Source organism: Lentibacillus populi (genome assembly GCA_014642895.1).
In the GTDB taxonomy this organism is placed as follows: domain Bacteria; phylum Bacillota; class Bacilli; order Bacillales; family Amphibacillaceae; genus Lentibacillus_C; species Lentibacillus_C populi.
Window position 1 is genome coordinate 57,672 of sequence record BMJD01000011.1, and the last position, 45,921, is coordinate 103,592.

42 protein-coding genes and 3 pseudogenes (1 of these 45 cut by a window edge) are annotated in these 45,921 nt (G+C 38.9%); 15 read left to right on the forward strand and 30 right to left on the reverse strand.

Annotation, left to right across the window (positions count from 1 at the left end):
- Window positions 1-118: the 5' portion of a hypothetical protein gene (locus IEX12_RS09010; RefSeq protein ID WP_188724966.1), read on the reverse strand. Its footprint begins 20 nt before the window's first position; only the first 118 of its 138 coding nucleotides appear in the window; its start codon is at window positions 116-118; its stop codon lies off the left edge, out of view.
- A 269-nt stretch (window positions 119-387) separates the two neighbouring features.
- Between IEX12_RS09010 and IEX12_RS09015 the strand changes: the two genes are divergently transcribed.
- The 4 genes from IEX12_RS09015 to IEX12_RS09030 all read left to right on the forward strand — a co-directional run bounded on the left by IEX12_RS09015 (window position 388) and on the right by IEX12_RS09030 (window position 3,521).
- The gene (locus tag IEX12_RS09015) at window positions 388-993 is read left to right on the forward strand and encodes a TetR/AcrR family transcriptional regulator (protein ID WP_188724967.1); all 606 of its coding nucleotides are present in this window, start codon (window positions 388-390) and stop codon (window positions 991-993) included.
- 5 nt (window positions 994-998) lie between these two features.
- Complete coding sequence (locus IEX12_RS09020) at window positions 999-1,925, forward strand: ABC transporter ATP-binding protein (RefSeq protein ID WP_188724968.1); 927 nt, start codon at window positions 999-1,001, stop codon at window positions 1,923-1,925.
- Entirely contained in the window at window positions 1,922-2,701 is a 780-nt protein-coding gene (locus tag IEX12_RS09025; protein ID WP_088049295.1) for an ABC transporter permease, read from the forward strand. Before IEX12_RS09020 ends, IEX12_RS09025 begins: the two co-directional genes overlap by 4 nt.
- Window positions 2,702-2,921: 220 nt before the next feature.
- The gene (locus IEX12_RS09030) at window positions 2,922-3,521 is read left to right on the forward strand and encodes a superoxide dismutase family protein (protein WP_102415698.1); all 600 of its coding nucleotides are present in this window, start codon (window positions 2,922-2,924) and stop codon (window positions 3,519-3,521) included.
- A 281-nt stretch (window positions 3,522-3,802) separates the two neighbouring features.
- Here the strand turns inward: IEX12_RS09030 and hydA are convergent, their stop codons facing one another.
- The 4 genes from hydA to IEX12_RS09050 form a co-directional block, all read right to left on the reverse strand.
- On the reverse strand, window positions 3,803-5,224 hold the full coding sequence (gene hydA / locus IEX12_RS09035) for a dihydropyrimidinase (protein WP_188724969.1): 1,422 nt from the start codon (window positions 5,222-5,224) through the stop codon (window positions 3,803-3,805).
- Entirely contained in the window at window positions 5,208-5,465 is a 258-nt protein-coding gene (locus tag IEX12_RS09040; RefSeq protein ID WP_286171045.1) for a M20/M25/M40 family metallo-hydrolase, read from the reverse strand. The genes hydA and IEX12_RS09040 overlap by 17 nt, the downstream gene beginning before the upstream one ends.
- Before the next feature lie 31 nt (window positions 5,466-5,496).
- Window positions 5,497-5,646 carry a hypothetical protein gene (locus IEX12_RS09045; RefSeq protein ID WP_188724971.1) on the reverse strand — a complete coding sequence of 50 codons (150 nt, stop codon included), beginning with the start codon at window positions 5,644-5,646 and terminating at the stop codon, window positions 5,497-5,499.
- Between the two features lie 274 nt (window positions 5,647-5,920).
- A complete protein-coding gene (locus IEX12_RS09050) occupies window positions 5,921-6,796 on the reverse strand; it encodes a hydantoinase/carbamoylase family amidase (protein WP_308777581.1) in 876 nt (291 codons plus the stop codon).
- A gap of 162 nt (window positions 6,797-6,958) precedes the next feature.
- Between IEX12_RS09050 and IEX12_RS09055 the strand changes: the two genes are divergently transcribed.
- The 4 genes from IEX12_RS09055 (at window position 6,959) to IEX12_RS09070 (ending at window position 9,174) form a co-directional block, all read left to right on the forward strand.
- Window positions 6,959-7,858, forward strand: coding sequence for a transposase (locus IEX12_RS09055; RefSeq protein WP_188724972.1), 900 nt, complete (start codon window positions 6,959-6,961; stop codon window positions 7,856-7,858).
- Between the two features lie 8 nt (window positions 7,859-7,866).
- Entirely contained in the window at window positions 7,867-8,088 is a 222-nt protein-coding gene (locus tag IEX12_RS09060) for a hypothetical protein (RefSeq protein WP_102415702.1), read from the forward strand.
- A gap of 94 nt (window positions 8,089-8,182) precedes the next feature.
- Window positions 8,183-8,566, forward strand: coding sequence for a transposase (locus IEX12_RS09065; protein WP_102415703.1), 384 nt, complete (start codon window positions 8,183-8,185; stop codon window positions 8,564-8,566).
- 194 nt (window positions 8,567-8,760) lie between these two features.
- Window positions 8,761-9,174, forward strand: a complete 414-nt coding sequence (locus IEX12_RS09070) for a GlcG/HbpS family heme-binding protein (RefSeq protein ID WP_188724973.1) — start codon at window positions 8,761-8,763, stop codon at window positions 9,172-9,174.
- 235 nt (window positions 9,175-9,409) lie between these two features.
- Here IEX12_RS09070 and IEX12_RS09075 read toward each other — a convergent pair whose 3' ends face one another.
- The 4 genes from IEX12_RS09075 to IEX12_RS09090 all read right to left on the reverse strand — a co-directional run bounded on the left by IEX12_RS09075 (window position 9,410) and on the right by IEX12_RS09090 (window position 14,034).
- A complete protein-coding gene (locus IEX12_RS09075) occupies window positions 9,410-10,864 on the reverse strand; it encodes an anion permease (RefSeq protein ID WP_102415704.1) in 1,455 nt (484 codons plus the stop codon).
- A 1,026-nt stretch (window positions 10,865-11,890) separates the two neighbouring features.
- Window positions 11,891-12,289: a VOC family protein gene (locus IEX12_RS09080; protein WP_102415705.1), complete on the reverse strand. Its 399-nt coding sequence runs from the start codon at window positions 12,287-12,289 to the stop codon at window positions 11,891-11,893.
- A 172-nt stretch (window positions 12,290-12,461) separates the two neighbouring features.
- Window positions 12,462-13,037: a pyridoxamine 5'-phosphate oxidase family protein gene (locus tag IEX12_RS09085; RefSeq protein WP_286171046.1), complete on the reverse strand. Its 576-nt coding sequence runs from the start codon at window positions 13,035-13,037 to the stop codon at window positions 12,462-12,464.
- 445 nt (window positions 13,038-13,482) lie between these two features.
- Entirely contained in the window at window positions 13,483-14,034 is a 552-nt protein-coding gene (locus tag IEX12_RS09090; protein WP_188724974.1) for a type 1 glutamine amidotransferase, read from the reverse strand.
- A gap of 506 nt (window positions 14,035-14,540) precedes the next feature.
- Between IEX12_RS09090 and IEX12_RS09095 the strand changes: the two genes are divergently transcribed.
- Together IEX12_RS09095 and IEX12_RS09100 are read left to right on the forward strand one after the other, a co-directional pair.
- Complete coding sequence (locus IEX12_RS09095; RefSeq protein WP_188724975.1) at window positions 14,541-14,966, forward strand: PepSY domain-containing protein; 426 nt, start codon at window positions 14,541-14,543, stop codon at window positions 14,964-14,966.
- 311 nt (window positions 14,967-15,277) lie between these two features.
- Window positions 15,278-16,693 (forward strand): glycoside hydrolase family 18 protein, encoded by a 1,416-nt coding sequence (locus IEX12_RS09100; RefSeq protein WP_102415709.1) that lies wholly within the window; start codon window positions 15,278-15,280, stop codon window positions 16,691-16,693.
- A 659-nt stretch (window positions 16,694-17,352) separates the two neighbouring features.
- Here the strand turns inward: IEX12_RS09100 and IEX12_RS09105 are convergent.
- From IEX12_RS09105 to IEX12_RS09125, 5 genes are all read right to left on the reverse strand, one after another.
- Window positions 17,353-18,453 (reverse strand): ABC transporter permease, encoded by a 1,101-nt coding sequence (locus IEX12_RS09105; RefSeq protein ID WP_102415710.1) that lies wholly within the window; start codon window positions 18,451-18,453, stop codon window positions 17,353-17,355.
- On the reverse strand, window positions 18,453-19,712 hold the full coding sequence (locus IEX12_RS09110) for an ABC transporter permease (RefSeq protein WP_188724976.1): 1,260 nt from the start codon (window positions 19,710-19,712) through the stop codon (window positions 18,453-18,455). The genes IEX12_RS09105 and IEX12_RS09110 overlap by 1 nt, the downstream gene beginning before the upstream one ends.
- 14 nt (window positions 19,713-19,726) lie before the next feature.
- Window positions 19,727-20,659, reverse strand: coding sequence for an ABC transporter ATP-binding protein (locus IEX12_RS09115; RefSeq protein ID WP_102415712.1), 933 nt, complete (start codon window positions 20,657-20,659; stop codon window positions 19,727-19,729).
- Window positions 20,660-20,775: 116 nt separating this feature from the next.
- On the reverse strand, window positions 20,776-21,408 hold the full coding sequence (locus IEX12_RS09120; RefSeq protein WP_102415713.1) for a response regulator: 633 nt from the start codon (window positions 21,406-21,408) through the stop codon (window positions 20,776-20,778).
- A complete protein-coding gene (locus tag IEX12_RS09125; protein WP_102415714.1) occupies window positions 21,386-22,546 on the reverse strand; it encodes a sensor histidine kinase in 1,161 nt (386 codons plus the stop codon). Before IEX12_RS09125 ends, IEX12_RS09120 begins: the two co-directional genes overlap by 23 nt.
- Before the next feature lie 502 nt (window positions 22,547-23,048).
- Between IEX12_RS09125 and IEX12_RS09130 the strand changes: the two genes are divergently transcribed.
- Window positions 23,049-23,525: a glutathione peroxidase gene (locus tag IEX12_RS09130; protein ID WP_102415715.1), complete on the forward strand. Its 477-nt coding sequence runs from the start codon at window positions 23,049-23,051 to the stop codon at window positions 23,523-23,525.
- A gap of 21 nt (window positions 23,526-23,546) precedes the next feature.
- A complete protein-coding gene (locus tag IEX12_RS09135) occupies window positions 23,547-23,984 on the forward strand; it encodes a MarR family winged helix-turn-helix transcriptional regulator (RefSeq protein ID WP_102415716.1) in 438 nt (145 codons plus the stop codon).
- Window positions 23,985-24,171: 187 nt separating this feature from the next.
- Here the strand turns inward: IEX12_RS09135 and IEX12_RS09140 are convergent, their stop codons facing one another.
- The 3 genes from IEX12_RS09140 to IEX12_RS09150 all read right to left on the reverse strand — a co-directional run bounded on the left by IEX12_RS09140 (window position 24,172) and on the right by IEX12_RS09150 (window position 33,104).
- Window positions 24,172-24,876, reverse strand: coding sequence for an LPxTATN C-terminal sorting signal domain (locus IEX12_RS09140; RefSeq protein ID WP_102415717.1), 705 nt, complete (start codon window positions 24,874-24,876; stop codon window positions 24,172-24,174).
- A 232-nt stretch (window positions 24,877-25,108) separates the two neighbouring features.
- Window positions 25,109-29,527 carry a GH92 family glycosyl hydrolase gene (locus tag IEX12_RS09145; protein ID WP_102415718.1) on the reverse strand — a complete coding sequence of 1,473 codons (4,419 nt, stop codon included), beginning with the start codon at window positions 29,525-29,527 and terminating at the stop codon, window positions 25,109-25,111.
- Window positions 29,528-29,573: 46 nt separating this feature from the next.
- Window positions 29,574-33,104, reverse strand: a complete 3,531-nt coding sequence (locus IEX12_RS09150; RefSeq protein WP_188724977.1) for a PA14 domain-containing protein — start codon at window positions 33,102-33,104, stop codon at window positions 29,574-29,576.
- A gap of 510 nt (window positions 33,105-33,614) precedes the next feature.
- On the opposite strand from IEX12_RS09150, the gene IEX12_RS09155 reads away from it, so the two are divergent.
- On the forward strand, window positions 33,615-33,773 hold the full coding sequence (locus tag IEX12_RS09155) for a hypothetical protein (protein WP_188724978.1): 159 nt from the start codon (window positions 33,615-33,617) through the stop codon (window positions 33,771-33,773).
- A complete protein-coding gene (locus IEX12_RS23355) occupies window positions 33,730-33,915 on the forward strand; it encodes an NlpC/P60 family protein (protein WP_308777573.1) in 186 nt (61 codons plus the stop codon). The genes IEX12_RS09155 and IEX12_RS23355 overlap by 44 nt, the downstream gene beginning before the upstream one ends.
- A gap of 310 nt (window positions 33,916-34,225) precedes the next feature.
- On the opposite strand, the gene IEX12_RS09165 is transcribed toward IEX12_RS23355, so the two are convergent.
- Genes IEX12_RS09165 through IEX12_RS09175 form a run of 3 tightly spaced genes read right to left on the reverse strand, consistent with a single transcriptional unit; the run spans window position 34,226 to window position 38,485 of the window.
- On the reverse strand, window positions 34,226-34,684 hold the full coding sequence (locus IEX12_RS09165) for a DUF3231 family protein (protein WP_188724979.1): 459 nt from the start codon (window positions 34,682-34,684) through the stop codon (window positions 34,226-34,228).
- A gap of 43 nt (window positions 34,685-34,727) precedes the next feature.
- Entirely contained in the window at window positions 34,728-36,539 is a 1,812-nt protein-coding gene (locus IEX12_RS09170) for a YhgE/Pip domain-containing protein (RefSeq protein WP_308777574.1), read from the reverse strand.
- Window positions 36,540-36,541: 2 nt separating this feature from the next.
- Window positions 36,542-38,485, reverse strand: a complete 1,944-nt coding sequence (locus IEX12_RS09175; RefSeq protein ID WP_250889589.1) for an efflux RND transporter permease subunit — start codon at window positions 38,483-38,485, stop codon at window positions 36,542-36,544.
- A 332-nt stretch (window positions 38,486-38,817) separates the two neighbouring features.
- On the opposite strand from IEX12_RS09175, the gene IEX12_RS09180 reads away from it, so the two are divergent.
- On the forward strand, window positions 38,818-39,324 hold the full coding sequence (locus IEX12_RS09180) for a TetR/AcrR family transcriptional regulator (protein ID WP_250889588.1): 507 nt from the start codon (window positions 38,818-38,820) through the stop codon (window positions 39,322-39,324).
- A 393-nt stretch (window positions 39,325-39,717) separates the two neighbouring features.
- Here the strand turns inward: IEX12_RS09180 and IEX12_RS09185 are convergent, their stop codons facing one another.
- The 10 genes and pseudogenes from IEX12_RS09185 to IEX12_RS09225 form a co-directional block, all read right to left on the reverse strand.
- Window positions 39,718-40,188, reverse strand: coding sequence for a GNAT family N-acetyltransferase (locus IEX12_RS09185; protein WP_188724981.1), 471 nt, complete (start codon window positions 40,186-40,188; stop codon window positions 39,718-39,720).
- Between the two features lie 58 nt (window positions 40,189-40,246).
- A pseudogene (locus IEX12_RS09190) lies at window positions 40,247-40,561 on the reverse strand (NUDIX domain-containing protein); the annotation flags it as partial.
- Window positions 40,562-40,590: 29 nt separating this feature from the next.
- Window positions 40,591-41,067 carry a GyrI-like domain-containing protein gene (locus IEX12_RS09195; protein WP_102415726.1) on the reverse strand — a complete coding sequence of 159 codons (477 nt, stop codon included), beginning with the start codon at window positions 41,065-41,067 and terminating at the stop codon, window positions 40,591-40,593.
- 290 nt (window positions 41,068-41,357) lie between these two features.
- The gene (locus IEX12_RS09200; protein WP_188724982.1) at window positions 41,358-41,909 is read right to left on the reverse strand and encodes a GNAT family N-acetyltransferase; all 552 of its coding nucleotides are present in this window, start codon (window positions 41,907-41,909) and stop codon (window positions 41,358-41,360) included.
- 277 nt (window positions 41,910-42,186) lie between these two features.
- A pseudogene (locus IEX12_RS09205) lies at window positions 42,187-42,571 on the reverse strand (VOC family protein).
- 150 nt (window positions 42,572-42,721) lie between these two features.
- Entirely contained in the window at window positions 42,722-42,955 is a 234-nt protein-coding gene (locus IEX12_RS23680; RefSeq protein WP_308777577.1) for a hypothetical protein, read from the reverse strand.
- 140 nt (window positions 42,956-43,095) lie between these two features.
- The gene (locus IEX12_RS23685; protein ID WP_308777579.1) at window positions 43,096-43,737 is read right to left on the reverse strand and encodes a serine hydrolase domain-containing protein; all 642 of its coding nucleotides are present in this window, start codon (window positions 43,735-43,737) and stop codon (window positions 43,096-43,098) included.
- 216 nt (window positions 43,738-43,953) lie between these two features.
- A complete protein-coding gene (locus IEX12_RS09215; RefSeq protein ID WP_188724983.1) occupies window positions 43,954-44,454 on the reverse strand; it encodes a DUF4871 domain-containing protein in 501 nt (166 codons plus the stop codon).
- Between the two features lie 80 nt (window positions 44,455-44,534).
- A pseudogene (locus IEX12_RS23805) lies at window positions 44,535-44,720 on the reverse strand (DinB family protein); the annotation flags it as partial.
- 511 nt (window positions 44,721-45,231) lie between these two features.
- A complete protein-coding gene (locus IEX12_RS09225) occupies window positions 45,232-45,633 on the reverse strand; it encodes a GNAT family N-acetyltransferase (RefSeq protein ID WP_088050921.1) in 402 nt (133 codons plus the stop codon).
- Window positions 45,634-45,921: the final 288 nt, after the last annotated feature.

Here is a 45,921-nt window from a genome sequence, read left to right on the forward strand (position 1 = left end):
GATTCTCCTCCAATTTGTCGTCCCTGTTTTTGATAAAATACATCATGATACCTAACGCCAGCCAAATAAACGGCCATGGAACGATATACCAGAAAGTATCGACCGGGAAGTTAAACATCGTCTCTCCTCCTCGCGAAAAAATTATGTTTAGTTCAAATTTATGTATGGAAACAAGCAATATTACAATACGAATTAGATATTCCTGTACACATAGGACAATCCTGCTCTTTAAAGAAAGACCGCATCGGATTATCGTTTAGAAATCTATTTTATAAATAACACTTTTTGTAATACTTTATCTGTTATTTGAAAATTTATAGAAAAGGTTTATAATATTTATGAATATAAATATTTTTTATTCATACATTCATAAAAGGGGGTTTTTTGATGTCGAGGGGATTTAATGAGTATGAAAAGCAATTCATCACTAATTCTCTTATAGAACAAGGAAAGATTCTTTTTAGCAATTTTGGGTTTCAAAAAACAAGTATCCTTGAAATCACCAAAAATGTTGGTATTGCTCCAGGGACGTTTTATAAATTCTTTAATTCAAAGGAAGACTTATATTTCGTGATACTTGAAAAGGAAGAAGAAAAAATAAAAGAGCAATATGCTAATGTAGATATTTTCAAGGAAAATCAACCGAAAAAAGCAATCAAAAGTATCCTCCAACAAATGATCAATACAATCGAAACGAATCCACTAATTCGTGAATTGTATTTTGGGAGCAATATGGAAGTTTTGCTAAAAAAACTATCTCCAGAATTACTAGAGAAACACTTCAAAAATGATTCTAACTCATTATTGTCTTTGATTGAAAAATGGAAAATTGAAGGGATAACCCTAGAAGAAAACCCTGAGGTCATTGCAGGTGTACTGCGTTCTTTGTTTGTACTTACGCTTCACCAAAAAGAAATTGGTGCAGCAGTCTATCGGGAAACTATCGAACTGTTTATTGACCTTATTGTCGATGGAATCATTCAGGAGGAGTGATAAATATGCATCAAGCCATTCAAACCAATCGGTTATCCAAAAGCTATAAAGGCTTTCAAGCTGTTAAAGGTATTTCATTAAATATAAATAAAGGTGAAATTTATGGTTTTATCGGGTTAAATGGGGCTGGTAAAACTACAACAATCAGAATGTTGCTTGGACTGATCAGACCAACTCATGGCACATGCTATATAAACGAAAAGAAGGTAAGTCTTAAAAATCATAGCATCTGGAGAAAAGTTGGGTATATGGTTGAGACACCCTATTCTTATCCTGAACTCACTGTCAAGGAAAATCTTGAAATCTATCGCCGCCTTCGATTGATTTCAAACAAAAATAAGGTATCAGAGGTGATGAATCAACTTAATTTAACAAGATATGCCCAAAAAAAAGCGAAAGACCTCTCTTTAGGTAATGCCCAACGTCTAGGTATTGCCAAAGCAATTCTGCATACACCTGAAATTTTAATTTTGGATGAACCTGTTAACGGATTAGATCCTGCAGGGATAGTTGAGATAAGAGATTTACTTCAAGACTTGGCTTTTAACAAGGGGGTCACAATTTTAATCTCTAGTCACCTTCTTGATGAAGTAGCCAAAATTGCTACCAAAATTGGTATCATTCATGAAGGGGAGCTGATACAAGAAATCGAATCAACCAAACTAAACAAACTTCTTAATCAACGTCTTACCATTGATTCTCAAGATAACAAGTCAGCTGCATCTAAAATGTCAAAAGCCGGATATTTCTCAGTTTTAAATAAAGATGGCTTGATTGAGACATACAATAAAAAAGCCATCCTACATCCAGACGAGATTTCCCGTTTTCTTGTTTATGAGGGACTTCCCCCAACTAGATTGACAGTGGAAGAAGAGAACTTGGAATCCTATTTTCTAAGAATTATCAAAGGGAAAGGAGAAATGTTGCAATGAGCTATTTCCTTACTGCATTACAGGCTGAGGGACTTAAAATTTGCAAGTCCAAAGTAATTTGGATTACCGCGGCAGCTTTTACCATTGCACCTTTAATGGCCGGGTTTTTTATGGTTGTATTAAAAAGTCCGGAACTTTTAAAAAGCTCCGGCTTGCTCGAAGCCAAAGCCCAATTTGCAGGAGAAGCAAATTGGCCATCCTATATAAGTTTACATGCCCAAATAATTGCAGTAGGCGGGATTTTAATCTTTGGGTTTGTCACAAGCTGGATATTTGGGAGAGAATACGCTGACCACACAGTAAAGGACCTCTTAGCACTCCCTTATTCTAGGGCAGTTATTGTGATGGCCAAATTTATAGCAGCTTTCCTAACGAATACTATTTTAAGTACATATGTTGTGACGCTTGGTTTCTTCATTGGGTGGATTATCGGGCTCACACAATGGTCTTCAACAATCGTTACACATGGTCTTTATATACTGGTAGTAGTTACCATTTTAACGATAGCCCTATGTACACCAGTCGCTTTCTTTGCAAGTTACGGTGGAGGATATTTAGCTCCATTAGGATTTGTTATTTTTACGCTTGTTCTTTCTCAAATTGTTGCAATTGCTGGCTTTGGCGAATACTTTCCATGGGCTGTACCAGCTCTTTATAGCGGTGTAACAGCGGGAGAAAGTGCTCTAGGTTGGGGGAGTTTATTAATTATTTTCATTACGAGTTTATTAGGGGTTTTAAGTACACTATATTGGTGGCTTTTGGCAGACCAGCATTAAGAGAAACAATAATGTTACTAACATCATGTGAATTTGTTGATAACAAATATTAACGAGTTTTACACTTGTTATTTGTACTGTTTAACCCCATTCCCACACTATTTTCCTAATACCCACTTTGTAGTCCTTAAGAACGAATTGTTATGTGAAAGGTTTAGTGCTTCTATATTTAAGGGATAATCTTACTAATAAGGTTTAGAATTGGAAGGGGATATTAAACATGAAGCGCTGGGCTTTTCTTTTGTTGCTATTAACCATTATGCTTGTCATAACTGCATGTGGTGGAAATGCGGATGATGAATCAAACAGTCAGGATAATATGGGTGGAGCGGATGACAATACCCAAAATGAGAAGAAGGATGATGATAATCAAACAGTTCAAGTTGATTTAAAAAATGGAGATGGGGAATCAGTTGGTACTACAACATTGGAACAGGTGTCTAAGGGAGTTAAAATTACCCTTGAAGGACATGATATCCCAAGTGGCACACACGGATTTCATATCCATGAAACAGGACAGTGTGAAGCGCCGGACTTTAAATCAGCTGGAGGTCATTTCAACCCTGAGGATTCCAATCATGGCTTTGATGACCCGGACGGGCCGCATGCAGGAGATTTACCCAATATTGTAGTAGGTAAAGATGGTACAGTGAACGAATCATTTATCGCTGAAAAGGTAACACTGGAAGAAGGTAAAGACAACTCCCTATTTGGCGATGGCGGAACAGCTATTGTCATTCATGAAGGCGCTGATGATGGCAAATCACAGCCTTCAGGAGATGCCGGTGATCGATTCGCATGTGGTGCAATCAATAAATGACAGACGATTTGAGCCTGAGACATAACAAAACGCTGAACTCTAAAAACGAACAACACACTTATTATTTGGACTCAAATCCTTCAGACTAGGGGCTGAAAGTGATAAAAGTATGTTTATTCAATTAAAAAAATAATCAACATATTAGCCATGACTAGTATGTTGATTATCTTTTTATGTTAAGGTTTTTATAAAATTTGGTCTTGACAATTACTACAGTTAAGGGTAGATACTTTTGTCGACCACCCCTTTGACGGACTATTGCATACCACCAATGTTCAATGTCACACGTTCTTCAATTCTTTAGCAGCTTGTGCGTCATCAAAACAAAGCGCAAACGGTTTTCCAGGAATGAACTTGCCATCGCCTTTTTCACCAATAAATTCACCTTCATCAACTACAAGCTTCCCGCGCAGGAATACTTTATCCACTTTTCCTTCCTGTTTATACCCTTCAAACGTACTATAGTCAACACCATGCAAACTGTTTTCATTAGAAATAACGGACGATCCATTCGGGTCATACAAAACGATATCCGCATCCATACCAACGCCAATATGCCCCTTGCAATGGTCTAACCCCATGTTCTTGGCTGGCGTGGTTGCAAATAGGTCAACAAACCGCTGTCTGGAGATCTTTCCGGTGTTGACACCGTATGTCCAAAGAATGCCTAAGCGGTTTTCTACGCCAGGTGCACCATTTGGGATGTTGGTAAAATCATCGATTCCCATATGTTTTTGTGATTCCCAGTCAAATCCGCAATGATCGGTGCTAATGGCGTTTAGCCAGCCATTGTCAAACGCCTCCCATAAGGCCTCTTGGTCGGCTTTGGTACGTAAAGCCGGTGACATCACATATTTAGCCCCTTCGAAGTTTGGTTTAGCTAAGTCATCTTCCTCAAGCATCAGATATTGGACACAAGTTTCACCATAAACCGGCAGTCCCTCGTTTTTGGCAGACCGGATGGCTTCCATAACACTTTTAGCTGTGACATGAACAATGTAAACGGGGGCTTCTACCATAGCCGCCAGATTGATCACGCGCTGGGTTGCTTCGAGTTCCACCCTTGCTGGTCTTGAAACTGCATGGTAATATGGATCCGTCTTACCTTCAGCGACAAGTTTCTTTTGTAGCAGGTCGATCACATCAGCATTCTCACAATGGACCATAACGGTAACTCCAGCTTCCTTCGCCGCTTTTAATGCTTTGTAAAGGGCCTCATCATCACTATGAAACGGCATCCCTTTATAGGCCATAAACAATTTAACGGTGGAAATACCCCTGTTAGGCAAATCGGCAATTTCCTCGAATGTCTTATCTACTGGATCACATACAACAGCATGGTATGAATAATCTGCCATGGCCTGGGGAGCAACTTCATTTTTGTCCATTTCAAAAATCGTATCCGCCATTCCTTTGCCCTGTTCCTGATTGACAAATTCTACAACTGTTGTGGTTCCACCAGCAACAGCAGCATTCGAGGTTTCAAACCCTCTTACTCGCTCCCCTTTAAATTCAAAGGAATAATGGACATGTTGATCAACCCCACCTGGAAGGACGTATTTCCCCTTAGCATCGATAATCTCGTCAGCAGTTGCGTCTAACTGTGCCCCGACCGCAATTATTTTTTCTCCCTCAACTAATACATCTCCAACAAATTCATCGATAGCGGTTACAATCGTTCCGTTTTTAATTAATGTACGCATGATATCCTCCTCCGAAAATTTGTGAGTGCTTAACAAATGGTTGATTTTTCCCCTTTGTCTTTACAGCTAAATGTTTTACTACATGAAGTAACAAATCACCCCCTGATTTGATATCTTCCTCTCTTGTATATTCCTCAGGGCAGTGGCTTTTTCCTCCCATACTTGGAATAAAAATCATCCCTACATCGATCAGGTCCGTCATCATTGCTGCGTCGTGAACAGCGCCACTATTCATTTTCATATAGTTATAGCCCTGTTCGGATGCTGCCTCCTCAATCGCCTGGACGATAGTTTGACAGGGAAGATGCACCACTAATCAATTCAATCTCGCTTTGAAATTTATCTTCCACGGCAACGGCGTTTACTTTTTCAGCCAAGGCATTGGCAACAAGATTAATTCCCTCTGCCTCCACATCCCTCACATCTATAAAAAACTCCACACGTCGGGGAATAACATTTGGCATATTTGGCTGACAGGTTATTTTATAAGTAAAGAAAGTATAAAAATTTAGGCTCTATTCTGCTTACGTCAGAGTTGGCCATGTCCAGCTCCAGCGCCCAGCAACTAGCAAACTTCACACTCCTTCACTACGATAAGTCAACATCGGCAAAAGGGGAAGTTCGGTTAAAACCGCGACGACAATCGCCACACCGAACTGAACTACGTCCTGTAGGCCTCAGCTCACCGTGTTTCCTTTATCTCATTGCGGAGTGCTCCAGTTTGTACGTTGCTAAACGTGCGCTTGCGCTTTTCTTACCAACCGTGGCAACTGTTGTCGGTAATGCTTGGCTTCTTGCCATTTGCTGAATATAGGAAATGATGGTTGCTGCTCCCACCAATGGATCACGTCTTAAATCCATCGGCGTTGTCCCCGCATGATTGGAATCCCCTTCCAGTGTAACTTTAAACGTTTTCATTCCTGAAATCGCTTGAACAATACCAATCGATTTACGCTGCGTTTCAAGTATAGCCCACTGTTCAATATGCAGTTCTATCATCGTATCTACTTCATTGCTTCCAAGAACATCCTTACCAACATCCTCTACATTAAGACCGAAATTTTTAGCCAGGTCATAAGCGGAATCACCTTCTCCATTTTTGATGGATTTCAGATCATCTACACCAATTTTCCCCGTTAATACCTTGCTGCCCAGCATCGTGCTTCCGAAATTGGATCCTTCCTCTTCAGCAAAAATAATCAATTCGATTGGACGGCTCATCGTTACCTGTTCTTCTTTTAATACTCTTATAGTCTCCAAAGCTGCTAAAACACCAGTCAGTTCATCAAATTTCCCACCATTTTCTACCGTATCGATGTGGGAGCCTATTATGATGGAGGGTTTATCGATTTCTTTCCCGAAGATTGCTCTGATATTTCCAATAGCGTCCACTTTTATGTAGAGACCAAGCCCCTGCATTTGTGATAAAAGATAATCTCTAGCTTGCCGATCTTCACCACTGTAGGAAAACCGTGTGCAACCATTGTTTGGCGTTTTATTATAGCTAGTAAGGTTGATAAATCGTTTAGCATTCGTTTTAGATTCATTTCCATTTTTGTATTCTCCCTGAATGGAAACGCATAATTCAAATGAGTTTTAGTTAAAATGATTGCCCCTACCGATTTATATGAAATCATTAACATGATTAGCACCCAAAAAGGTTCATATTTACCACCACCTGAATTCGTCAATCCGTTATAATAGAGATAGATATGTATGTTGGAGGTCAGATTCATGTTCAGACAAGAAAAAAAAGACGTTCAAAAAACACTTTTCGATCAAGATCAGGCATTTCCAGATCAAATTATGGAAATGCTAAAAAAAAGTTGGGCGGATGATTTTTACCGATTGATTCTCACACAGATAAATGAAGATCGGTTTTCTGTTTTGTATAGCGATAAGGTAAGCCGTCTGAACAAGCCAGTCAACGTATTGGTTAGTTTCCTTATTCTCAAACAAGAGAATTTACTCTCAGATGAAGAATTGATTGGATCGCTTTACTTTGATTATCGGTTTCAGTATGCGTTAGGTCTCGAAACAAACTCTGATAAAGATCGTCTTTGTATCAATACCTTATCGAACTTCAGGTGTCGCCTTGTTGAGCACGAACTCCAAACTGGCGAAGATCTTCTCCAACAGGAAATGGAATCGATTTCGGATAAGATGGCTGAATTTCTCTCATTAAATAAGTTTATGGCTCGAATGGACTCCAGTATGATTGACAGTTCCTGCAAAAACATGACGCGCATTGAACTGGTGTATACCGTCATTCGCAATATGGTGAGAGAACTAAGTAAGACAACGGATTTGGAACTTCCCGAATCCTTTTTGGCATACCTTGAAAAAGGCCATAAAAATAAAACCATTTACAAAACTAAATCAACCGAAGAAGGCTCTAAACTGGAATCCCTTATTCAGCAGGCTCATGACTTATACGAACTGGTAAAAGGTCATTCGGCAGCGACAGATTCTACCAGTTTTGAGCATCTTTCTCGTCTTCTTCAAGAACAATCCATCGAAACAGAAGATGGTATCGTTGTTCCGATGGAAGGCGCAAAGCTATCATCTCAAATTCTTCAAAATCCATCTGCCCCTGACGCAACCTTTCGAAATAAGGCTGGCGAAACCATATAGGGAACAGCTTGAACTTTGTTGAAGTTTACGACCCTGAAAAAGAAACGGGTCTTATTATGCATGCCGAATTAAAAGAGAATACGTACAGTGACGCCCAATTTGGTGAGGATTTTGTAAAGAATCATTCTCTCGCAAACGAGATAGACATATTAGCTGTTGACGGTGCTTATTACCGACAAGAGACTGTAAAACAGGCTGAAGAAAAAGATCTTGAAATAAACTTTTCTTAAATGACAGGTCGAACGGTTTCAGACGATTATATTGGCGTGGACCAATTTAAAATTGACCCCGAGACACACAAGATTACGGAATGTCCACAAGGATATGAACCAACTTTTTTCAATCTATGATTCAGAGAAAGAGATATACACCGCCAAGTTTTATAAAGAACAGTGCCGGCACTGTCCATTATTAGACCAATGTCAAGTGAAGAAGCAGAAAAAGGCGTATCATATTTCGTTTAGCGAAAACAAACGACGCACAGATCAAACACGTTCCAAAATCGGTACAGAAAGACATCAGGAATTATCTAACTATCGTGCAGGCGTTGAAGGTGTGCCGTCTGTCTTAAAACGGGTATATCAACTAGAGCATTTACCTGTCAGAGGACGAGTGCGCCCAAAAATATGGATATATGCATCGATAATCGCCCAAAACTTCAAAAGATGCAGGAAATACATCAAAATGATGGTCCCAACCACTATATAAGAGGATGGGATTTCCTAATATTTAATTGTGAAACCAAAAATCGTACTTACATTAATAGAAATTGGTCATTTCAATTTATTAAACCCTAGTTTTTGGGTGCTAATCATAAATTTAAAATTCAGGACTATGTTTATTAAAAATGTCTACGGGAATCAAGTAAAGAAAGGTAATTTTTAGAAGGAGGAAGATGACTAGTGGAAAAAATAAACTTGGAAATGGCAAAACAAATAATTGACGGAGCGGAAAGAGAAGCAAGTAAAATTGGTGTGCAGATGGTCATCTCTGTCGTGGATGATGGTGGAAATCTCGTTGCCACCCATCGCATGGATGATGCATGGCTGGCAAGTGTAGACATTGCCCGGAACAAAGCCTGGACATCTGTTGCCCTGAAAATGCCTACAGCTGAATTAGAGGAAGCAACCGTTCCAAACGCAGAGCTCTGGGGGCTTAACACAACCAACCAGGGCAAAATTGTTGTCTTTGGTGGTGGAATCCCACTTGAAAAAGACGGAAAAATTGTCGGAGCAGTCGGTGTTAGCGGAGGCGCTGTACCTCAGGACGTACAGGTGGCTGAAGCAGCAGTTGAAGTATTTCGAAATGAGAATTAGTGTATACAACCTCCCACGACGGGAGGCTTTTGAATTATCGTAATCCAATTTGGAATGACATGTTGATTGTTACTTCCTATTAGAAATACAAAATAAACTTTTCTGTATTTCTGCATTACAACACTTTAATTTCAAAGGAGATTTCCCATTATCATTCACGTTATCTGTCAGCCATTGTAAGTGGCCGACAGATATACTGACTAAACCCTCAAATATCGTTCACATGGTGTTTTGATTACCATAAGCCAAGTAATTTCCACCAAAGTCCACCAACAAGAACCCAGATTAAGATATGAAGAACGGAAATTCCAAAGCCAATTCCCCACCATTTATTTTGAGTGACATAACCTGATCCAAAGAACACTGGCGCTGGACCACTACCATAGTGTGTAATACAGCCAAATAGGCTACCGAAAAATCCTAGAATTAAAGCCGTTAACATTGGTGGTGCACCTGCTGCCATCGATACAGATAAGAATGCTGCATACATTGCACTGACGTGTGCAGTTGCACTAGCAAAGAAGTAATGAGAATAGAAATAGATAAGAGCTAATGCTCCAAGAGCCCAGATCCATGACATCCCACTAACAGCGCCACCCATTAACTCACTAAACCATGGAATCATTCCAAGTGTGTTTAAGTAAGATGCCATCATTACTAAAGCAGCAAACCATACTAATGTATCCCATGCACCTTGTTCTTTTTTAATATCATCCCAAGATAAAACGGATGTTAATAAAAGAACGGATAAACCAATTAATGCTGTCGTGGTTGCACTAATCGCAATCTTTTCTCCAAATATCCATAGACCTAAAATTAATAGGAATACACTGATCATACTCCACTCAGATTTCTTTATTGGTCCCATTTCTTTTAACTTCTCAGTTGCAATTTGTGCTGCAGTTGGTGTTTCTTTAATTTCTGGCGGATATACTTTATAAATGAAATAGGGAATAACCAACAGACTTACCAGTCCAGGTACAAGCGCTGCAATTGCCCAATCAGTCCAGCTTATATTTACACCAGCCTCACCAGCAATTGTTGCAGCTAAAGGATTGGCCGCCATCGCTGTCATAAACATTGCAGAAGTAATCATATTCCCTTGGAAAGCTGTCTTCGTTAAAAATGAACCAATCTTTTTTTCAGTTCCATCTTCCGGATCTGAACCAAAAATTTGTGATAGAGATCGAACAATAGGGAAAATAATCCCACCACCACGTGCAGTGTTACTTGGCATTGCTGGTGAAAGAAGTAAATCACTCACTAGTAAAGAATAAGAAAGCCCTAGCGTTTTCTTCCCGAATTTATTTACAAATACATAAGCAACCCGGTTTCCTAAACCTGTCTTAATAAATCCACGAGATATAAAGAATGCAATGACGATCAGCCAAATGGTTGTATTTTGAAAACCGCTTAGTGCATCCTGTAATTCTAAAGTTCCAGTTAATACAACCGTTGTTATTGAGAGAATCGCGACACCCCCCATTGGCATTGGTTTTATAATTAAACCAACAATCGTTGCAACAAAGATTGCAAATAAGTGCCAAGCCTTTTCGTCTAATCCTGTCGGTGCACCTATAAACCAAATAATTGCTCCAACCGCTACTGTAATGACTAATGAAACAAAATTAACTTCTTTGTCCTTACTCACTTGTGCCGGCTTTCTTTCCTGCTTCCCAGCGACTCCCATTTGTATCACTCCCTCAAATTATTTTGAAAACATGAGTTTTTTGGCTCTCGCCCGGCAAGTGAATAAATTATGGCAATAACGTTCTTATCGGAGCTGTAACCCCTTGGTTACGTTTTGCGGCCTGAAACAGGCTGTTAATACCCTTCTAACCAGCCCATTGTTTAATTTCGAGCTAAATTGAACCACTCCATCATAATGTTTGTGTAACATTTTTGCCTCGTCTACCATAAGTTTTAACTGACAGCGAAGCCCCCACTGGATCCAATCTTTTAATGTATTTTGCCTTATATCGGAGGGATAGTTATTTATTTCCTGCCGGTTATATGTATACGCTAAGCTTAACAGTATTCAAATCCGTATCCCTTTAGGTGATCAACAATTTTCTTTTCTCTTTTTGTAAGGCAATATCTTGGATTTCAATGTTCATAGTTTCCACCCTTTGATTCTATTAGTCAGAATCTAGTATCAACATGGGTAGTCCATTTTAAACAGCGAAGAAACAGTTTTTTCTATATTAATCGCAGATATATTGTGAATATATTCACAAACAAACTTTCACTAAATTAGTGTGAAAAACTTTAATTAGATATTGGACAAATTCATCCTAGAAATATCGACGCTTCACATTTAATTCAATCTTCAATTTCTTTTTCATTAGATAAGAACTAGATAGCTGTTATATATGTAAGTATTTCAGCAGCTTGGGTAAAGCCTTTTAGTATGCTAAGATTATAAATTCTCTATTTCCATCGGCAACAGCTCCGTCCCAGCATATTTAACCAAATTCTATCCTACCAGTTTTTTTCAAATTATTATCAGCTCATCCATTATTATAATTTTTTAGGTTAAGTCATTGAAATAAACAAAATACAGGACAGAATCACTTCAAATAAAACTGTTATGCAATCCAAAAAATGGTGCGTTAATGGAATAATACTTAATTCTATTATAATCACAAAAACCCCTTTGGACAAAGCAAAATCCAAAGGGTGAAGCTTCGTATCTTGTGCTTATCTTGTTGTAGATTTATTTTGGGAGATCCAGTTGCCATGAAACACCAAATTGATCATTTAGCCAACCAAACTTCTTACTAAAACCATAGTCATCCAACGGCATTAGTGCTTGTCCATCAATAATAAGCTTCCCGTAAAGGTTATCGATCTCCTGTTCTGAATCACAAGTGATATAGATGGAAAACGAAGGCGTAAAGGAAAACTCATGCTTCACATTACTGTCGATGCACATAAATTCTTGTCCCTTTAAGGAAAAAGTCGCATGCACTACTGTACCTTCTTCTCCAGCTTCATTTGCTCCGTACCGAGAGATGCTCGTGATTTCCGAGTCCTCAATAAGTGATGTGTAATAATTCATTGCCTCTTCTGCCTTACCATCTTGAAACATCAAAAATGGTATAACCCTCTCCATTATAAATCAATCCTTTCCCACATTTTCTTAAGTTTATCATATGTGATCGCTAAAATTTTCTTTTCGGTTGCTCTCATTAAATGACCCAATTCAGAAGGACGCCCTCATATCAATAACTGTACCCAATTCCGGAAAAAGCATTATTCCATATTGATACCGTTGATTAGCATTCTTACTTTTTATCTTGCTTTGCTTTAAAAAAATCGCCACCCTTCCGTTCTTTATTATCCGTTCCCCAATGTATTTCTTTATTGAGCTTTTTTAGCTTGGGTATATGTTTTGAACAATGAATATAGGCTTCTTCCACTTCCATAACAACCCAACGTTCTGCTTTGCTTCCTTCTTTCTCCTTCATGTCACTTATTATCTCATCTGGTATTTCCAATAATGTTAATTGATCGTTCTCAACAATGGAGGCTTTGCCATTAACATGTAATCCAATTTGGTTTTCAACAAAATCTATAAACATTAATCCTATATGAGGATTTTCAATAATATTTCCCAAACTTGCCATAACACCATTTCCTTTATATTCGGGATACATCAAAGTTTTCTCATTAATAACCCGAACAAATCCAGGTGTACCCGCTCGGAAAGAGGAGTCACAGTTCCCGCCAGAATCAGCGGTTGAAATAAACATCATATCTTGTTGAGATATAAAATCTGTCATCACATGATTTAGGAAATCAAGCATTTGATTATTATAAAAAGCGGCAGCCTTCTTCACTGTTCCAAATTGTTCTTGCAATAAATGTTCTCCGCGTTCTACCATTTTACATCAATCCTTCCTTTAACCATTGCACAACGTACTTTGTTACAATTTTTACTCTGCACTTTAGTGTTATAGAGCTCTGTTCCTACCAGTAAATATACTCATGATGGAAAGAACTACCTAATTCTTATGATGATCGTGACTTTTATATTGCATGGGATTAACAACAGGCGATATCCAGGCCATTAAACCAAGTACAAGGCTCCCAAGATTAAGCCTCCATTTAATTAACTAGCACTTTTATTAAAGCAAAAAAATCTGGATGCCGATCAAATACTTTTTTACCCCAATTCTAGATGTGATTACCGTAAATAATTTAATATATCATATAATAATTTCTCGTTTTGACATCATAATTATCATGTTGAATTTCATCAATGTTTTGAACGAATTCTCCATCTGTTAAAAACTTAGAATCGTTCTAAATTATTTCTAAGATATTGTCTTTGGTTGTTTCTAGATGAAATTGCAGTCCAATGATATTTCCATCATATATAAACCCTTGATTTAAGCACCCTTTAGATCTAAACAACAATTGGCTTGTCGTTGGTGGAATAAGTTCTTCTTGATGCCAATGGAATACTTTGATTTCATCCGGAAAGAAATTAATTTTATTTTGTTCATATCTGGAAATATTAAAAAAGCCTGCTTCCTTTATATGGTTATTAACTACATCTCCATCGAAAGCCTTGGCTATTTGCTGAGCACCTAAACATATACCTAATACAGGTTTTTTTAAATTTTTAAACTCTCTTATCAATTCTCTTTCTGATTCTAACCATATATATTTTTCATTGTCATATACACTCATAGGTCCACCTAATATTATAAGTAAATCTGTTTCATTGTGATTAGGCATATCGCTATTCTCGAAGACTTTATGTATTTTTACTGAATGACCATATGATTTTGCCCAGTCCAATATTAATCCAGGCTTTTCAAATTCGACATGTTGAATAATAGATATATTCAATTTTAGTTCTCCTTCCTTTTTTAACATTATAGCATGAAAGATGTTGATCAGAGATGCAGTAAATCGTTTATATAAACAATTGAAAAACAAAAGGAGAAGCCACCTGATTTTAATGGCTGTTGTGGCACATATACCTTACATTAAAACAAAAATGGCTGCCGTACCCTAAATTACTCCATTTCTAACACCAACTTGTGAATGAATTTAACCAGAAGAACCTCCTTTACTTTAATGGAACATTTTCTGGTTTTATCTAGGTTGCAGCAGTTGGATGGGGAGCATTATCAAGCAGTTACTGACATGGCAACCCTTTACAAACACTGTTTTAATAATTTTTAATATTGCTCCTGCCACTGCCTGATCAAACGGGCATTCTTTTTATGCTTAATAAGTTTTTCAACAGTTATCATGTTTTCTCATTGAATTTTAATCGCAAATTCAAACTATCTTAATTTTAACAGGTTAATATGAGATTGTAAGAAAAAATAAACAGGAGGTATTCACAGATGAAAAATTGGAGAAAAAAATATGTTATTCCAACCATCGCTGTTGCAATGATTGGAACGACAGCAACTGGTGTTACAGTATTGGCAGATTCAGATGATCGCGATGACCACCATGAAAGAACGCAGGAAACTAATGTTACGAAAGAAGAAAGTAAACAGATTGCACTTGAAAAAGAACCTGGTACCGTTGAAGAAAATGAATTGGAAAGTGAGTTTGGCTCCCTTTTCTATGAAGTAGAAGTGAATGGAGAAGATGGCAATGAGCATGAAATTTTAATTAACGCAAGATCAGGAGAAGTCTTAGATCCTGGGAGTGACAGCAGGGATGACGATGGCGATGATGACAAATATGATGATGATGATAAAGACGATGACAATGACGATGACAATGACGACGATCGTGATGATGATCGTGATGATGATTAAGTCCGTAAATACGTAAGCTTTTAGAGGAGGCTGTCGCCAAAGCCATAGCTTTGGCGACAGCCTCCGTATTTACCCATGGATTTATGATCGCACCCCTTTTATAGCATTTAATTACTGGAAAAGAGAGGATGGTGGTATTCCTGTCCTTTCAATGCCTGCTTTTTTCATAAGTAAGACAAACCTTCAAAAGGTCCCTGCTCTACATTTTCCCACATACAGCAAACACTGAAAACTTATTCTTGATAGGCAAATACACATTTTCCGGGTTATAGCATAGGATACATTAATGAAAAACAAGGGGAGGTGTTCTAATGATTATCCATGTGGTCAGCACAGGGGAGACACTCTGGCAGATCGCTAACAGGTATGCTGTCGATATAAATGAAATCGTGCAGGTAAACGGATTGCCCAATCCAAATCAATTATTGGTAGGACAATCTCTTGTTATTCCTATGCCTGGTACTTCACATACGGTTCAAAATGGGGAGACGTTATGGTCGATTTCCCAACAATACGATGTGCCCGTTGCTACCATTATCCAGGCTAATCAGCTAGCTAATCCAGATGTACTTTCGCCAGGAAGCAGACTATTTATTCCGCCCATCACACACGTTATTCAACCAGGGGAGACCTTAGGACAAATCGCAAATCGCTATGGTACCACGATCCAGGCAATCATGAATGAAAACCAACTTGCAAACCAAAACATGATTTACCCTGGAATACAATTGATTATTCCAAGGAGAAAATCTGTAATTGAAGTAAATGCTTACTCGTATCAATCAGAAGAAGATGCAGTCAACAGCCTTCAAGCAATTGGTGACCTGCTGACTTATTTTAGCCCGTTTGCTTATATGATCAGGGAGGATGGCACATTACAACCATTCAACGACGAGCGTATGATTGATGCCGCCCTTAGCAAAAATATTGTCCCGATGCTTTCCATTACCAACTTTACATCGACACAAGCAGGCTCCAATGTTGCACATATCATTTTGAGTAATCAGGAACTAAGTAATCAGGTGATTACTAACGTCCTGCAAGTAATGGATGAAAAAGGATATAAGGTTTTGAACGTTGATTTTGAAAATGTGCTGCCAGAAGACCGCGAGAATTATAATCAATTCTTGCAATTAGCTGTTAACCGCCTTCACCCAAGAGGTTATCTCGTATCAACAGCACTTGCTCCAAAAACAAGTGCGACCCAGGGCGGACTGTTATACGAAGCACACGACTACGAGGCACATGGCAGAATTGCTGATTTTGTCATTCTAATGACGTATGAATGGGAGTACCGACTCGGCCCGCCACAAGCAATCTCTCCCATTAACCAAATAAGACAGGTGGTGGAATATGCTCTTTCTGTTATGCCGGCAGAAAAAATATTTTTAGGGTTCCAAATCTATGCACGGGATTGGCTTCTTCCACACGTTCAAGGCCAGGAAGCCGAGACATTCAGTCCTCAAGAAGCAGTCAGACGGGCGGTAACACATGGCGCAGCTATTCAATATGATACAACAGCCCAATCGCCATTTTTCCGCTACACAGATGAACAGGGTCGGCAACATGAGGTATGGTTTGAAGATGCCCGAAGTGCCCAAGCAAAATTTGATCTTGTCAAGCAATATAACCTTCGTGGCATTAGCTATTGGGCATTAGGATATCCTTATCCACAAAACTGGGTGTTGTTGAACGACAATTTTACGATTAGAAAATTTACACCCTAGCCAAATAAGTGGCGGGTTTCCATCACTTATTTGGCTTATCTGATCAAAATTTTAGCGTATATATCATTCACAAAACACCTGATAGAAAGCAACTTCATCTTTGTTATCCATTTTTCTTTAAGTGCTCTCTGAAAATATCCATTTAGTTCCCTTGTTTTTGGGACATCACATCCGGTCATATATATGTGGTAACAAATTGTTGGCCATCCAGACGTTCAATGGAAGTATAATAAAATACGTCTTCAATAACTGCAGCAACATAGAAATTTAATTGTTTTCTCCAAACAACTTATCAATTATGCTGTCTATTAAAGGGTCTCCGTATTCGAGGTATATCAAACGTCAATAATCCCGGTTCACAATGTACTTTCGGAAATGCTTGAGAAAAGTAATATTGCGTTGTACTCCATGCAGTATTGTATTACTCACATCGCCTTTTTGACACTGCTAGCACCCAGGATGGAAACAAAGTTAGCGTGGTTTTTTCTGCATCTTTTAAGGCGAACCTTCCAGGCAATTCCAGAACTCTCCAACATCAAGAAGATTATCCTTAATTTGAAAAGCAATGTTAGATTATACAGGTCCATTTGTATAAAAACAGGACCCAATGACAACGAACAAAATAATAAAACTATTAACTTCTACCACTTCTTTCTAACCTATCCTTTCCTGCGCTCAACCATATTGATACCGATCCCCATGTACAGAACTGCAATGAGCAGCATCAACGCCATAGATAACGTAATGTCACTCCATCCTGCATCAAATATAGCAACATTCATCATCGCGTCAACTGCATAGGTCAGCGGGAATAAGTCTGCTATGAATTGTAGAACAGGATTACTGATGGTACCGGGTGGCATATAAATACCACTGATAACTGGAATAATCGAAATAACGGAAGGATAGATCATATTAAATTTCTCAGGTGTATTCGCAATTCCAGCAAATAGCATGGCCAAACTCACTGTACTTAGTGTATAGACAGCAGCTATGACCAGTATCATCGGAAGGCTTCCTATATTATAATCCATGACATATTTAAAAATAAGAAAAACAATGAGCATTTGAACGAATCCAGCACAAAAACTATACAATAGATGACCAGCATACATACCTGTCTTACTCACTGGTGAGAGGATCAGTCGGTTCCAAACGCCACTAACCTTATCCGCAGCGATTCCATTAACTTTAAAACCAATGGTAAACATCACGATAAACAGTGTAAAACCAAATAATAACTGCATTCCCATATTATACTCCTGAAGCTCTCCTCCACTAAGTGTTTGGCTTTCAACCTTGACAGGGGGATGGTCCAAATAAGCCTCTATCTCATTTCTTAATTCCATCGTATTTTCTGTGCCTGCTGCAGCTTCAAGCTGAGCTTCTTTAGTAAACACCTGATGAACCTGCTGCTCGATAAATTGTATGTTTGGCATATCAGATGCTGTTATTAAGCGATAATCACTTTCCATTAAACGGATAGCTACATCACTTTTTCCTTCTCTTACCTGCTCACGTGCTTTTTCTTCATCTGTAATGACAAATTCCATATCACTACTATCGTTTAACAATGCTGTCCATTTCTGTTCCATTTCCTCAGCGTTGGGGCCAGTAGCAAAAACTGTAACAGAAGAAGATTGGTTTTGCCTTGAACCACCAAATATGACCGTTGCTAAAATACTAAGACCGATTAATAAAATAATGAACAGCGGTTTTCGTTTATCTTTCAGCCATTGCGCCATAAAAACCGGGTACACTATATCCTCCCCCTTTTCGGAAAGATGGACATCCCGATGCCAAAGCAAACAACAAATACTGCGATAAGAATGATAATTGGCAACAGCAAATCGTCAGCATTACCAAACTGGATCCACTCAATCAATACAGTCTGTGTCAGTCCGTTCGGTGTCCATTCTCCCATTTTTTGAATTATTTCCGGAAAACCTTGAATCGGGAAGAAACTCCCGCCAAGAACCCCAAGTGTCATGATAATAAGTGTAGAAAGTCCACTCACAGCGTTACTATTGGTTAAATTTAATGTCATAGCCGTAAATAAAGCGGATAGTCCGGCAACTGTTAAAGCAAACGCGGTCATGACAACCATTAATCCGAGCCAAAATGCAAATGGTTTTCCCGGAAATATATCCAGCAGCAATTGCAAACTGGCAAATACAATTACCATCTGTAACAAGGTCAGAATAAATGTAGAAACTGTCTTCCCTAACAGAAAATATAAAGGATTACTATCGGACAATACGATCCGGTTAAAAACGCGCTCCCGCTTCTCTGTTACCGTCTTTAATGCCACTGTCTGAGCCATAAATAATGCGAACAGCGTACTTATTGCGATCGTAAAATATCGGGAAATGGTATAGGTATCCACCCCTTCTACCACTTCTTTTCCCCCTTGCGGCAATTCAGGTTCTGTCGCTGCAGATTCCGCCTTACTACCAAGTGCAAATTGCAAGTTAAGGGAGTCGATAAAACTGTTTACAATATTTTGCAACGCCCTAACTTCTGCTGATTGGTCTTCTGCCATGATCGTTAATGCTACCTCTGACTCTTTGTTAAGCATGATTGCTGACGAAACATGATACGTAAATCCCTTTGGAATCTTAATGATGGCATCCAATTCACCATTATCGACTAATTCTTTTGCTTCCTTTTCAGGTAATTCCTTTGTGTTAACCCATTCCTTTAATCCTTTATTATTAAAAAAATCATGAATAAGCCTGCTCGGTTCGATACTAGCCGCCTGTTCAATCATTGTTGCCTTTTCAGCCTGTGAAAAATCCCCTTCCTGTATCGTTTCTTTAAACCTTTCCAGACCGGCAGATGGATCATCGTCCTGGACAATTGCTACGTCCAGATTTATTGACGCTTGATCGTCATTAAAAATACCGGAAAAGGCAAAGTTTAATATAACAATAAGGGCAATAGGAAGTAACAGGGCTGCAAGAATCTCCTTACGATCTCGCCAAAACACTAATAAATCTTTCTTTATAAATGAGCCCATCGTATTACCTCCTCTTAATCTCTAAGTGTTTTACCTGTCAAATGCAAAAATACATCTTCTAAACTTGGTGTTTCCACTTGAAAGTTCACAATTTGAATGTCCTCTTTTTCCGCTGCATGTACTAATTCACTCAGAATGTTACTGCCCTTTTTCGAAATAATACGCATGCCCTCATTGGTCTCATCCACTTGAAGTACCGAAGTAAAGGATTTTATCCTGTCCAGTAATGAATCACTCTGTCCGCTAAGCTGTACTTGTATCGTGTCTTCACTTGATAAAATACTTAACAACTCTGATTTACTGCCAGAAGCGATGATTTTACCGTGATCCATAATATACACGCGGTTACATAGTTGCTCTACTTCTTCCATGTAATGGCTTGTATACAGGATGGTTGTTCCACGTTCCACATTTAAATTACGAACCGTTTCTAAAATATGGTTTCTTGATTGCGGGTCAATGCCGACAGTCGGTTCATCAAGGATAAGAATTTCAGGGTCATGTAACAGGGCAGCAGCAATGTTCACTCTTCGTTTCATTCCACCTGAAAATGTTTTAACCAGCTCCTTTTGCCGTTCCTGCAACCCCACCATGTCAAGTACTTCCTGGATTCGGTCTTCCAGCGTATCTTTTTTAACTTTATAGATTTTGCCAAAAAACTTCAGATTTTCATATGCCGATAGCTCCTCATATAAGGCAATTTCCTGTGGGACTACACCAAGCACTTTTCTAATCTTGGATGGATCTTTGATCGTACTTTTCCCATCAAGCTTCACGTCACCAGATGTTGGTTTTAACAAAGATGAAATCATGGAAATCGTTGTTGATTTTCCCGCTCCATTCGGTCCAAGTAAACCAACCGACTCGCCTTCATCTAAAAACAGGTTAATTTCATCGACCACTTTTTTCTCTTTAAAGGTCTTACTAAGCTTTATCGTTTCAAGCATTACTTCGCATCCTTTCCTTTTTACTACGTTAAGAATACAAAAAAAGAAACAGTGTCACCACTGTCTCCAGTCACGAAGTATCGATATAACCATTACTTTCATCATTCTTTCTATTTTTATACCAGATTATGTCTGATCGCGTAGATAGCCAGCTGTGTTCGATCCCGCAATTCCAATTTCGTTAATATCTGACTTATATTATTTTTCACTGTTCCAACAGATATTGCGAGTCGTTCTGCGGTTTCATTATTGCTTAATCCTTCTCCAATACACTTTAATATGGCTCGCTCACGGGGGGTTAACGATGGATCCGCTTCTTTACTTTCCCTGCGATTCACTAATTGCGGAACGACTTTTGCTGCCACATGATCTTCAAGCGATAACCCGCCATCTAGTGCACTGCGAATCGAACGGAGCAGTGAATCTGTATCACCACTTTTCAGTATGTAGCCACTTACTCCGACTCGTAATGCCTCCATCACATACTGATCATTATCAAACGTCGTTAACATTAATATTTTTGTCTTTGGCCAGCGAGCGAGAATAACTTTCGCTGTTTCCAGACCATCCTTAATAGGCATTCGGATATCTAAAATCGCAATATCAAACTGCATCTTTTCACAAAGTTCGATCGCTTCTTTGCCATTATTTGCTTCTCCCGTTACCGTTAATTCTTTATCTGTCTCAATCATCATTTTTAAGCTTTGTCTCACCATTACCTGATCCTCAGAAAGGAGTATTCGAATCATTCTCATCACCTGTATTGGAAATTTTAATAAAACCACGTACAATAAATTGATCTTCTGTTTGATACACTGTCAAACCACCAGCAGCTTTTTCCAGCCGCTCCCGCATCGAACTGAGCCCAAATCCTTCCTGATATCGATGCTTTTCAGTAAGCGGATTCGTGATTTCAAAACGGAAAACACTGCCGCCGGGTGCTTCAAACACGATCTCAGCTTCCTTCGCATTACTATGTTTCATAATATTGGTTAATGCTTCTTGTACGGAACGGTAGATGATAAACGTCTGCTCACCTGTTAAGGGCGCGGTAAAGGCACCGTGTTTTATCGAAAAATAAATGCGGATCATGCTTTCCATTTCCAATTTGCGAATTAACCGCAATATTCCCGGAAGTCCCCCGGAATCACTAGCCTTCAGTGATTTTACCGCACTCCGTGTTTCCTGCAAACTTTCACTGGCAAGTTCCTTTAACGATTGTACCTTCGCCCTGTGTTCCTCCGGGGTTTGCAACCGAAACGCTTCCAGCTGCATAACTAAAGCCGTCAGCTTATGCCCTACCGAATCATGAATTTCATGAGCAATGAGTACCCGTTCTTCCTGTCTTACCATCTCTTCCTCAGAAACTACCCTTCGCTTTATTTCACGATATTCGTTAAAAAGTGCTTGGTACAGGGTATCAAGCTCATCCGACTGATTCTTCGTTCGCTTATAAAATATCACTGCTGTCAGAAATAAAAGCATGTAAATTCCGATAAACACTTGGTTAAATAGCTCCAGATTAGAATAAAAAACGGTGATAAGTAATCCGAAACATCCAATACCTCCTACGATGAAACTGCGGCCAATAGCCAAGCGGTAAAACCCTTCTGCAATCACAAGGGATACAATAAGAAGGAAATAGGGATTAAACACGCCATCATCGTAGGGAAATAAGGTCATCGTTGCAATAATTGCATTTACACTTAGCAGGGATGCTAATATATTCGGCTTTCGTTCTACTATAGGGATAATAAAAAAGATAATAAAATAAAGCGCCACTCCAAACAAACGTACCGTCAATTGTTGTACGGGCAGATTAAGGTAAAGAATGGAAAACGGCCAAACCAGTATGTTTAACAAAAGCCATAACCAGTATGATTTCATGATACACCCCTTTTCTTACACGATTACGTCGGATACACTGCCACTTCAACAGCCCATGCGAAGATTGTTCTATAGCTGCAGGAAGATTACTGTAAAGGCATTTTTAGTGCACAATAGTTTGCTGATACTCTACAGATCACTCCTTTGTTTTTTTAAAAATTTACTTTTTGAGCTAGGTGGACATATTTTTGGGGGGTTTTAGGAATCATCGTACAATTTTCTTTCAAAGTGCTGATCAACAATCATCGGCCTGCTTATTGAATATCATTATGTTATTTTTACCATAAAATCACCCTTTGAACAATGTATATCCAAAAGGTTAAAACGGTGCAGCTTTTTTATAAACGGTTCACCTTTAATTCAAATCCACACAGTCAAAACAAATCACAGGCATTTCAGCATTTAGTTTTTACTAGTTGCTATTTTCATTTATATCGTGTACGATTAAATCGTACACGATTTATCTTTGCGTAAACGAGAAAATTTAAGGAGGAACTGGCAAATGGAATCTGTCTATCAATTTACCGTGAAGAAAACCAATGGTGAGGAGCTATCATTAAAAGAATATGAAGGGAAGCCTTTAATCATTGTCAATACTGCAAGTAAGTGTGGGCTGACTCCCCAATTCAAGGGACTGCAGGAATTATATGATCAATATAAAGATCAAGGTCTTGAAATATTAGGTTTTCCATGTGATCAGTTCAATAATCAGGAATTTGATAATATTGAAGAAACGACTCAATTTTGCCAAATGAACTACGGTGTTACCTTCCCAATTTTCGCTAAAATTGACGTTAATGGAAATAACGCAGACCCTTTGTTTACCTTTTTAAAGGAACAGAAAAGGGGCATCCTGTCCAAAACTATTAAGTGGAATTTCACTAAGTTTCTTGTCGACCGCAATGGACAAGTTGTGGAGCGTTATGCTCCTAACACCGAACCAGATAAGATTCTAGAAGATTTAGTGAAGCTGTTATAATCCTATTTCTATGGTGATAAAATGAATGACTTCTTAACTCTGGAAAAACAATTATGCTTTGCCATTTATCAAACATCAAGTGAATTTACCAAATTGTATACTAGCGTCCTTCAACCATTTGGCTTAACCTATTCACAATACTTAGTTCTTTTGGCATTATGGGAAAAGGATGCGGTAACAGCCAAAGAATTAGGTGTCATATTGAATCTTGGAACAGGTACATTAACACCGATGCTTACAAGAATGGAAGCAAATGGATGGATTCGAAAAGAGCGTTCAAAGGCAGATGAACGTGTGATCTGCATTTATCTGCGAAAGAAAGCACGGCAAGAAAAACAAGCAATCACAAAGAAAATTGCCAAAGAAATACAAACTTGCCAGATCGAACCGGAAGAATACCAGCAGTTAATGCTGAGATTAAATCAATTGCAAGCTAAAATAAGCCGGCGCCAGGGATAAAAAAAGAGCCATTTTTTAAACTATAACGAGCCGTTTATTGAATTTCCTGCTGCAAATGATGGGGACGGAGCTAAGATGAAGTTTAATCCTTGTCTGAATTCATCGGCCTGTGTCTGGCCGCTAAATACGCTTATTATCATTAAGTAACCCCCTGAAAATGCAAAGGCACTCCGGGGGGTTACTACTGTTATGCTTTTTTCCTTTTTTGATACCATAATAGGAGACCAATAACGCATAATATCAAGCCTGCGAGAAAATAGTTAAATATACTTGTACTTGTATCTGGCAAAGATTCCCCGTTTGCCTTGTTGTTTTGATCATCGGAACGATCATTATCCTCATTTACATTACCATTCTCGCCATTATGGTTTTTCCCATTGTCCTGTTCCCCTGTGCCATTATCATCATTATTGCCTGCACCACCATTATCGCCGTCATTTTCATCGTCGGTGCCACCATTGTTTTCTTGATTGCCGTCCGTACCGCCATCACTTTTATCTCCGCCATTATCATCCTTGTCAGGAGAATCATCTTCCCCATCATCTTCCTCTTTTTCACCTGCCAGCATGACACTTGTTTCCGCCTGTATACCTCCGTTGCCTGCAAGGATCGTATATTTCCCGGGAACCGTATCCGTTTTTGGGAACCCTACCGTTGTTTTATATTCTTCCCTGGCAACTGGTAATACATCCAAGTAAAAAACCGTACTATCTGGTCCTACTATTTTCACCAGGACTTCATCCATACCTGTTGCTTCCCCTGAAATATCAAGCTCATCTCCTGGTCTGATTTCTTTTTTGTTAACCTCTATTGTTACAGATGCTGCAAATGAGTGCACAGGAAGCTGCATAATAAAGATAGCGAACAGCATTATCACAACACGTGCTTTCAATCCTTTTCCCCCGCTTTCCTAATAAATTTGTCCTTACAAGAGTGAGATAATGTCCCTCTGAACAGTTAAAACATGTAACACTTTAAGTTTCCTTTAAAGTAAAGTATTCAGCTTTAAAGGAAACTTACATCTGATTCGCTGCTGTCCAGTACGTTGAACCACTAAATGGTAGTTAATGCAGCCTTAGACGTCTTAGATGCTCTCATTCATTTTCAGAAAGGTCAATTTGCCACTATTTCTCATAATCCAATGTAAAGCGATCAAAATTACCGATGTAAGGCTGGTCAGGGTTGGTATCTCCTTTCATTATTACAAATAAATCATTAACCCCTGTTACCTTTTTCAATAGGCTTACCGTCGTTGTTTGATACGTTCCCCAGCCACTCGCCGTATTCGCCAATTCTGCCTTTCCGATTAGCTCCCCATCCTTTGCACCCAGCCGGAATTCCAAATAACTTCCTTTAGGCACACGTGATGTTGGGGCAGCATATTCCAACGTTATTTGATTTTTCCCTTCTTTTCCGAAGTCAATATCTTTAAAGGCCAGCCATGCACCATCAAACGTGTTGGCAACCACAACCCCGCCATTATTTGCTTCTGTCTTCAATGGTCCATTGTTAAATGTATTGACATCGGATGACCACTCGTTTCTGCTCTCAAATTCTATTGTCGAATCGGACTGTCCCGGCGGCTCATTATTATCCGCATCGTCATCCGGGATTGGCAATGGTTCTGGGTATGGCTCCTCTTCCTCACCTTCTTCCGGATCGGTTGGCTCAGGATCCGGATTTATTCCAGGAAATGGTTCAGGCTGGGGCGCAAAAGGTTTTGCAAGCCATTGTGAATCATATATGTTGCCGTTGTAATCATCCACAAGATACACATTAATCTTATACTTGCTTGCATTCACATTAAACAGCTGAGCTATTTCAAAGTCGCCATTTTTCACGGGTACAGTATTTGTCATCCATGCTTTTTCACTGCCATTCATTAATTGAAAAACGACAACTGCTGCATCATCATAATCGCCCTTTAATTTTCCTGTAACATTCACCTTCATGTTACCTTCACGTTCAACTTCCACATCCAAATCATAAACTTCCCAAAGCATATCAATGGTGTAAGGCTGGTCAGATACTAATGCCCGTCCATGTGCTTGATTTTTGCTTTCGTTCGCCTTCACCCTGACTTGGACTTGTCCAGCCTCGTATGCAACCGGACCTATTGTTTGCGGATTACCGGTTGCAGCATGCCAGGTTGTCCCGCCATCAGTGCTATATTCATAATCTTCCACCTGACCATAGCCAGGTACTTCCTTCCATCCGAATGTATTTTTCTTATCGTCCACAACTGGATTTGACGGGGCATCCGGAACAGTCATTTTTCTTACTGCTTCCAAACTAAAATCAAAAGCAATATCCGAACTGGTCGCGTTTGCCTGATGTACTTCTACTGTAATAATATTCTGTCCATCTACCAAATAAGAAGGGTCGATCAAATAACCATTGTTATCTCGTTCATCATTTACTGTTGCATTGGCATACGTATCGTAGTTCACGTCACCATCAGGCATATTGGTCCGGATAACCTCATGACCATTCAAATATACGACTGCTCCATCATCCCGAATCAAATTGGCATCCAGGCCCATGATGGATTCGACATCTTCCACCTCAAAGGTTTTTCGAAAATAAGTAGTGGGATACTTATTATCAATGTCTGGTCCATAGCTCACTTCAGTCTTGACGTTATCATACTTGTCATAACCCAGCATTGCCTGACCGGAACTCCAGCTGCTATCGTTGAAATCCAGCGCTGTCCAGCCATCACCGGGATATTTTCCTTTGTCAAAATACTTCCAGATCGATTCTTCCTGAATTAGCTCGTTTCTAGCAATCTTGTTATCAATCTCTTTTGTGAAATCCGTTACTGGTGGTGCTGCTTTTTTAGCTGAACCCCATTTCGGATTAGGATCCGGGCTCATTTCGAATTCCAGCGTCCCGCCTGCCATCAAATCATCATAGCTAATCCATGCCTGGTTAAAATTAGAACCATTGAATTGTGCTGATTGGATAAAACGATTTTCGCTTGATACGTTATTGGCACGAACGGTAAACGTTTTGCCGTTGTCCAAATGCAATGTTAGTTCATCAAAAATCGGGGATCCAATTAAATAGTACGGATCACCTGGATTTCCTGGAAACAATCCCATTGCACTATAGATAAACCAGGAAGACATTGCACCGGCATCGTCGTCCATTGACAGCAGATAACCTTCTGGATCATCCCGGTAGACGCGGGATTCCATTGGATAGGTATACAAACCGTGATTATGATATTTTTGCGTTACAACCTCTGTCGTATACTCTCTGGCATAATACTGGGTCAAGTAAGGCATCCGTAAATAATTAAATAAATATGGTACGTGTATATCAGGCTCATTGACCGCCATGTACTCATCAATCTTAAAGAAATACTGTAAATCCTTTGCCATTTCGCGGTCTCCACCCATTAATTCGGCGAGCCCGTTAACGTCATGTGGAACGAACCAGCGATATGTCCATAAATTCCCTTGATACGCATATTTGTTTACGGTTTTAATATCATTTTTATTTACATTTTTCCCATTTGGTGTAAAGAAGCCGCGTTCTTTACCGTTCTCATCCACCTGTTCTGCATTCCACAGATCCTTATAAGACAAGGTAATGTCCTTATATGTTTCATATGTTTTCTTATCACCAATTAATTCGGCAAGTTTCATAGGATAGTAGGCACTATAGGCTTTCTCCAGCTTTCCTGAAATTTCATTCTCATTTACCGCATAGTTATCGGTATCAACAGCCATACCATGTAACGCTGTATTCACCTCTTCATCGGTAAAATCGAAGCCTTTAGCATATGCATCAAGGATGGCAGAACCATTAAATTCATTTCTTACGGTTGGGCTTGGCCAATATCCTTCTCCCCACTGTACATATGAACCTCTTGTCCGGTAAACATCAATCATGGATTTGACCATGTTCTCATACTTCTTCGGCTCGAGAATGGAATACAAGGAATACTTTCGGAAATCATCCCACGTTGTCCAGCCGTTATAGTATTCAAAATCCTCGCCAATCCCGGATGTTTGGCGTACAGTATTTTCTTGTCGCGCAGCACGGAATTTCCCATCTGAACTTGTTACATTATTTGGATGTAAAAAAGCATGATACATGGATGTGTAAAAGATTGTCTTATTCTCTTCGTTGTCATCCTTAATTTCGACTTTGTTTAACAAGTCACTCCATGCACCTCTTGCTACTTTATGCTGTGTATCAAAATCCCACCCTGCAGCAACATTTTCACGTTCAGCTTTTGCTTGATCCACACTGATCGTTGATATTCCAACTTTTGCTTGAACCTCTTTATTTTCCGTTGTATCAAAATTCACCCATGCACCACTATTAGGGCCGGAACGTTGTAGTTCTTTTCCTGTGGTTTCATCTGACCACGAGGTGAAGGAATCAAAATCATGATCAAACTGGATAGAATAATAAATCTTGTAATAGCCATGTCCACACACATTTTTTGACTGAACCATACCTGAAATTTCATTATTATTCTCGATAGTAAGATTTGCGTCTATCATTCCAGCATAGGAGTTTGCAAGATCAATAAGCACGGATCCATCTTTCTCTGATTCTGGAAACGTGTACCGATGGAAGCCGACATTACCTGAAGTAGTCAATTCGGTTTCTATACCTGACGCCAGTTTAACTCCATAATACCCTGGAGAAGCTTGCTCACTATTTTTATCATATTTTTGTTTATATTCATTACTGTCTTTGGTAAATGACCGGGTTTGCGGCATCATCAAAATATTTCCGCCTGACCCGCTGCAGCCTACACCACTAAACCGTAAATGGGAAAATCCTTTTAAGTATTTATCTTGATAATAGTAGCCGCTAAAAGCCCCACCATCACTGTCGGGACCTAGTGAGACGAGTCCAAAAGGTGTGGTCGCACCAGGATTTGTTTGCCCGTTATCGCCCAGCGTATTGATGAACGGATCCACGTAGTCAACAGGATCCAAATTAGTCGGAGGTTCAGAAGGAATCTCTCCATCCTTCACTCCAAACACCTCAAATTCGTAAATACGCGCCGTGTGATTATCATAAGCACCTTTGTCAATTAACAATCTTACATATCGCGCGGAAAAAGCTGGTACATAACGATCGACAATGGTTTGTACATTATCTTTTACGACATCTACATCTGTCCAATTTTCACCGTCATTACTTTTTTGCAGCCGGAAATTCTTTGTATTCCGGAATGGATACCCGCCAGACTCTCCAATCCCGGCATTCTTGACGACCCATTCATTAATGGTATAAACCTGCCCGAGATCCAGTTCCAGCCATTTATCCGTAGCGCCAGAGTTATCACACCACTTTGTGTCCATCTTTCCGTCCACTGCGTATGCTCCTGCCTCTTTCTCATTACATTGGCTGCTTGCTTTTACCTCAGCATTTAATGCGACATTCGAGGTATCTGTTGTTTGCTGAGCCGGGGATGTTTCCGCCTTTATGGTATTGGTGCCTGAAAAAAGCGGCGTCACCAACGAAGATAAGATCAGTCCTGTCATGGCGATCGCCATTATTTTTTTTCGCATTGCCGTTTTACCCTCCCAGTTTTAGAGTTTCCCTGCAAGTCGTTACCTACTTCAGTACGATTGGCCCAGCTAACGATTGCGGAAGATCAAGGTCACTATTGAACCTGTCAAATACAAATGCTTTTACCTTGTAGTTCTTCCCGTGCACATTAAAATATTGTGAAATTTCCGTTTGCTCCTCCTCTAGAGGTATCGCATTAATGAGCAGCGGCGTATTGCCTGCAAAAAGCTCTATGACGAGGTAAGCATCCTTGCTATATTCCGCTTGTTTATCAATTTCGATATCGACAACAAGTTTATCATCGTGCTTGATAGTCCCGTTCAGTTCAAAAGTCTCATTTACCTGATTTTTTGTATAAGCATTAGGCGCTTTCAAAATCATGCCAGCCTGATTGTTCATTTCTGCACTTGCTTTAATCCGAACCTGAACATGCCCTTTTGGAATATCCCGGTTACCTACTGGCTGTGGATTAGCAGTAACCGTCTTCCAGGTTTCTCCGTTATCAACGCTGTATTCGTAAGCTGACAATTTCTCATACCCTGGTACATTGGTCCATCCAAACGTGTTATATCCATCATCTGTAACTGGTTTGGTTGGTGCTGCCGGAGGAATATCTTTGGTAGATACGACCGTTCCTTCCGAATTATCTCTTTTATCAACCGCCTTCACAACAAATTGATAGTTTTTGCCATTTTCCGCGTCTTTCACAGTATATTGATAGCTTTTTTGGTCTTCTTCAACCGGTACATATGCACTCCAATTTTTCCCTAGACGGCCTTCCTTTTCGTAAATACGGAAGCCGCGGACCGGATCGCTGTCTTTCTTAGCTTCTTCAGGTTTTTTCCAATTCAGTACAATTTGACCGTTACCATTCCGTACAGCTGTTAACCCATCGACTGGTTCAGGCGTTTTGTCATTTCTTACGATCGTGTAATGATCAAACGACTCTTTCTCACCAGATCTGTATGAATCGATTGTCAAACTATTTTCCGTCATTTTTACCCCGGAAAAAACTGGCTTGTACGGTTGTTCATATTTGGCGGCATAATATTTATCCACATCTTCCCGTACATCGTAATACTTTGTTCCAGCGGCGTTATTGACGATATACATCGTTCCATCAGGATTGATCACATTGCCATTCTCATCCGCTTCAATATCTGTAACCGGCTTATCATTGTACATTTGGTGTGAACGCATAAATGTATGATCATGACCTTGCAGAACAACATCAATACCAAGTTCATCAAAAACCGGATAAAGCATTTCCCTTAATTCGAAAATATCTTCATCTGCCGAATGACCGCCAACCGAGTAGATTGCTTTATGGATGGAAACGATTTTCCATTTCTTATCCGTCTTGGCTACTTCATGTTTGAGCCATTCAATTTGCTGGTTAAAGGATTCCCTTTGCCGGTCATCCCAGCCCATATCCATTGTGTTTAACACCATAAAATGAGCATCTCCATAATCAAAAGAATAGACACTGCCAGGTGGTAATGGATTATCAATAGCATCATTTGGATAATGGAAATGATAATGAAAATTGTTATGGTACGGTCCTTCATGGTTACCGACTGCCGCCATTACAGGCAGATCCATTAATAATTCCTGTGGTTTTGCAAAATAATCCAGCCATTGGTGCTCCATTGCACCGGCATCGACCTGATCACCACCCATGATTAAGAATTTGGAGTCAGGGAAGAACTGCAACCCTTGTCCCAGTGTATCCGCCCAAACTTCGTAATCATGTGTATTTGCTCCTTGTGAATCGGTCATATATAAAAATTCAAACTCGCTCTCATCCTTTGCCTCTGTGATAAATTCACCAATCTCACTCCAATTCCCTTCACTTCCAAGACGATACTCATAGGAAGTGCCTGGTTCAAGCCCTTCAACAAGTACTTTATGACTGGAAAAGGTACCATTTTGCGAATTTGTGACTTTTAAATCCAATACTTGTGAATCCCCTGTAAAGCGCAGCACCTCTTTGGAATCGAAACCAGACCCAGCCGGGACAACTTCGACGATACTATCTAATACATTGTCCGGTGCATTCTCGGGGTGTTCATGGTTTGTGTACCACGCGAAGGAACGTTGTGTTTTGGCATCTCCGTAAAGCGACATTGCAATAGCAATTGGCGAATAATCTTCCCATTCCGAGTAATTCTCTGGTGTAAATTGAAAACCATTTATCACTTCACCATCACTATTTTCCACACTGTCTTTTCCATCGTAAGCAATAGTGACATGTTGATTTGGGGCAATGGGATCTTCCAGCTTCACATGAAGTATCGATGAATCCGTCTTATCCAGCTCCACGTTTTCCACTGCATTTTGCTGATCGCCGGCATTTACGGTTAGATGATCAGGGAAATTTGATGGTATCGCAGCAAGAGGTTTTACAAACTCAACCTCTATCGTTTGACCATTTCCCAGGACAGTTCCACTAATAGGGCCATTATAGCCGGAAGGTAAGAACAATGCCTCCTCAGGAACTATTTCTTTTTCCACGCTGGGGCTTGACCAGCTTAGGTGAAGATTAGACCCGCCATGATCCTCAAAATATTCCATTTTAATATCATATTCCCTGCCCGCTTCGAGCTGTATTGGTGAACTGGTTTGCTCTACGTCCCAGTCATTTACCCAATGGTCAATTACCAGCTGATCATCGATCCATAAACGAAATCCGTTGTCGCCAATCATGGAAAACGTATATTCCTCGGTGAATTCCGGTACAAGTTGACCCGTAAAATCAATACTTGCATCATCTGCCCTGCCGGTATGCTTTTGCAGAACAGGGTCAAGATTGCCAAAATCAACGTTTGGTTCAACGGCAGTTGACTTCCAATCTACTTTATCAAAATTATTATCTCCTGAATTCGTGAAGTATTCAGCGAGTAATCCATTATTTTTACCTGGTTCTATTGTGGAGCCTTCAAGCGCTAATGAAAAGAAGGTATCTGAGCTGGTTTGATTGATCTGATGTACCTCTACCGCCACAACATTTTTGCCATCAACAAGGATAGAAGGATCAATATCAAATTCATATTCATTACGCTCATCATTGACTGTATTAGCGGCTAATGTATCGTAAGAAATGGTGCTCTCCTGTGGCATATTCGAGCGGAATACTTCCTGTCCGTTCACATAAATAACTGCACCATCATCGCGAACTAATGTAGCTTTTAACTGTTTAAAGGCATCAGCACCTTTTAGTTCAAATTCTTTTCGAAAATAAGTAGTAATATGCTTTTTCCCCGAGTCATTTCCAAACCCGGTAACCGTGTTTAACCCCTTGTTATCACGGCCATACCCTAAAGGTGCCAATCCAGTTTTCCAGCTGCTATCATCATAATCAATACTTGCCCAATCTGATCCTTGATTCGATCCATCATCGAGATAATTCCATTCCACTTTATTTGCATCCTGAAAGATACTATTAAACTCATCTACAGCCGAAGAGGATCGATCCTCTGCCAGTGGCTGTCCCAAGATAAAAAAAAGAAAGCATACAACTGTAACCAGCCCTGCTATCGTTAGTTTGCCAGCTAACGTAAACCGATTCTTTTCCAACATATTCCCCTCCTTTGATTTGCAATTAACTGTATATCCGCCCTAAACAGCTGTCTTTTTTCGGTATATCACTCCCTTAATCTACAAAACTATGGATTTTTCGATATTTTCCACAACAACCAATTTTACCGAATAATTGTTAACTGCTTTTAAATTTACTGTTAAAAATGATCGTTTTTTGTAAATTTAATGTAACATTTGAAAAACATATCCATAGTCCAGTGTCTTTGTTTCGCTCCGATCCCATTCTATTTTCATCAACGTTCCCGGGAATCCCTTGTTAACCTGAACTTTTTCTTTTTTAGTGAGTGCTTAACCCTGATAAAGAACCCAGCGAAAACATATGATACCGGACATTTTCCTTTCAAAAAGCGGGGATGGCAGATCTCATTGGATTACATGTTGTCATAATTTGTAACAATTTTTACTTAATTTGTAGTCTCTATCTAATCTCACAATCTATTTATTAGTAGCTGGTAATCAAAAATACACATCGAGGGAGAGTACATAATGTTAAACGGGAACAATTCTTTAAAAAAGTATATTGTATCTACAGGTTTTGTTACGTCACTCGCGTTTACGCCGGTAGTCGCTGGAAGTGTTTTTGCTCATGGTGCAGCACCAAATGAGCCAAATGATAGTACAAGCCATGACAATACAACCGTATAAAGACGGTGTACCTCACAGCGGTATTTATAATGGAAACAAGCAAATGATTCATGCTGGTACAGAGGAAACAGGTGTAGAAATCACATCTCTGGATAACAGCTACTGGCAAAGTCATTATATTGGCGCAAAATCGTTTCAATAAATAGTTCCTATAATTCTATATAATACCTTCCAGTTGAATTTTTGTGCAGTACTTTTCAACAGGAAGGTTTTTTATGAGTCCCATGCCAAGTCACACCATAATTCGGTTAAAAGTATTAGCATTTATGGTGATATGGGTAAAATAATGAGTAGAAGAACCTGGATGTATACGGAGATTCAGGAAGCGTTGATTTGATAGAAAAAGGGAGCTGTTGTAGCTCTCTTTTTCCTTTAATGATTTTCCATGTAGAAGTTACCCAAAGCCAGAAAAGCAATAGACCATCATAGCTTTTCAATTACACTATTTTATCCTATTGCTTTTTTGTTTTGGCAATTTCAACGTTGTCAATTGATTGAGGGGGCTGTTCCATCCACCCATGTTCGATTAAAATATTAGCACCATCTTCTGCGTATTGAATACTTTCCGCCAAGAGACGCAAGTATTTTGTTCCTATATCACGTCTTGCAGCTGTCCCTAAAGCGGTTCCGTAGTAACCAGAAGAAGCACCCGTTAACAATGATACTTGAAACATCATTAACTTATCGGAAAAAGGTGGTGTTGTAGAGTTTAAAACCTCTGAATCCCACGTTGCCGATTCGGTGATATTTTCCTCTGACATTGTATGAGAAAACAACTCTACGACTTTATTAGCAATTTTCACCCCCCGAACCATGTAATTCCGTACCGTTTGTAATCCAGCCGTTTGTCCAAAGCCAAGCAATAAAGCCTTTCCTATGCCGTTGCGTTGTAAATCATTATACAGGTACAAAAAGGTGCCTCCCCTCATCAGGGGCAGCACCTTCATTCACTCTTTATGAAAATAAATCCTTAAAACGAGCCCAGATTCCTTTTTCCTCCTTTTTCGGCTCCTCCGTTGTCTCCGGTTCTTCATATTTAATGCTCTCCGTTTTCAAGACAAATTGTACCGAATTGACATTCTCGTTTTTAGCGGAAACAAAGGATACAGCATCGAAATCGGATTTGTCATATTCGTCCATCATTTGATCGATTTCCTCTGTCATTTCTTTAGGGATATCTTTCGTGGATTGATGCAATTCCGTTGTGCCATCGTGAAGTTCACCAACACCATTTTCCAATTCTCCAGTGCCTTCAGACAGTTCTCCAATTCCATTGTGCAAGTCCTGATAAGAACTGGCTAATTGGCCAACTCCCTCCGTATAATCCACTAAACCCGCGTGAAATGTTTTATAGTTGGCAGACAAACTGGCTATTCCTTCCTGCAATTGAGCAAAGCCTTCCATGCTATCCATGTTTTCCAGAGAAGATGAAAGCCCGTTCGCCATGGCATCCAAATTATTAGCCATTTCAGTGAGTCCATCAATTGTTTTCCCTAATGTTGTATCTACTGCAGCAAAACCTTGTTTCACCTCAGCGTAAGTTCCTTTTGCAGTTTGTGCAGCTTTATAGGTTTCCAGGAGTTTCCTAACTACTTTTGGATCTGCATTACTTTTTTCCAATTTATCCATTTCTTCCTTTGTAACATCTGCAGGAATAGCGGTTATTGCCGCATCCAGTGCATCGTAAGCTTTCTTATAATTCTGTTTTAGGGTTACTAACCCATCTGCAGTTTCGTGTAAACCACCAGAGACCTCAGTAAGTCCTTTGACTAACTCATTAATCCCGCTTAGATCCGTCCCTTCCGCATTACTAAGGGATTTACTCAACGTAGCAAGAGCCTCTTCAATGTTTTTGGACCCATCCACCAATTCAGATGAAGATCCATCAAGTTCGGAAATCCCATTTTTGTACTGCTCGGAACCTTCATGTAAGCCCGCGACACCGTTATTCAATTCAGAAACTCCATTATTCAGTTCTCCCACACCATCGTTTATTTCAGCAATGGCACCTGTCAGGGATTTCATGTCACCTGTCATTTCATCGGCATCTGGTGCATCCACAGACATTGTTGAGGGGGCACCTGAGATGTTGATGCCGTCTAACTCAAATTCATCTACATCCGCTTCCACAACCAGCTCTTCTTCATTTTCAGGCATCACGGTAAATGTCACTTGTTTATCCTTTCCAGAATTAGCGACCATTCCGTCTTCCGCCTTGATGTTGCTGGCGATTTCCGTGTTGAGCGTAAGGGAGATTTGCAATAAATAGTTTTTGAAAAAAGCCGGATTAACCTTCTCATTAGCTGACGTCTTTATCCGAATTTCCACATGACCCTCTTTTCCAGCCAGGTCTTCTGGAGAAATCTCCTTTCCGTCTAAAAAGTACGAAATCGCAATATCCCATGGTAAGGCGGCATCATTCATATTCCCCTGATAATAAAACTTCCCTTCAGGTGCTGTAACCTGTACCGTATTGTCAGTTTGTTTCATTTCTGATAAATCGGTTAAGTTCTTCAGGCTTGAATAATTACCGTAATCAACAACTTTTCCTGCTTTGGTAACGTCCAGCGTGTTCACAACATAAATTTCTTCCCTGTCACCATTGGCACCAAGTGTTGCATATACCACTTCATCTTTTGACGAAACTTCCCCATCCTTCTTGGCTGCAGCTTCCTTTGTCTCGCTGTCATTTGCAGAAGCAGTTACAAGAAATGACGGCGAAACAAGGATAACAGCCGCTAAGACAAGTAATATTTTTCTCCTCATCATCATTTCTCCTTATAATAATTTGCTTTCCATGTTGTTTTTTCTATAAGCTTATCAAATACCACTAGCATGGCTGGCAAGAATAACACAACCATAATAAAGGCAAGTAATGCTCCACGTCCCAGCAATAATCCTATGGACGAAACGATTGGGTTGGACGAAGTCATCGATAGAATAAACCCGACACTGGATAAAATGGAAGCAGAAACAGCAATCGAGAAAATTTTCTCATCGATGCTCTTCTTAATTGCTTTAAGTGCTGGCATTTCTTTTCGTTTCTCTTTATAATCCTCCGTCAGCAGAATACCATAATCAACCGTGGCAGCAAGCTGTACCGTACTGACGATCAGGTATCCTATAAAGACCAGCGAAGAATTGGTAAAGTAAGGAACCGATAAATTAATCCAAACAGCCGACTCAATCGTCAGCAAAAGAATGACAGGAATAGAAATCGATTTAAACGTGACTAATAAAACAACGGCGATCGTGATAACGGTGAGTAAATTAACAATCGTATTATCCTTTTGAACCACATTTTTCATGTCATACAGTGTAACGCTTTCTCCCAGTGAATAGAAATCATCACCATAATAACTTTCGGCCGTATGTTGGACGTCTTCGATTAAGCCAAATGCCGTATCTCCTTCCGTATCCGTATTTGTTTCCAGGATGATTCGACTGTAATTTTCGGAATAAAACTGTTCTGTCGCAGATTCATCCAAGTATTCAGGAGGAATTGCCGGACTGACAGTGTTGACATATGATAAAACATTTTTCACATGCTCTTTTGTTTCCAAGTCTTTCACTAATTCTTCTTCCTTCGCAATATCCCCTTTTGGAACAAGCAAAACCATAGAGGTATTCTTCCCAAATTCTTCTTCAATCTTTACTACATCACTGCCAGCACGAGTTGATTCCGGCTGTTCACCGATCCCATAAATGAAATCCGTTTGACCCTGCGCTAAAAATGCCGGCACAAGGAGAAGCAATACGAGGATCAAACTTGGTATTTTTAGTTTCATAACACCATTTCCAATATTTTTCAAGCTTGGGAGTAATGGCTTGTGGTGGGTTTTATCAATCCATTTATAAAACATAAGTGTCAACGCTGGCAGAAAAACCATGACACTAATAAAGCTTAATAGAATTCCCTTTACAAGGTTAAGTCCTAAATCTGAACCAATCTCAAAATTCATAAATGTTAGGGCGATAAAGCCAAAGAAAGTAGTTGACGCACTTGCTGCAATCGCAGGAAGTGATCGCTTCATCGCAAGCTGCATTGCTTCCTTGGGATCAGCTACCTTTTGTCGATAATCTGAAAAACTATGAAGCAGAAAAATAGCATAATCCAGTGAAACCGCAAGCTGCAAAATCGGTGCCACCGATTGAGTGACGAATGATATTTCACCAAGAAATATATTCGTTCCTAAATTGATCAATACCGAAACACCGATAGCCGTTAGGAAAAATACCGGTTCAATCCAGGAACTGGTGGATAGAACCAAAATGATTATAATAATCGGTATCAATAAGGCTGCAGCATACATGGTTTCGGTCAAGGCCATCTTTTGTTGAGTCGCTGTATTTAACGCCTCTCCTGCCATGGCATTTTCTTCTCCAATAAGGTCATAGATAGCATCCGTAACCTCCACTTCGTCTCCTTCACGGATACTGAAGGAAAATAACGCATTATTATCCTTATAATAAGATTCTACAGTATCCTGATCAGCCATTTCGATTGGAGTTTTTATATCAATCGCATCGTCTAACCAGGTAACATCCGATACTCCATCGATGGACGCAAGTTGATCTTTGTAATCAAGTGCTTCCTGTATGGTAACATCATGAATCATAACACGCGTATTCGGAACAGAACCATCAAATTCCTGATCCATGACTTCCATTGCTTGCGTAGATTGTGCATCTTCTGGCAAGTAATCTACCATATTGTAGTTAACCGAGACGAAAAACTGAGCAATGGTACTGATTACTGTAATGATTAAAAAAGTGATGACAATGGGCTTTTTATGTTTAATAATTCGTGCTGCAATGCCTATAACAATTCACCCTTTCTTGCATTATCAAAAGTTTCACTATATCATTATATAAAACACGGTGTTGTTTATGCAACAGACAGTTTTACAAAATACGTACGTTTCTCAACACAACGTTTTATTATGTTGGAAAACGCGAAAAAAATTTAGGAGGGATTCCTATTACTTCTAATAAATTGGATAGACGAAAAAAATATACGCGTATGGTTTTAAAGGAAAGTATCATGAAATTATTGGAGGAAAAGCAAATTTCTGCGATTACAGTCAAAGAAATATGTGAACTGGCCGATATCAACCGCTCCACTTTCTACGCACATTACGCTGATCAGTTTGACCTTCTTGAGCAAATTGAAGAAGAACTGATTGAGGATATGAGTATGTACCTAAGCACGTACAATTTTGAGAAGGATGATGAAGCCTTACAGATGACGGAAAAATTGATTGAATACTTTGCTTCCAAGCAGGATGAATGCCAAACGCTCCTCAATGAAAATAGCGATTCCTCCTTCCAAAAGAAAGTTATGGTTGTCGCTCACCGTTTCATCATGAAAAACTCGATGGAGGTTAAGCATCTTGATAAGGATATTTCCGAGTATTTGAGTTCATTTATCATAAGTGGCAGTATTCAAGTGTTGAAAGTATGGTTGAACAACGGGATGGATAAACCACCAAAAGAAATGGCTGAATTAATAATTAATGTAGTTAATAAGGGGATTTGGGGGTTGAGGTGATACGGTTTACAGTAATGCGAAAATGGAGCCAGTCTCCCGGTTTTCTATCTCTTAAGTAGATTGGGAAAAGGACTGGCCCCTATTCTAATAGGATACCGTTGAAGCATGCCACATTTTCTCACTTTATTGATTTTTTATCTGGTACAGCGTTTATTATACTTTCCCCTCTTTCACAAGGACTGGGCTCATTTCTGCCTACCTTCACAACCTTTTTGTTGACACTATGGTTCAATTTGGATACTGGCAACGGCCCTTAATGGTGGCTGTAAATTGAGATAGTGGGAGATGACTAACCTCCGCCCCTCTTACACCACTGTACGTACGGTTCCCTATACGGTAATTCCAGATTATGTGCGATGCAAAATTTCATATCTTGCGGTATGCTCTTCAGCCCTAGGTTTGCCTAAAAGGAAAATATTCCAAAGGTTCTGTGCAATGAACGTAATCATTTTTCTTATAATAATTAATTGCATCATCGCTTGGACACACAATAATAAATTCATATTTATGTTCTTTAGCCCACTCATTTATTGTTGTAAGCAGCTTACTCCCAATACCCTTATTTCTAAATTCTTTAATAGTATATACGTTCGTCATGTAAGCAAATGGATGTGTTATTCTACCAGGACGTGGTACTTTTTGTATTAATTCTATGTAGATATGGGATACAATTTTTTCATTTTCTTCCGCGACCCAAATAAACCATTGTCCACTATTAAGTGCATTCTCTAAAAAGGATTGGCATTCCTTTTCAAATTCATTGAATGATTCGCTTTTTTTACTTTCATCATATTCAATTGTAAAATCCCATCTCATTCTGATTAATTGCTTGATGTCTTTTGCTTCCGCAAGTCTTATATTCATCTATAAATTCCTCTCCTTAATCTCTTGTCACAACAGCTTCTTCATTAGTGAAATAATTTTAATATTTGTTAATGACAGTTCCCCTGAATATATATGGGCGGAAGATTTTATGTTCATCAATCCTTCCAGATCGCTTGGTATATGTAAGTATTTTTCTGCTATATGGGTTCGATCCATGTAATTTCTTCAATTTCCTCTGGATATGAAATCTTATTTCACCACCAATCATTTTCCCGATAAAGGTAAACAAGATAGCGTGATGTCCTTGTTCTTCAAAAAATGCTTCAGTCACTGTAAAGACTCCATCTACCTGGACATCTAATCCTGTTTCTTCTTTTACTTCGGGAATAGCAGCTTCCTCTAACGTTTCTCCCTTTTCAAATTTCCATTTCCCCTTTTAAATTACTTAATAGTATCCAACAACTCTACATCTACATTTTCAATATCATTCCAACTATGAAACTTTTCTAAATGCCATTTATTTTTTAGCCTTGAATAGTTGTTCTCATCAATCCATTTATGTAATTCATTATATGAATCCATTATTTTATGATTAGGACCTTTGTGCCTCGTAACAGCATATCTTTGAGATGGTACAGTTAGAGTCACCATATCAGTTGGAATGCCCTCGTATTCTTTTACTTCAACACAAACCCAATAACCATCTTCATCGGCAGTTTCATTTTCTACCTTAAATGCACCAAATTGTTGTAAGGGATTGACAACCTGTTTAATTTCACTTAAACGCTCACTTAAACGTAATGATGCTTTTGGTATTTCAACTATGTATTGATCACCGGAACACAAAACTCGAAAACCTATTAATTTTAATTCATCAAGTTCTTTGATAGTCTTATTCTGTATTGTTGTTCTTGACATTTCAATTCCCTCCTATTTTTACATCACCCGTTATTTAGTTAGATTAAACTACCTTTCTTTTAAATTTTACAATTACTAAAACAAATCCATAAGACAGTGACATCAACAATAAGTATGATTCATAACTTAGGTCGAATAGCATACAAATGTATAAGTCGGATGGTATGGTTAATTGAGCCATGTTGCACTAGTTAATGCAAAAAGAAATGGTAATATCCTAGTTTAAAAGTTCATCAATTGTATCGCCAAACTGTTTCAAAAAATTCATTGTCTTTTTTTTAATATAAGATCTATAATCCTATTGAGTTAATAATTCCATAATATACTAGATCTTCATATCGTTTTTCTTTCTTTACATGATCAATTAATATCCCTTCCTTCTTCATGCCTAATTTTTGCAAAACCCTTCCCGAAGCTGGATTTGAATGAAAATAACGAGCAAAGATTTTATGGTATTGCTTTACATCAAATGCAAATTTTAATATAGCCTGCGCTGCCTCTATAGCATACCCATTTCCCCAAAATTCTTCACCAACCCAATAGGCTATTTCTCCATGATTAAACTTCTGGTTGTTGGATAACGCTATAGCTCCATATAATTCTCCTGTTTCCTTATCTGTTATAGCAAATTCATATAATTTATTGGCATTAAAATTATCACGATGATGTTCCATCCACGACAAAGCATTCTCTATACAGTATGGATAAGGTAGGTACAATGTACTTTTGTAAATATTATAATTATTACAGAGCTTCGTAACAGTTACTGCATCCGATTTTTGAAACAGTCTCAGTACTAGCCTTTTAGTGATAATTGTTTTACTTGGACTGTCATATATCATAAGAAATCCTCCCTGCATTGTACTAATATCGAGTATTTAATTGCCTTAATTAAACTAATTTGACTATCCCATTTCTATACTCCGGCAGAAAAAGGGGGTAACCTTTATAAGCTATCGTACCGGTTAGTTAAGAAAAAATTACTCTTCTTCTGCGTATAATCTTCTGGCTCTTCATGCTAAAGTTAATCACGTAATATTCAAATAATTAAATTTCATATTAACACATAAACAGGCAATGATTTCGCTTGTTAGACAATCGTATCTGTTACTTGAAAACTTATGGAGCCACAAGTTCTACTTTTATTCTGTCAGGGTCTTCAAAATAAACGGCATAATGGTCATCTCCACCAGCAAATGGATGAGCGTTTTGATAAAGAATATCGATTTCTTTATTCTTTAATTTTATTGTTAGTTCGTCCACATGTTGACGTGAACTTGCATGAAATGCTAGATGATTGAGTCCTACTCGGCATCTATGGTAGAAACCTTTCCTCTACTTGTACAAAAACGAGGTAAGTACTCCCCAGTTTCCAACTCCGTCCACTTTCCCAGTTTTGAAAAGGGATATATCCTAATTCTTCAAGTAACCACCCCCAAAATTCTATTGATCTTGCTAAATCAGAGACGTATATTTCAATATGATGAAGTAATCCTTTTGGCAAGAAGCAGCCCTCCTATTGAACTGATAACTGCGCTACCAGTTGAAACACGGAGTTAATTACTTCAGTAAAACAACGGGTAGCACAATAAGAATGTAAAATGCAACGGTGATATCCTAGTTGAAGTAACTTACCGGTTAGCTTAACATCAAATTACAAGGTAAAAGATTTATATACTTCACCAATAATTCCCTTCAACTGATGAACACCTAAATCTGTATTTGTCATGATGACTAATCCGGTCTCCAGATAAGGGAAGGCAACTATCATACACTGAAAGCCCTTTCCCCAGCCAAGTGAAGAAACTTCAAAATCCTTTCCTAAACTGTCTAAAAATAGGCCTAGCCCTGTCCATTCTTTACAGCCTTGTGAGCTTATCATTTCCATTACTGTACTTGCAGTAAGTCCAATCTTACTTTTGCCTTTTAAAGAATTAAATAATTCCATAACCAAAATGAATAAATCAAATGGCGTTGTCCATAGTCCAGATGCCGCTGGATAAGGATATATAGTATATTTTCCATCAACTAATTCTCCATTTTTATGATAGCCACAAGAGAAGTTTTCCCTTTTTTCATTTGAATGGTTATTGGGAATGAACTTTTATCCATTTTTAATGGTAGAAATATGAGATCGTTTATGACATCCTCAAAAGGTCGTACAGTCACATCTTCTATCAATTGCTGTATGATACAAAAGCCCGCATCTGAGTATTGAAAGTCGCTTCCTGGTTCATATCTCACTTCAATAGGCACTTTGCAATACGATGTCTTTCCTTCTAACAGCTCGACCGTTGAGGGGATACCGTCATTCGATCTAAGTTCTGTAAAACTGTCAACTGGGTCGATAGTTCCTGATTGATGGCAAAGTAAATTACGTAATGTATTTATTATCAGGAACTTCCATGACTTAAGCCTTTTGTTTATATCCTCGTTTAAGTCAAGAAGACCTTGCTCCGTTAATTTCATCACCAACATCCCTGTTACGAACTTACTAACGGAACAGGCATTAAAAATGGAATCACTATTTACACTTTTAGTTGTTTCCGCTTCTAATAAACCATATTGATCTACCAAACTAATTTGGCCATTTTCAATTAATGTCATGCTTAATCCAGTTACATTATAATGTTCCATACGCTCTTTAATATTTATATTATTAAGTCCCATATTACACCCCCGTTTATTAACATGATTATACCATAAACAGAGAATGTATGTTCCTTGTTATTTCTTAAACCCATTATTCAATGGTTACGCTCTTTTTGTTTTTCTCCACGCTAATTTACTCAACATATAGTTATATTTGGTTACCTAAAGAAACGTTTCATCTTTCCAGTTAAGCCTTCCACTACCTTACTTGGAAGTGTAAATATCCTCCTAAACCTACTCATTTATTTGATAAATCAATGTATCAAATAATGTATCATCGGTATAAAGCAGTATTGCCCACTCCCCAGATTCTGGTATCTTTACACTGGACGGTGTATGGGCATCGGCTCCATTATTTGGTCCTGCAAGTCCCGTCGTCCAACTATCTTTTAATATCTGATGGACTTTCTCTGTTTCTTTATGAAAACCAACAATTGTTAATTTTTTGTTTCCTGGGTTTTTAATTCCCCAAAGGTGCCACATCCATTTTTGAACGTTTAAACTTGGCATATCTGCACCAATGACACCTGATTTGTTCTCATTTCCAATAATGCCTCTTTCTCCAAACTCGACTGCTTTCTTTTCCCAATCAATTTGTTTAAAATCACTTTCTTGAACAAATTCAGGAATGTCATCAGGTAAAACGATTTCTTTTTCACCTGTTGCATCTGATGTACAAGCTACCATAACAAATAACGCGCACAATAAAACAAATATCATTGGAATTCGCTTCATAGAATACCCTCATTTTCGTCTGTTTGCGGTGTCCATTTCTCAATAAAGGGTTTTATATCGGTTTGAAGAGAATCTGACAGTTACCTTACCTTTTCAAGTGACTTATATTGTTCGAAATCGATTAACCTGATTTCTTTTCCCATCAGCATGCTCATCCACATCTGTTCCGTATTGACGATATGAAAGAGGGTACCTAAAATATCCCCATGGCCGCCAACGCGTTTACGTGTCAGTTCTTCCTCAGGTACGTCCTTGCACCGATTAAACCAATCATTTCTAACTTACCCAATTGTACTGAAACATTTTGCACATCTTTGTACTCTCCTTTTTTGGAAATTAATTACTAAAGTTTGCTAATTTCTCCCCGCCCTGATGCTAATTTAATTTGATTCATCTATTATTACTTTAGTTAAAAACCTAAGCCATGTAGACTTTATATTTATTTCGATCTGGAGCTGTTTAATTCCTTCTAAAGGTATATTTTAAGAGGATGTTCAAAAAGTCACCAAATGATAAGCTGCGAATCTCTTCGTTGGCTTGCTTTCCGCTCCTCATGTACCTTTTTGTGTACATTCCGGTGCTCAAAGCTACGCCGCCTCGACCTTCTTGCTTCTCATTCGGCGACTTTTTGAACACGCACTTTAAATTATTTTTTCACTGCATTTTGTTGCAATGGGTCATTTTTTATTGGTTTAATAGATTTAATTAAGTTCGTTATAAGTAGGGACTGGCTTTTACTTAAAAACAAAGAGATAGCTACATCATATTCATAATACCTTAAAGATGCATTTTTAACCCTTCGTGTGATGCTTTAAAACCTAAACGTTCATAAAAACGTAAAGCATCTTCTCGCTTTTTATCTGTGGTAAGTTGGATCAAGTGACAACCACGTTCTTTTGCCCGTTGAATTGCCCATCGTATAAGGGCGCATCCTATTCCTTTACCTCGCTCGGAAGATGACGTTCTTACTCCTTCAATAGTAGCTCTCCAGCCACCTTGATGTGTAATATATGGTGTAAATGTAATTTGTTGAACTCCTATAACTTTATTATCGTAACAGGCTACAACCAACTCATTGTTAGGATCAGAAGTTATAGCCTGAAATGCATTTACATAGCTTTCCGGAAGAGGTTTTTTGTAACACTCTCTTTTACTCCCTAAAACGTCATCTGTAAGCATTTCGACAATTCTCTCCAAATCCTGTTCCGTTGCGAATTTAATAATAATTTCTTTTTTCAATAAAACTCTCCTCCATTTCCCTATATTAATACTAACTAATAAATGGAATTATTTATAATACATAATTGCAATCATAAGAGATAAAAAATTCTTATACTTCAATCGGGTTTCTCTGGTTATGTGAATGACCCCACCTTATCATCCTTTCGGAATGCTTGAAGGTAGGGCTTCCTGTTTCACAGACCATTGCATCTTAGGGGATTCCTAAGACGTCTTACATTGTCTCCA

Coding starts and splice junctions, on each gene's coding strand:
- IEX12_RS09225 (WP_088050921.1), bottom strand. CDS start 45,633: ATGCTTACAGATGACGTTTTAGGGAGTAAAAGAGAGTGTTACAAAAAA.
- IEX12_RS09185 (WP_188724981.1), bottom strand. CDS start 40,188: ATGAATATAAGACTTGCGGAAGCAAAAGACATCAAGCAATTAATCAGA.
- IEX12_RS09040 (WP_286171045.1), bottom strand. CDS start 5,465: ATGAAAATGAATAGTGGCGCTGTTCACGACGCAGCAATGATGACGGAC.
- IEX12_RS09015 (WP_188724967.1), top strand. CDS start 388: ATGTCGAGGGGATTTAATGAGTATGAAAAGCAATTCATCACTAATTCT.
- IEX12_RS09215 (WP_188724983.1), bottom strand. CDS start 44,454: ATGAAGCGAATTCCAATGATATTTGTTTTATTGTGCGCGTTATTTGTT.
- IEX12_RS23685 (WP_308777579.1), bottom strand. CDS start 43,737: ATGGGACTTAATAATATAAATATTAAAGAGCGTATGGAACATTATAAT.
- IEX12_RS09075 (WP_102415704.1), bottom strand. CDS start 10,864: ATGGGAGTCGCTGGGAAGCAGGAAAGAAAGCCGGCACAAGTGAGTAAG.
- IEX12_RS09100 (WP_102415709.1), top strand. CDS start 15,278: ATGATTATCCATGTGGTCAGCACAGGGGAGACACTCTGGCAGATCGCT.
- IEX12_RS09135 (WP_102415716.1), top strand. CDS start 23,547: ATGAATGACTTCTTAACTCTGGAAAAACAATTATGCTTTGCCATTTAT.
- IEX12_RS09030 (WP_102415698.1), top strand. CDS start 2,922: ATGAAGCGCTGGGCTTTTCTTTTGTTGCTATTAACCATTATGCTTGTC.
- IEX12_RS09120 (WP_102415713.1), bottom strand. CDS start 21,408: ATGATTCGAATACTCCTTTCTGAGGATCAGGTAATGGTGAGACAAAGC.
- IEX12_RS09125 (WP_102415714.1), bottom strand. CDS start 22,546: ATGAAATCATACTGGTTATGGCTTTTGTTAAACATACTGGTTTGGCCG.
- IEX12_RS09110 (WP_188724976.1), bottom strand. CDS start 19,712: ATGGGCTCATTTATAAAGAAAGATTTATTAGTGTTTTGGCGAGATCGT.
- IEX12_RS09065 (WP_102415703.1), top strand. CDS start 8,183: ATGAACCAACTTTTTTCAATCTATGATTCAGAGAAAGAGATATACACC.
- IEX12_RS09175 (WP_250889589.1), bottom strand. CDS start 38,485: ATGGTAGATTACTTGCCAGAAGATGCACAATCTACGCAAGCAATGGAA.
- hydA (WP_188724969.1), bottom strand. CDS start 5,224: ATGCGTACATTAATTAAAAACGGAACGATTGTAACCGCTATCGATGAA.
- IEX12_RS09130 (WP_102415715.1), top strand. CDS start 23,049: ATGGAATCTGTCTATCAATTTACCGTGAAGAAAACCAATGGTGAGGAG.
- IEX12_RS09055 (WP_188724972.1), top strand. CDS start 6,959: ATGTTCAGACAAGAAAAAAAAGACGTTCAAAAAACACTTTTCGATCAA.
- IEX12_RS09195 (WP_102415726.1), bottom strand. CDS start 41,067: ATGTCAAGAACAACAATACAGAATAAGACTATCAAAGAACTTGATGAA.
- IEX12_RS09145 (WP_102415718.1), bottom strand. CDS start 29,527: ATGCGAAAAAAAATAATGGCGATCGCCATGACAGGACTGATCTTATCT.
- IEX12_RS23680 (WP_308777577.1), bottom strand. CDS start 42,955: ATGGAAATGATAAGCTCACAAGGCTGTAAAGAATGGACAGGGCTAGGC.
- IEX12_RS09200 (WP_188724982.1), bottom strand. CDS start 41,909: ATGATATATGACAGTCCAAGTAAAACAATTATCACTAAAAGGCTAGTA.
- IEX12_RS09180 (WP_250889588.1), top strand. CDS start 38,818: ATGAAATTATTGGAGGAAAAGCAAATTTCTGCGATTACAGTCAAAGAA.
- IEX12_RS09095 (WP_188724975.1), top strand. CDS start 14,541: ATGAAAAATTGGAGAAAAAAATATGTTATTCCAACCATCGCTGTTGCA.
- IEX12_RS09020 (WP_188724968.1), top strand. CDS start 999: ATGCATCAAGCCATTCAAACCAATCGGTTATCCAAAAGCTATAAAGGC.
- IEX12_RS09155 (WP_188724978.1), top strand. CDS start 33,615: ATGTTAAACGGGAACAATTCTTTAAAAAAGTATATTGTATCTACAGGT.
- IEX12_RS09115 (WP_102415712.1), bottom strand. CDS start 20,659: ATGCTTGAAACGATAAAGCTTAGTAAGACCTTTAAAGAGAAAAAAGTG.
- IEX12_RS09025 (WP_088049295.1), top strand. CDS start 1,922: ATGAGCTATTTCCTTACTGCATTACAGGCTGAGGGACTTAAAATTTGC.
- IEX12_RS09080 (WP_102415705.1), bottom strand. CDS start 12,289: ATGGAGAGGGTTATACCATTTTTGATGTTTCAAGATGGTAAGGCAGAA.
- IEX12_RS09170 (WP_308777574.1), bottom strand. CDS start 36,539: ATGAGGAGAAAAATATTACTTGTCTTAGCGGCTGTTATCCTTGTTTCG.
- IEX12_RS23355 (WP_308777573.1), top strand. CDS start 33,730: ATGAGCCAAATGATAGTACAAGCCATGACAATACAACCGTATAAAGAC.